The sequence below is a fragment of the Streptomyces sp. NPDC031121 genome (assembly GCF_055570615.1).
In genome coordinates this window covers 1-54,591 of record NZ_JBVIGV010000023.1, presented here as the reverse complement: position 1 = coordinate 54,591, position 54,591 = coordinate 1, and the positions used below count along the sequence as shown (strand labels likewise).

Genomic DNA, 54,591 nt, shown 5'->3' with positions numbered 1-54,591 from the left:
TTTGCTGCGCCGTAAGGAAAAGAAGAGCCCTGGCGAGCGGATGGTCACCCTCATCGGCAAGCCGGGGTGCCATCTGTGCGACGACGCCGAGGCCGTGGTCGCCCGCGTCTGCGCCGAGGTGGGCGCGCGGTGGGAGAAGAAGGACATCTCCCAGGACGAGGAGCTCTACCGGCGGCACTGGGAGCAGATCCCCGTGGTGCTCGTCGACGGCGAGCAGCACACCTTCTGGAGGGTGAACCCGGACCGGCTGCGCCGGGCGTTGGAGGGCTGACCGCCCGGCGGCTACCATCAGGGGCGTTTTGGGGGATCTCGGGGGCGTATGGGTGAGGAGTGTGTGTCGGTTTGCCCCCGGCAGGATCTGAACGGGTTCGGTGCGTTGTGCGTGGTCCGGCCGCAGGTCCAGGACGCGTGACCCCGGTCACTTTGGTCGGACAAACCGGACACAATCTTTGTGCACGCGTTCACAAAGACATAGCCTGCTGTCGACGGGGCGGTCTCGGGACAGAGGACCGCCTTCAGCCCCGCTCATCCCGCAGGAGCATCGTGGCAACTGGCCGAACTCACCGACCGGCGACCCGCAGCCGAGGTATCCCCGAGGCCACCGTCGCCCGGCTTCCGCTGTACCTGCGCGCCCTGACCGCGCTCTCCGAGCGCTCGGTGCCCACGGTCTCCTCCGAGGAGCTGGCGGCGGCCGCCGGCGTCAACTCCGCCAAGCTCCGCAAGGACTTCTCCTACCTGGGCTCCTACGGCACGCGGGGCGTCGGCTACGACGTCGAGTACCTCGTCTACCAGATCTCCCGCGAGCTGGGCCTGACCCAGGACTGGCCCGTCGTCATCGTCGGTATCGGCAACCTCGGCGCGGCCCTCGCCAACTACGGCGGCTTCGCCTCCCGCGGCTTCCGCGTCGCCGCGCTGATCGACGCCGATCCGGCCATGGCCGGCAAGCCCGTCGCCGGCATGCCCGTCCAGCACACCGACGACCTGGAGAAGATCATCCGGGAGAACGGCGTGTCCATCGGCGTCATCGCCACCCCGGCGGGCGCCGCCCAGCAGGTCAGCGAGCGGCTGATCGCCGCCGGCGTCACCTCCATCCTGAACTTCGCGCCGACCGTCCTCTCCGTCCCCGACGGCGTCGACGTGCGCAAGGTCGACCTGTCGATCGAGCTCCAGATCCTCGCCTTCCACGAGCAGCGCAAGGCCGGCGAGGACTCCGCCGCCCCGGCTTCCGTCGGCGCCGTCACCGCACCCGCCGCGGCCGCCGCCGGGACCGGCGCGGATTCCGCCGCCGTGCCGCCCGCCGCCCGCCCCGCCTCCGGCGCCCGCAAGCCCGGCCCCGAGGGCGACGTCCCGGCGGTGATGCCGGCATGAGCCTCCTCGTCGTGGGACTGAGCCACCGCAGCGCACCCGTGAGCGTGCTGGAGCGCGCCTCGCTGTCGGTCGACGCCAAGGTGAAGCTGCTGCACGACACCCTCGCCGCCGAGCCGGCAGCCGAGGCCGCCGTGCTCGCCACCTGCAACCGCATCGAGCTGTACGCGGACGTCGACAAGTTCCACGCGGGCGTCGCCGAACTCTCCACGCTCCTCGCCCAGCACAGCGGGGTCGCGCTCGAGGAGCTCACCCCGTACCTGTACGTGCACTACGAGGACCGGGCCGTCCACCACCTGTTCTCGGTGGCGTGCGGACTGGACTCCATGGTCGTCGGCGAGGGCCAGATCCTCGGCCAGATCAAGGACACCCTCGCGCTCGGCCAGGAGCTCCACACCGCCGGCCGCCTGCTGAACGACCTGTTCCAGCAGGCCCTGCGGGTCGGCAAGCGCGCCCACTCCGAGACGGGCATCGACAGGGCCGGGCAGTCGCTCGTCACCTTCGGCCTGGAGCAGCTGGCCGCCGGGCGCGAACCCGTCGAGTCCTGGGCCGCCGGCAAGCGCGCCCTCGTCATCGGCGCCGGCTCCATGTCCTCCCTCGCCGCCGCCACCCTCGCCCGGGTCGGCGCCGCCGAGGTCGTCGTCGCCAACCGGACCGCCGCGCGCGCCGACCGTCTCGTCGAGATTCTGGTTGCCTCAGGCACAGGCGCGGCCGTCCGGGCCGTGTCCATGGCCGCCGTCGCCGACGAGCTGACACGAGTCGACGTCGTCGTCTCCTGCACCGGCGCCACCGGTCTCGTCCTCACCGGCGAGGACGTCGCCGCCGCCCTGGCCCCCGCCCCGGCACCCCGGACGCTCCCCGCCCAGGCCGGCCCGCGCACCGCCGCCCCCGCGCAGGCCGAGCGCGCCGCCGCCCTGCCCGCCGGACTCGACCCGCAGGTCGTCGCCCGCCTCGCCGCCGTCGCCGCGGCCGGCGGCCGACTCGCCGACGCCGGAGTCGCCCGCACCCTCACCGGCACCCCCGGCGCGGACCGCGACGGCTGCCCCGCCGACGCGCCGGCCGCCGCCGGGCGCGCCGCCCTCACCGGTGTCGACGCCACCGACCTCGAACTCCACGGCACCTGGGCCGACCAGGGCGAGGCCGCCGCCCAGCGGCAGCCCCGCAAGGGCACCCGCAGCCACGCCGACGGCACCCCCGTACGCCTGGCCCTGCTCGACCTCGCCATGCCCCGCGACATCGACGCCGCCGTGCACCGCATCCCCGGCGTACGACTCGTCGACATCGAGTCCCTCGCCGAGGCCTCCGCCGACGCCCCCATGGCCGCCGACGTGGACGCCGTACGCGGGATCGTCGCCGACGAGGTCGCCGCCTTCGGCGCCGCCCAGCGCGCCGCCCACATCACCCCCACCGTCGTCGCCCTGCGCGCGATGGCCGCCGAGGTCGTCGCCATGGAGGTCGCACGCCTCGACGGGCGCCTGCCGGACCTCGACGACCGGCAGCGGGCCGAGGTCACCCAGACCGTCCGCCGCGTCGTCGACAAGCTCCTCCACGCCCCCACCGTGCGCGTCAAGCAGCTCGCCAGTGAGCCCGGCGGCGCCGGGTACGCCGACGCCCTGCGCGAGCTCTTCGACCTCGACCCGCAGACGGTGGCCTCCGTCAGCCGGGCCGACGGGGTGGACGCGGCCGGCCAGGCCAACCAGACCCACGACTCAGGACGGGCATCATGAATTCACGTTCCGGCCAGCCCCTCCGGCTCGGCACGCGGCGCAGCAAGCTCGCCATGTCCCAGTCGGGACACGTCGCCGACGCGGTGCGGGCCGTCACCGGCCGGCCCGTCGAGCTCGTGGAGATCACCACCTACGGCGACGTCTCCCGCGAGCACCTCGCGCAGATCGGCGGCACCGGCGTCTTCGTCACCGCCCTGCGCGACGCGCTGCTGCGCGGCGATGTCGACTTCGCCGTGCACTCCCTGAAGGACCTGCCGACCACGCAGCCCGAGGACCTCGTCATCGCGGCCATGCCGCTGCGCGAGGACCCCCGCGACGCGCTCGTCGCCCGCGACGGCCTGACCTTCGAGGAGCTGCCCGACGGCGCCCGCGTCGGCACCGGCTCGCCCCGCCGCACCGCCCAGCTCCACCACTACGCCCGCACCCTCGGCAAGCGCATCGAGACCGTCGCCATCCGGGGGAACGTCGACACCCGCATCGGCTACGTGCGGGACGGAGAGCTCGACGCCGTCGTCCTCGCCGCCGCCGGCCTCAACCGGATCGGCCGCAGCGGCGAGGTCACCGACTACCTGTCGGTCGACAGCGTGCTGCCCGCGCCCGGCCAGGGAGCCCTGGCCGTCGAGTGCCTCGCGTCCGACGCGGACCTGATCGCCGCCCTCGGCAAGCTCGACGACCCGCACACCCGGGCCGCCGTGACCGCCGAGCGGTCCCTGCTCGCCGCCCTGGAGGCCGGCTGCAGCGCCCCCGTGGGCGCGCTCGCCGACCTCCAGGCCGACGGGCAGATTGTCAATGAAATGCGCCTGCGTGGCGTCGTCGGCACCCTCGACGGCGTGACGCTCGTGCAGCTGTCCACCACCGGTCCCGTGCCCCAGTCGCACGACGAGGCCATGGCGCTCGGCCGCGAACTCGCGGACGAGATGCTGGCCAAGGGCGCGGCCGGTCTGATGGGGGAGCGATCCCTTTGAACCCCTCACGTCCCACCACCTCCGCTCTCCCCGTCGCCGCCGCCGGGCACGGCCACGTCACCTTCCTCGGTGCGGGCCCCGGCGACCCGGGACTGCTGACGCTGCGCGCCGTCGAGGCGCTCGCCGCCGCGGATGTGCTCATCGCGGAGCCCGAGGTGCTCGAGGTCGTCCGCACGCACGCGCGCACCGGAGTGGACACGCCGCAGCTGACGATCGCTGACGAGGCGTCAGCGGCCGCCGGTGTACCGGTGATCCGGGACGCCGCCAATCTTGTCATGGAGGCCGCGCGCTCCGGCAGGCGGGTCGTCCGTGCCGTCACCGGAGACCCCGGCCTCGACGGCAACGCCGCCTCCGAAATGCTCGCCTGCGCCGGCGAGGGCATCCCCTTCGAGGTCGTGCCCGGTGTCGCGACCGCCGTCGGCGTCCCCGCCTACGCGGGTGTCCCGCTGCGCGGCGAGCAGGGCGCCGACGTCCGCTTCGTCGACGCCCGCAACGCCTCCGCCCAGTGCTGGAGCGAGGTCGGCGCGGGCCACGGAGTCGTCGTCGTCTCCGCCACCCTGGAGACCGTCCCGGCCGCCTGCGCCGAGCTCGTCGCCGCCGGCCGCGCCGGCGACACCCCGCTCACCGTCACCGTCGGCGGCACCACCACCCGCCAGCGGACCTGGAACGCCACCCTCGGCACCATCGCCCAGGTCTTCAAGCAGGGCAAGGTCCTGCCCTCCCCCGAGGGCGCCCGCCCCGTCATAGCCGTCGTCGGCGAGCAGGGCGCCGCCGCCCGCCGCGAGGAGCTGGCCTGGTTCGAGTCGAAGCCGCTGTTCGGCTGGCGGGTGCTCGTCCCCCGCACCAAGGAGCAGGCCGCCTCCCTCTCCGACCAGCTCCGCTCCTACGGGGCCGTGCCGCACGAGGTCCCCACCATCGCAGTGGAGCCGCCGCGCACCCCGCAGCAGATGGAGCGCGCCGTCAAGGGCCTGGTGACGGGCCGCTACGAGTGGATCGCCTTCACCTCGGTGAACGCCGTCAAGGCGGTGCGCGAGAAGTTCGAGGAGTACGGGCTCGACGCGCGCGCCTTCGCCGGCATCAAAGTCGCAGCGGTGGGGGAGCAGACCGCCGCCGCCCTCGTCGAGTTCGGCGTCAAGCCCGACCTCGTGCCGAGCGGCGAGCAGTCCGCAGCCGGACTGCTGGAGGACTGGCCGCCGTACGACCCGGTCTTCGACCCGATCGACCGCGTCTTCCTGCCGCGCGCCGACATCGCCACGGAGACCCTCGTCGCCGGGCTGATAGAGCTCGGCTGGGAGGTCGACGACGTCACCGCCTACCGGACCGTGCGCGCCTCGCCCCCGCCGGCGGACACGCGCGAGGCGATCAAGGGCGGCGGCTTCGACGCCGTTCTCTTCACCTCGTCCTCGACGGTCCGCAACCTCGTCGGCATCGCCGGCAAGCCGCACAACGTCACCGTCATCGCCTGCATCGGCCCGGCCACCGCGAAGACGGCGGAGGAGCACGGCCTCCGCGTCGACGTGCTGTCGCCGGAGCCGAGCGTCGGCAAGCTCGCCGAGGCCCTCGCCGAGTACGGGGCGGCGCGCCGCGAGGCCGCCAAGGAGGCCGGCGAGTCCGTGTCCCGGCCGAGCGAGCGCCGGCCGGGGGCGCGGCGGCGCAGGACTACCTGAGGGGCGGGTCGACTGCTCGGCGGGTCGGCTGCTCGACTGCTTCGGCTGCTCGGCTGCTCCACTGCTTACCGCTCCACTGCTCGTCCACCGGTCGGCTGACCGGCCGGGGCGGCAGCCCGTGAGGGCCCGGGTGCATCCCGCACCCGGGCCCTCACGCGGTGCGGGGCCGGCCCGGCCCTAGGCTGGGACCCGACTGCTGTCGAAGCTCGAAGAGGCGACTGAAGATGAGCGCGTACGGATCCTTCCCCGGCTCGCGGCCCCGCCGGCTGCGCACCACCCCTGCCATGCGGCGGATGGTCGCGGAGACCCGGCTGCACCCCTCCGACCTGATCCTCCCGGCGTTCGTCCGGGAGGGTCTGAACGAGCCGCTGCCGATCAAGGCGATGCCGGGCGTGGTCCAGCACACCCGCGACACCCTGCGGAAGGCCGCCGCCGAGGCCGTCGAGGCGGGCGTCGCAGGCATCATGCTCTTCGGGGTGCCCGCCGACGAGAACAAGGACCCGCTGGGGACCGCGGGTACGGAGCCCGACGGCATCCTCCAGGTCGCGATCCGCGACGTGAAGGCCGAGGTCGGGGACGACCTGGTGATCATGTCGGACCTGTGCCTCGACGAGTACACCGACCACGGCCACTGCGGCGTCCTCGACGCGCAGGGGCGCGTCGACAACGACGCGACGTTGGAGCGGTACGCGGAGATGGCGCAGGTCCAGGCCGACGCGGGCGTCCACGTGGTCGGGCCGAGCGGCATGATGGACGGCCAGGTCGGCGTCATCCGGGACGCGCTGGACGAGACCGGCCACGAGGACGTCGCCATCCTCGCCTACACGGCGAAGTACTCCTCTGCGTTCTACGGGCCCTTCCGCGAGGCCGTCGCCTCCAGTCTTCAGGGCGACCGCAAGACCTACCAGCAGGACCCGGCGAACGCGCGCGAGTCGCTGCGCGAGCTGGCGCTCGACCTGGAGGAGGGCGCCGACATGGTCATGGTCAAGCCGGCCGGCCCCTACCTCGACATCCTGTACCGGGTCGCCCAGGCGGTCGACGTACCGGTGTCCGCGTACCAGATCAGCGGCGAGTACGCCATGATCGAGGCGGCCGCGGAGAAGGGCTGGGTGGAGCGCGACCGCGCCATCATGGAGACCCTGACCGGCATCAAGCGGGCGGGCGCGGACACGATCCTGACGTACTGGGCGACCGAGGTTGCGGGGTGGCTTCGGCGGGAGCGGTGACGGGCGCTGAGTCGGGGGTGTGACGGCGGGAGCCGGCGACTCGGCGTCGGGGGTGTGACGGCGGGGCGGGGGTCGGCGGGTGCCGACGGCTCGGCGTCGGGGCGCGACGGCGGGATGCGGGTCGGCGGTAGCCGATGGGTCGGGGTCGGGGCGCGACGGCGGGATGCGGGTCGGCGGTAGCCGATGGGTCGGGGTCGGGGCGCGACGGCGGGATGCGGGTCGGCGGTAGCCGATGGGTCGGGGTCGGGGGTGTGGCTGGGGGTGTCCCCGGCAGTTGATGGTGTCCGGGGCGGGCCGGTCCCTCAAGGGCGCGCCCGTTGGGCGCGTCGCGGTGCGATGGCCCTTGCGGGCCACCCTTGACCGACCGACCCGCCCCGGAGGCATCTTTTCTGCCGGGACGCCCCCAGGGGAACGGCCTGGAGGTACTGGGGCCTACAAGCCGGATCAGAGAGCCTCCTCCCCCGCCCCGGCGGCCGCATCCCACCCAACCGGCATCAGCCGACCCGACGGCGGAAGCCGGGGGGCTCCGGCGTCGGGAAACGACGTCCAGAGCATCATCCGGACACAGGAGCGCCCCGGATCGCTACATGGGCACCCTCGGCTCAGCGGCCGTCGGCCGTCAGGGGCCGGGAGCGCGTCGGATCGCCACGTGGGCGTCCTCGGCTCGGCGGCCGTCGGCCGTCAGGGGCCGGGAGCGCGTCGGATCGCCACGTGGGCGTCCTCGGCTCGGCGGCCGTCGGCCGTCAGGGGCCGGGAGCGCGTCGGATCGCTACGTGGGCGTTCTCTGTTCGGCGGCCGTCGGCCGTCAGGGGTCGGGAGCGCGTCCGATCGCTACCGTGGGCGTTCTCTGTTCGGCGTCCGGCGGTCGTCAGGGGTCGGGAGCGCGTCGGATCGCTACGTGGGCGTTGTTTGTCGGCGGCTGACCGCCGTCATGGGGTGACGATGAGCGACACGTTCTGTCCGCCGAAGCCGAACGAGTTGCTGAGGACGGCCTGTTGGGGGATGTCTCGCCGGTCGGTGACGACATCGAGGTCGATGTCGGGAGCGACGCCGGTGGCGAGGTTGCGGGTCGGGGGGATGACGCCGTGCTTCACGCTGAGGACGGCGATGAGGGCTTCGATCGCGCCGGCGGCGCCGAAGAGGTGGCCGAGCGAGGCCTTTGGGGCTGTCACGGTGGCGCGGCCGAAGACCTTCCGGATCGCGTGTGCTTCGGCGGTGTCGCCCACCTCTGTTCCGGTGGCGTGGGCGTTGACGTGGGTGATCTGCTCGGGAGTCAGGCCGGCTTGCGCGAGGGCCTTCCGCATGGCGGAGATCTGACCGGAGCCGTCGGCAGCGGGCGCCGTGATGTGGTGGGCGTCGGCGGCGATGCCGGCGCCCGCGAGTACCGCGTGGACGTGCGCCCCCCGGGCGGCGGCGTGCGCGGCGCTTTCGAGCACCACGACGGCCGCGCCTTCGCTGAGGACGAATCCGCTGCGGTCCGCGGCGAACGGCCGGGACGCCGAGGCGGGGTCGGCGGTGTGCCGCGACAGAGCCTGCGCCTGGACGAAGCCGGCAACGGTGATCGGGGTGATTGCGGCCTCGGTTCCGCCCGCGATCACCACGTCCGCCTCGCCGGCACGGATGAGCCTGGCCCCCAAAGCGATCGCCTCGGCGCCGGAGGAGCATGCCGAGACGGGCGTGTAGGACCCGGCCCGTGCACCGTATTCGATGCTGATCAGCGCCGCGGCCGCATTGGGCATGAGCATCGGGACCGTGCGCGGCGAGACGCGCCGCGTCCCGGCCGTCTCCAGTACGTCGTCTTCCTTCAGTAGCGTTCGTACGCCTCCGATGCCCGTGCCGATCGCCGAGGCGAGCCGGTCCGGGTCCACCTCCGGGGCGCCGGCGTCGGCCCAGGCCTCGGCCGCGGCGGTGAGGGCGGCCTGCTGCGAGCGGTCGAGCCGCCTGGCCCGCACCGGCGGAAGCGACTCGGCGGGGTCGACCGCCATCGTCCCCGCGACGATGCCGGGCAGGTCGGCGCTGTCGCGGATGCCGGACTTGCCGGCGAGCAGGGCGTCCCAGGTGGCCGCCACGTCTTCACCGAGTGGTGTGATCGCGCCGAGTCCCGTCACGACGACGTGCATGTCCCTGCACCTTTCTTGTATGTCATACAAGTCAACAGGCTTTGTTGTACCACATACAATTCGGGGATGGAGAAGAGGCGAACCGAAGCCCGCGGCCGCGGTCTGGCGACGAGGCGCCGACTGATCGAGGCGACTGCACGGCTCTGCGAGGAGCGGCCCGGCGTCGAGGTGAGTGTCGCGGAGATCGCGAAGGCGGCCGGCGTCTTTCCCAACCAGGTCACCTATCACTTCGGCTCCAAAGACTCGCTGCTCCTGCACGCCGCCTTCCTCGGCCTGCTGCACGACGCCCGACGGATCGAGCGCATCGGCAGCCAGGCCCCTGATGCGGCGGCGTTCCGGCGCAACATCGCCCGTGCCGTACTGGCCATGCCCTCGCTCCCGTCGGTCGCACGGGCACTCGCCACCGGGATCTCCAAGCCCGAACTCGCCCCCGTGGTCGACCAGCACCTCCGGTTGCTGTTCCGGCAGTCCGAGCGCTTCGTGGGCCGGCTCCTCGACCGTCGCGGCTGGACGACCGGCCGTCCGCTCGGCGTGGAGGTCAGGACGTTCTGGAGCACGGCGCTCGGCGCGGTGCTGCTCGTACGCGCCGGGGCCCACGGCACCAACGCCGACCTCGACCTCGCCGGAGCGCTGACCATCCACGACATCCGGGCCACCGCGGAACCGGAATGAGGCCGTGACCTGCAAAGTCAGCGGTTCTGCCTAGGGTGTTCGTCGTGAACATGACTGAAAAGCGGAAGCTTCCGTTGATCTTGCAGCTGGTGGTCGGGCTGGCCGTCGCGGGCGTGGTCTTCTTCGTCCTGACGAAGGTCGGCGGGGAGACCGTCGAGAGCAGGCAGGAGGCGGCCGCCGCGCCCGAGGCGGCGCCCAGTGCATCGGACCGGCCGGTGGTCCCGTTGGCCGACGCCTTCCCGGACCGGGTTCCCGACGGGAAGGGCGGCGACTTCACCAAGGTGGGAGCCGTCACCCTGAAGTCGTGCACCGAACCCGACTCGGTCGGCCCGGCCCTCGCGGCCATGATCGACGCGGGCAAGGGCTGCCTCGGCGAACACGTCGCCCTCTACAAGGACGCCCAGAACAACCAGTTCAACCTGGCGGTCTTCACCATGAAGGACCCGCAGGACACCGTCACGCTGGTGATGCGCCTCGGTGGCAACCCGACGGACTACCAGGTCGGCGCCCAGGCGCCGCCGCCCGGATCGGGCCTGAAGACCCTCCCGCCGGACAGCGGCATGGTGCAGTCCTTCACCGGCCAGGGCCGTTCGATGGTCGTCGGCCTTGGCCAGTGGTCCGACGGCGCCACCCGCGACTACCAGGCCCTCGTCGACCGCCTCGGCCCCCTCCTTCAGCACGTCTCGGACCGGGTGGGTCGGTACGAGAGCGGCTCCTGACCGCTACATTCGCCGCATGGGGGAGAAGAAGGTGCGCACGGCGCCGTGCCAGTTCTGTGGGCGCCCCGTCGTCCGCCGCTGGTACCGCGCACCGCACTGCAACAGGACGTGCTGGATCCGCGACGTGCGAGCCAACTTCTGGCGCAACCTCTTCCGCTGACCCCCGCCTTCTCCCGCCCACGGCGGTCACCCGCCGACAAACGACGCCCACGTAGCGATCGGACGCGCTCCCGGCCCCTGACGACCGCCGGACGCCGAGCCGAGGACGCCCACGTAGCGATCCGGGGCGCTCCCGGCCCCTGACGGCCGACGGCCGCTGAACAGAGAACGCCCACGTAGCGATCGGACGCGCTCCCGGCCCCTGACGGCCGACGGCCGCTGAACAGAGAACGCCCACGTAGCGATCGGACGCGCTCCCGGCCCCTGACGGCCGATGGCCGCTGAGCCGAGGGTGCCCATGTAGCGATCCGGGGCGCTCCTGTCTCCGGATGATGCTCTGGACGTCGTTTCCCGACGCCGGAGCCCCCCGGCTTCCGCCGTCGGGTCGGCTGATGCCGGTTGGGTGGGATGCGGCCGCCGGGGCGGGGGAGGAGGCTCCCTGATCCGGCTTGTAGGCCCAAGTACCTCCAGGCCGTTCCCCTGGGGGCGTCCCGGCAGAAAAAATGCCTCCGGGGCGGGTCGGTCGGTCAAGGGTGGCCCGCAAGGGCCATCGCACCGCGACGCGCCCAACGGGCGCGCCCTTGAGGGACCGGCCCGCCCCGGACACCATCAACTGCCGGGGACACCCCCAGCCACACACCCGACCCCGACCCATCGGCTACCGTCCACCGGCTCCCGCCGCCTCCCCGCCACCCCCGCCCCGCTCGCATCCCGCCCACCCCGGGAGCACCCTGGAGGGACAAGGGTGAGCCCCTGGAGGTGATGCACCATGTCCACACTGGTCGGGTGGCACGTGGAGCTCGAATTCACCGAGGACGGACACCGCACCACTGCGGCGGCCATGGTCAGGCTCGGTGACGGCTCCGAGATGCGGGCGCGCGGTTACGCCATGCGCCACCCCTCCGATCCGGCACAGCTGAGGGTCGGGGAAGAGATCGCGGGCGCGCGGGCGCTGATGGATCTCGCGTCCCAGATGTTGCAGAAGGCGCACGGAGAGATCGACGAGGCGACGGGCAGGCACTCTTACCCGCTGTCCTCCTGATCCGCGAACGAGCGGGTGCCGGCCGAGCCCCGGCCGACACCCGCTGCCACGCGGCGCGGCTACCGCCCCGCGACCCACCCGGCGAGCGCCGTCCAGGAGGCGGGAGCGAGGCTCAGCACCGGCCCGTCGGTGACCTTGGAGTCCCGGACGTGGACGGTGCCGGGGCAGGCGGCGACCTCGACGCACTGGCCGCCGTCACTGCCGCTGTAGCTGGACTTCCGCCAATCGACGGCGACCTCCAGGCAGGCCCCGCCATCGCTGCCGCTGTAGCTGGACTTGAACCACTTCAGTGCGGTGCTCATAGCTCTCCTAGCAGGCGGTCCAACAGGCCCCGCGTCTGCTCGGTGTTGAGGGCCTGAGTCCGCAGCATCGCATATCGGCGAGCCAAGATGCTGACCTCGTCTCCACTGGAGATGAGCTGGCTGCCGCGCTGGCTCTCGGAGTATCCGAAGTACTGGTGGTCGGGGGTCTCCAGGAGGATGAAGGGACCGTCGAGGCCAGCGTGCCTGGTTTGTTCCAGTGGCATCACCTGGATGGAAACATCGGGGAGTTCGGTGCATGCGATCAGGTGCCGAAGCAGTTCCTCGTGTACCTCCCGGCCGCCGATGCGGTGGCGGACGACGGGCTCCCAGATGACGAAGCTTGTGGTCGGCGGTGACTCGCGATGCAGTATCCGCTGCCGGTCCAGGCGGTCGGCTGTGTGTGCCTCGATCTCCTCCTCTCGGTAGGCGGGGACTCGGCACCTGAAGACCGCCCGGGCGTAGCTGGCAGGCTGGAGCAGCCCCGGCACGACCTGGTTGTCGTACCAGGACAGCGCGACGGCCTCCGCCTCGCAGCGCATGTACTCCTCGGCCCATTCCGGTACGCGGTCCACCGCCGGCAGCTTCTCCACCCCCGCCGCCAGCACCCCGCCCGACTCCAGGACCCGGTCCATCATCTCGGCCACGTCAGGCATCAGGGCGCGTCTGCCCTGTTCGATCGAGGCGATCGTCTCCTCTTCCATCCGCACCAACCTGGCCAGTTGGCGCTGTGTCAGGCCCTTCCTGACCCGCAGCACGGCCACCTGCGCCCCGACCATCTTCAGGGCGGTGCCGTTCTTCGGTACGCGTTTCCTCGGCGGCATGTTTTCCGGACTCCCCACCTGCGCCCGCGATGTACCCGTGCCTGCCCGTACCAACGGATCGGTACGGGCGGTCGCACTGCACACCGTAGTGACGGACGGCGACGATCGCCCCGTGATCCAGGAGATTGAACCCGCCCGGATGAGGGACCGCTACTTCGCTCGCTCGCGCCAAACCGTTGCCGCGGCCAGGCAGTTCACGGCGGAAACACTTGACGTGTGGGGTGTCACCCAACACCGCGACGACCTGTTGCTCTGCGTGAGCGAACTCGCGGGCAACGCCCTCCGCCACGGCGTCCCGCCCGGCCGGTACTACCGCGTCCGGCTCCGGCGGTACGAGGGCGGCCTGCGGCTGGAAGTGCACGACAGCGGCCCCGGGCTGTCCCGCACCCGGGTCGGCGACGGGTACGGGCTGCGCATCGTCGAGGCGGTCTCGGACCGGTGGGGCGTGCTGCCCAGGCAGCCGGGCAAGTCGGTCTGGTGCGAGTTCGGCGTGCCGGCGAACGGGGCAACCGGCGCCGGCACCGGCCTGCGGTCGATGCAGGGTCGGCTCGACGGTGGGACTGGTACGGCAATCCCGTACGACTATGACTGCGTCTGTGGTCCATGGGAGGTCAGCCATGTCGATTTCAGCCAATGAGGCCCGTCAGCGCTTCTATCCGCTGATCCGGCAGGTCAACGAAGACCACGTGCCCATAGAGGTCACGTCCCGGGAGCACGGTGACGTGGTGATCATGTCGGCTGAGGACTTCCGCTCTTGGCAGGAAACCGTCTATCTCCTGCGCTCGCCGCGAAACGCGCAGATCCTGATGGAATCGATCGCAGAGCTGGATGCCGGACGAGGCCAGGCCAGGGAGCTGATCAGCGTCGACGACGAGGAAGAAGCCGGGTCCGCCGCGTGAGAGTTGTCTTCTCGGGCCGGGCCTGGGAGCAGTACACGTACTGGGCAACTGCCGACCCGAAGATACTCAAGCGGATCAACCGCTTGATCGGCGGAATCCTGCGGACACCCTTCGAAGGCACGGGGAAGCCGGAGCCGCTCAAGGAGAACCTGTCGGGCTGGTGGTCTCGGCGGATCACCGACGAGCACCGGTTGGTGTACCGGATCCAGGACCAAGCAGTGGAGGTCGCCCAGGTCCGGTACCACTACTGAACCGACGGCCCCTTCGGGCCGCCCCCGCCCCCGCCTCCGCCCCGTCGGCGGCGGCCCGTCGGCGGCGGCCCGGGCCCCGCCCGTCACATCGGGTCCGGCTGCTCCGGGGCCTCGTTCGGCTTGAGCACCGCGAACACCGCGCCCTGCGGGTCGGCCAGGACGGCCATGCGGCCGACCGGCATGTCGAAGGCGGGGGCCATGACGCTGCCGCCGGCGCGTTCCGCGGCGGCCTGGGTCGCGTCGGCGTCGGCGACGCAGAAGTACGGCAGCCAGTGCGGCGGGGTGCCCTTCGGGTGCCGGTCGAGGGACATCATGCCGCCGACGGCGCGGTCGTTGACCTTGAGTTCGGTGTAGCCCTCGGCGCCCGGCATCTCCGACAGGGCCGGGGTGATCGGCAGGATGGATGCGTAGTACGCGGCGGCCTTGCCGGGATCGCTGGTTGCCAGCTCGTTCCAGGTGAGGGTGTTGTCCTCGTTGACGATTCCGGCGCCCTGGAAGGTGCCGGCCTGCCAGATGCCGTAGACGGCGCCGGTGGGGTCGGAGAGGACGGCCATCCGGCCGAGGTCCATGACCTCCGTCGGGTCGACCAGGGTGCCGCCCCCGGCCGCCGTGCCCGCCCTGACGACCTCGTGTACGTCGTGCACGGCCAGGTAGGTGGTCCAGGCGGCCGGGGGCATCGGGTCGGGGACGGACCCGTCCGGGTTCATCGCCTTCATGATCCCGGCGACCGGCTGCCCCTTGTACTCGCAGACGGAGTAGCCGCCGGTCTCGGGCGGGCCGACCTCGCCGGTCCAGCCGAACAGGCCGGTGTAGAAGTCGAGGGCGGCTTGCTGGTCGGGCACCATCAGGTCGATCCAGCACGGGGTGCCGGGCCGGTACGGGCCGGTCATGAGGGGCACGGGGCCTCCGGGGCGGGTGGGGAGGGACGGACGGCACGTCCCTACCCCCGGCCCGGTCGACCGGAATCGGGCCGAACGGGTGATCGGGTCCGATCGGGGCGACCGGACCCGCGGCTAGAACGTGCGGCCTGTGACGGCGTCGGCGAGGAGCAGGCCGAGCACTCCCAGGTTCAGCAGCAGCCCCGCGGCCAGGAGCGGGCGGAACGGGCGGCGGACCGCGGAGCGGGCGCAGACCAGTCCGGCGACGGCGAGCAGCAGCAGCAGCGGCCACAGGGCGGCGGGCACCCGGCCGCCCGACGCGGCGATCCCGGTGGCGGCGGCCGTTCCCGCGAGGAAGGCCGCCCGTACGGCCCGCCCTGCCGATCGCGTCCGGGAGGCCGGCCGCAGCGGGCCGGACGGGACGGTGGGCGGGTCGGCGGCGGGATTCGTCGGGGCCCGCCCCGGCCCTCTCCCGCCCGCGGCCGCCGGCTGCGGGGGCGAGGCCGTCGGCCCCGTCGGCGACTGCGGCGCGGGGGACGGCGGCAGCAGGGGCGGCGGTGCCGCCTGGTCCGGCGCGGGCGCGGCGGGCCCCGCAGCCGGAGCCGTCCCGGGCACCTCGGCCGCGGCCTCCGCCGGTGCGGCTCCCGCGGCTCCCGCAGCGGGCGCCGACGCGGCAGGTGCCGTCGCCGGTGCGGCGGCCGCCGTCGCCCCCGCGCCCCGAGCCGTCTCCGGAGCCTCCGCCGCCCGAGCCCCCGGCGCCTTCGGCTCCGCGGACGGCGCCCCCGGCGCCTTCGGCTCCGCGGGCGCCGCATCCGCCGCCACCGTGTGCTCCCGCGCCGCGTCCCGGGCCGCGGCCGCTCCCGGCGAGCGCCGGAGTTCCTCCAGCAGCTCGCGCAGCGCCGCCGCGAACGCCGGGTCACGGTCGGCCTCGTCGGCCAGGACGATCTCCGCCATGGTGGCCGAGGCGGCGCCCGGGGCGTCGCGGAGGCGGTGCAGGGCCACCGTGCCCGAGGCGGTGGCGCGCAGGCGGGTTTCCGCCAGCAGTCGGATGCGGGCGGGCAGCGCGGCCTGCGCCGGGGTGCCCCCGGCGTCCGTCTCCGTGAGGACGTGCAGTGCGGCGCGCGCCAGTCGTAACGGGTCCACGATCGGTCTCCCCATGCCTCCCGCGGTGCCGTTCCCCGGACCCCCCGGCCGCGGCCCGCGGTCAGGTGATCGTACGGAGTCGCGCGGCCCGTCGCCAGGTGTGCCGGGTCCCGGCCGGCGCTCAGGCGGTGGGCGGGTCCGTGACCAGGGCGGCGGCCAGTGCGCGGGCTTCCGCCAGCCAGGCGGTCCGCTGCTGCTCCGTCGCGTCGGTGACGGTGCGGAAGACGCGGCGGCGGACGTCCCGCGCGCCGGTGTACGGCAGGACGCACGCCGCCCAGACGCGCTCCAGCGGGTCGCCGAACTCGCCCGCCTCCCGCTCCTCGGGGGTGTCGGAGGTGTTCAGCACGAGGGCGCGGTCGGCCCGCAGCAGTCCGGCGGGCTCTCCCTGCGCCGTGCCCAGCTTGTAGGCGACGCCGGGGGCGAGGACCCGCTGGACCCAGCCGGCCAGGACGGCCGGCGGCATGCCCCACCAGTTGGGGTGGACGAAGACCAGCGCGTCGAGGTCGGCGACCTCGCGGCGGTGCGCCTCGACCCGCGGGTCCGCGGAGGCGGCGGCCGCGCCGACGGTTTCCGTCTCCTCCGCCGTGAGCAGCGGCGGGAACCCCTCCGCGTACAGGTCGTGGGCGCGCACGTCGCAGCCGCGGGCGGCGAGTTCGGCCGTGACGGCCTCGAACAGCGCGTGGTTGAAGCTCCCGGCCCGCGGGTGCGCCAGGTAGACGCCTGCCTTCATCGTGTGCGTGCCCTCCCCGTGCCGACGGCCGTTCCGTCAACGGCCTTCCGGCCCACGGTACTTGGCGGGTTCCGGAACGAGGCCGCCCCCGGCGCGGCAGCGCGGGGCTGCCGGGCCGGGGGCGTCGTGGAGCAAGCGGGACGCGGGAGGCGTCAGAGCTTCTCGGGGGTGCGGATGCCCAGCAGGCCCATGCCCTTGCCGAGGGTGCGCGCGGTCAGGTCGATCAGGAACAGGCGGTTCTCCTGCTGCTCCGGGGTGTCGGCCTTGATGACGGGGCACTGGTCGTAGAAGGCGGTCAGGTGCGAGGCGAGCTGGTACAGGTAGGCGGCCAGCTTGTGCGGGGCGTACTCGGCGGCGGCGTCGGCGACGAGCTCGCCGAAGCCGTCGAGGTGCAGGCCCATCGCCCGCTCGGCCGGGGCCAGCGGCAGCTCGGGGTGCGCCTTGGGGGCGGTGTCGGCGAGGCGGCGCTGGATGGACCGGATGCGGGCGTACGCGTACTGGAGGTACACGGAGGTGTCGCCGTTGAGGGAGACCATCTGGTCCAGGTCGAACTTGTAGTCGCGCGCGGCGGACGTGGACAGGTCGGCGTACTTGACGGCGCCGATGCCGACGTGGCGGCCGTTCTCGACGACCTCCGGCTCGGTCAGGCCCGCCTTGTCCGCCTTGTCGCGGACGACGGCGGTGGCCCGGTCGACGGCCTCGTCCAGCAGGTCGACCAGCCGGACGGTCTCGCCCTCGCGGGTCTTGAACGGCTTGCCGTCGGCGCCGAGGACGGTGCCGAAGGCGAGCTGGACGGCCTTGGTGCCCTCCTGGAGCCAGCCGGCCCGGCGGGCGGTCTCGAAGACCATCTTGAAGTGCAGCGACTGGCGGGCGTCCACCACGTACAGCAGGGTGCTGGCCTTGAGGTTGCCGACGCGGTCGCGGATCGCGGACAGGTCGGTGGCGGCGTACCCGAAGCCGCCGTCGGACTTCTGGACGATCAGCGGGGTGGGCTGGCCGTCGGGGCCCTTGTACTCGTCGAAGAAGACGCACAGCGCGCCGTTGGAGCGGACGGCGACGCCGGACTCCTCCAGCAGGCGGCAGGTCTCCGCCAGCATGTCGTTGTAGCCGGACTCGCCGACGATGTCGGCGTCCCGGATGTCCATGTCGAGCTTGTCGAAGACCGAGTAGAAGTAGATCTTCGACTCGTCGACGAACCGCTGCCACAGGGCGAGGGTCTGCTCGTCCCCGGCCTGGAGGTCGACGACGCGGGCGCGGGCGCGGGTCTTGAACTCCTCGTCGGCGTCGAACAGCGCGCGCGACGCCTTGTACAGCCGGTTCAGGTTGGACATGGCCTCTTCGCCGGCCGCCTCGGCGGCGTCGGAGTCCCCGGCGGCCGGCTCCGCGGCCTTGTGGTCCAGCTCGTGCGGGTGCTCGATCAGGTACTGGATGAGCATGCCGAACTGGGTGCCCCAGTCGCCGATGTGGTGGCGGCGCACGACCTGCTCGCCGGTGAACTCGAGGATCTCGACCATGGCCGCGCCGATGACCGCCGACCGCAGGTGGCCGACGTGCATCTCCTTGGCCACGTTCGGCTGCGCGTAGTCGATCACGGTGGTGCCGGCGGCCGGGTTGACGGGGACGCCGAGGCGGTCGTCGGCGGCGCGCGCCGCGAGCGTCTCGACGATCGCCCGGTCGGAGACGGTGATGTTGAGGAAGCCGGGGCCGGAGACCTCGATCTCCTCGATGACGCCGCCCTTGTCGAGGCCGCCGACGACGGTGGCCGCCAGCTCGCGCGGGTTGGCCTTGGCCTTCTTCGCCAGTGCCAGGATGCCGTTGGCCTGGAAGTCGGCCCGGTCGCTTCGTCGCAGCAGCGGGTCGGCCGCACCGGCCTCCGGCAGGGCGGAGGCGAGGGCGTCGGCGACGCGCTGATGGACGGAGGAAGCGAGGGAAGGGACCGAGGCCATGAGCTGCCGTTCCTGTGAGTGTGCCCGGGGGCGGAGTCCGCCGGGGCGCGGGGTTGTTCGTTCCGACAAGGGCCGAGTATCCCACGCGGCCGCATCCCGTTTCCCGGCTTGTACCGGGTGCCGGGCAACCAAGGAGCGGCGGGTTCCGTCTGGGAGAATGGCTGAAGCCAGCATTCGAGATAGAAGGACGTGTCGTGGCTCAGAGCAGCACCGAGACCGACTGGGTCTCCCGTTTCGCGGACGAGGTCATCGCCGAGGCGGAGCGCCGAGCACCCGGCAAACCTGTCGTCGTCGCGTCCGGACTCTCCCCCTCCGGCCCGATCCACCTGGGCAACCTGCGCGAGGTCATGACCCCGCACCTGGTCGCCGACGAGATCCGCCGCCGCGGCATCGAGGTCCGCCACGTCCTGTCGTGGGACGACTACGACCGCTACCGCAAGGTGCCCAAGGGCATCCCCGGCGTCACGGAGGAGTCGCACGGCGGGCACATCGGCCGGCCGCTGACCTCCGTGCCCGCGCCCGAGGGGTCTCCGTACCCGAACTGGGCCGAGCACTTCAAGGCCGCCATGGTCGAGGCGCTGGCCGAGCTGGGCGTCGAGTACGACCCGATCAGCCAGACCGAGCAGTACACCTCGGGCGCGTACCGCGAGCAGGTGCTGCACGCGATGAAGCACCGCGGCGACATCGACGCCGTCCTCGCCCAGTACCGCACCAAGCCGAAGGCCGCGAAGAAGTCGCAGAAGCCGGTCGACGAGGCCGAGCTGGAGGCCGCCGAGGGCTCCGGCGCGGCCGGCGAGGACGACGGCAGCGCCGAGGGCGCCGAGTACTTCCCGTACAAGCCGTACTGCGGCGAGTGCGGCAAGGACTTCACCAAGGTCACCTCGTACGACGACGAGACGACCGAGCTGACGTACGTCTGCACCGAGGACGAGTTCACCGAGACGGTGAAGCTGTCGGAGTTCAACCGCGGCAAGCTCGTCTGGAAGGTCGACTGGCCGATGCGCTGGGCGTTCGAGGGCGTCGTCTTCGAGCCGTCCGGCGTCGACCACTCCTCGCCGGGCTCGTCCTTCCAGGTCGGCGGCCAGATCGTGCACATCTTCGGCGGCGAGCAGCCGATCGGCCCGATGTACGCGTTCGTCGGCATCAGCGGCATGGCCAAGATGTCGTCCTCGAAGGGCGGCGTCCCGACCCCGTCCGACGCGCTGAAGATCATGGAGCCGCAGCTGCTGCGCTGGCTGTACGCCCGCCGCAGGCCGAACCAGAGCTTCAAGATCGCCTTCGACCAGGAGATCCAGCGCCTGTACGACGAGTGGGACAAGCTGGAGGCGAAGGTCGCCGACGGCTCCGTGCTGCCCGCCGACGCCGCCGCGCACACCCGCGCCGTCCGCGTCGCCTCGCACGAGCTGCCGCGCACCCCGCGCCCGCTGCCGTACCGCACCCTCGCCTCGGTCGTCGACATCACCGCCGGCCACGACGAGCAGACCCTGCGCATCCTGGCCGACCTCGACCCGTCGCAGCCGCTGGCCTCCCTCGACGAGGTCCGGCCCCGCCTGGACCGCGCCGAGAACTGGATCACCACCCAGGTCCCGGCCGACCAGCGGACCCTGGTGCGCGAGGAGCCCGACACCGAGCTGCTCGCCTCCCTCGACGACGAGGCGCGCCGCTCGCTGGCGCTGCTGCTGGAGGGCCTCGACTCGCACTGGTCCCTCGACGGGCTGACCACGCTCGTCTACGGCGTGCCGAAGGTGATGGCCGGGCTGGAGCCCGACGCCAAGCCGACCCCCGAGCTGAAGGTCGCGCAGCGCAGCTTCTTCGCGCTGCTGTACCGCCTGCTCGTCACCCGGGAGACCGGCCCCCGCCTGCCTACGCTGCTGCTGGCGGTCGGCGCGGACCGCGTCCGCACGCTGCTGGCGGTCTGACCGGCAACACGACGAAAGGGGGCCCGCCGGATGTCCGGCGGGCCCCCTTTCCGCTTCCTCACCGCCCCGGCGGCGCCGGAGGCGCTCAGGCGATGTGCTCGTTCTCCAGGTCGCGCTGGTAGCGCTGCTTCAGGTCGGGCATCAGGCGGCGCAGGATGGACGCGCCGCGCGGATGCAGGATCCCCAGGCGCTCGGCGAGGAGCGCTTCCACCTTCTCCGCGTCCGGGATGCCGTTCTTCTCGTCGATGTGTGCCCGGAAGACCTCGTACGCGGCCTCCTCGAACTTCACCTCGTCGATGGCCGCCTCCTCCTCGGCAGCCGCCGGGAAGAGGGCGTCCTGGCCGGCGGTCTCCGCCTGGGCGTCCAGGGCGCGCTGGGCGGCGCGGGCCTGGAGCTGGGCGGCGAGGGCCTGCTGGGCGGCCAGGTCCTGCTCGGTGTCCAGCTCGGGGCCGGCCGGCGGCAGCACCGGTGTGGGCTCCAGGCCCTCGACGTACTGCGGGTTGTAGCCGTTCTCGTACGCGGTCTGCGGGGCCCGCGGCGCGGCGAACCAGGCGCTGTTGTGGGCCGCCGGCATGGCCGTCGGATCCACGGCGAACGGCGGCGGCGCCTGGTGCGGGACGCCCTGGGCCTGCAGCCAGGCCGCCCGGGCCTCGGCCTGCGCCTGCGCCTCGGCCTGCGCCTGCGGGTCCAGCCCGGGCCCGGTCGGCGCCGGCGGCTCCTGCGGCCCCTGCTCGGCCGGGCCGGCCGCGACGGCCTGCGGCTGCGCGGCCGCGGCGCCCGCCGCCAGTGCGGGGGCCTTCGCCGCCGTGTCCGCGGGCGGCAGCAGCGCGGGCTCGATCCCGGCCGCGGCCAGCCCCTCGGGGGCCGTCTGCGACAGCGGCACGCCGATGCGGGCCAGCCGCAGCGGCATCAGCGCCTCCACCGGCGCCTTGCGGCGCCAGCCGCGCCCGTAGCGCGCCTGGAGCCGGGCCTGGTAGATCAGCCGGTCCTGCTCCATGCCGACGGCCTGCTCGTAGGAGCGCAGCTCCCACAGCTTCATCCGCCGCCACAGCTTGAAGGTGGGGATGGGGGAGAGCAGCCACCGCGTGATGCGGACGCCCTCCATGTGCCGGTCCGCGGTGATGTCGGCGATCCGGCCCACCGCGTGCCGGGCCGCCTCCACGGTGACGACGAACAGCACGGGGATCACCGCGTGCATGCCGACGCCCAGCGGGTCGGGCCAGGCCGCGGCGCCGTTGAAGGCGATCGTCGCCGCGGTCAGCAGCCACGCCGTCTGGCGCAGCAGCGGGAAGGGGATCCGGATCCACGTCAGCAGCAGGTCCAGGGCCAGCAGGACGCAGATGCCCGCGTCGATGCCGATCGGGAAGACCAGCGAGAAGTCCCCGAAGCCCTTCTTCAGCGCGAGTGCGCGGACCGCGGCGTACGAGCCGGCGAAGCCGATTCCCGCGATGACGACGGCACCCGCGACGACCACGCCGATGAGTATTCGGTGCGTACGAGTCAGCTGCATCGCGGCCACCCGCGATCTCCTCCCCTTGTCGTGCCACGGCAGGCACAGCGTACGGGTGACTGTACGGGTGACTGAATGTCAGCCTCCAGTAAGGCTCCCCGGACCGCTGCGCTCCGCGGCGTCGGTGCCTGCTACTGGGACGCGGCCGGGGAAGGCTGCTGCTCGGGCTGCTTCTGCTCCTGGTTGGCGGCGTCGACGGAGGCGATGATCTCCTTGGCCGCGGCGACGGCGTCCTGGAGCAGCTTGGCGTGATCCGGTGCCCCGGCGCCCTCGTAGGCGGCGCCGTTGTAGTCGAGGGTGACGACCACGTTGTGGGTGCGCGCGACGACGGTCGTGTTCGCGAAGTCCACGTCCTTCTTCACACCGAAGACGATGGAGGTGGCCTGGTCGCCGGTCTCGCCGACGGCCTCCGCCTTGACGTCGCTCGCGCCTTCGGTGGCCTTCGCGGTCTCGACCTGCTTGCCGTACTGCTCCTCGGCCCGCTTGTTGGCGCTGCCCAGGGAGGCGTGGGAGTCGTAGCGGACGAGGGAGACCGACAGCCAGCGGTACTGGGAGCCCTTCAGGCCGTCCGTCTTCAGGCCGTTCCAGGAGCAGCTGGCGCGGCTGCCCAGGTCGTTGGACTTGGTGGCGGTGCCGTTGGTGTCCTTCGCGTCGGGGACGAGCGTCTCGACGGTCTTGGACTGGAGCGTCTTGCACGGTTCGGGAAGCGTGGCGAAGCGGGCCTTCTCCAGTTCGACCTTCGGCTTCCCGCCGGGCTTGGCGGACGCCGACGCGCCGGACTTCTTGCTGTCGCCGGATCCGGAGCCCTTGCCCTTGTCCGAGTCGGACGAGCATCCGGCGGCGGCGAATATCACCGGGACGACGGCGGCGCAGGCGAGCACCCGGGTGAGGCGCGAAGCAGATCGGTGCATGGTTCCTTCACTACGTTGTCGGACGCGTTCGTGTGGAGCGGTGGGGGCGCGGTACGGACGCGGCGCGGGCGCGGGACCCGTGCAACGGTAGCCCCACCGGGCGTACGGCTGCTGTGCGCGCCGTCACGCCGGGGTGTCGCGGGCCGCCGCCGTCAGTCGCTGAAGCGCTCGACGAGCGCCTGCGCCAGCTGCCGCGCCTTGTCCTGGGTCTCGGTGCTGGAGGGGACGGCGCCGGGCGCGGCGGGCTGGACGCTGTACTCGACGGTGACGAGGACGTTCTCGGTGCGGAAGACGACCCGAACGGTGCGGGACTGCGCGGCGCTGGCGCCGGCCGCACCCAGTTTGTCCTCGATGAACGCCTCGGCGCCGAGGCCTTCGAGGACGCGGGAGCCCAGCTCGGAGGGGGACGGCGAGGGGGTGGGTGAGCCGGTGCCCGGCGCGGGGGACCCGGAGGCGGCGGGCGCGCCGGTGGCGGCGGGCGGGGCGGCCGGCGGGGGGCTCGACGCCGGGGCGGCACCGGGGGAGGCCGGGGCGCCGGGGGTGGCGGCGGGGCCGGGGAAGGGCAGGCGGGCGTCGGTGAGGCGGCGGACGTAGACCTGCCGGGCCTTGTCGTCGTCGCTCATGGCGGCCCGGTCGTACGAGACGACCCGCTCGAAGCCGACCGACAGCAGCCGGGTCTCCTCGGGCGTCTGCGCGCTCCACCGGCAGCCGACGTGCCGGTCGGCGTCGTAGGAGGTGTCGGCGGTGCCCGCGTAGAGCCGCTCGCGGTCCTCCTCGGTGAGGCCGGGCGCGGCCGGAAGCATGGCCCGCAGCCGCTTGCCGTCGACCGACCGGCAGGGGGAAGGAAGGCTGCGGTACTTCCCGGCGGGCGCGGGGGCGGGGGAGCCGGTGCCCGACTTGGAGTCGGTGTCGCCCCTGCCGCTGCCGCCGCCCGTGCACCCGGTCAGGCCGGCCATGCCGGCCGTGAGTGCGGTGAGCATCGCGATGCCCGGCAGGACCCGCCGTACCGCCTTGCGCTGCACGTCCTCTGGCTCCCTTCGACCGCCCCGGCCGCCCGGCGGTCAGGAAAATGCGTTGCCGCGCTTTGGGCGCGGATGGACACAATGTCTATCGCACACGCCGGTCCCGGCGCCGGTCCCCTGTCTGCTTTGGGGCCTTGAGCGAGGGTTTTGCGGATTCTGATTTTTCCATGGGTTTCGGGGGATTAAGTCGTTATGTCGTACTTCGAGGTTGCAGGGGAGCACGTCCCCATCCGGATGTGGACCGATCCGGCGTCCGTCGAGCCGAGTGCGATGCGGCAGCTCCAGAACACCGCCACCCTGCCGTGGATCAAGGGCCTGGCCGTCATGCCGGACGTCCACTACGGCAAGGGCGCCACGGTCGGCTCGGTGATCGCGATGAAGGACGCCGTCTGCCCGGCGGCCGTCGGCGTCGACATCGGCTGCGGCATGTCCGCGGTGAAGACCTCCCTGACGGCGAACGACCTGCCGGGGGACCTGTCGGGGCTCCGCTCGAAGATCGAGCGGGCGATCCCGGTCGGCGCGGGCATGCACCGCGACCCCCTCGACGCCGACCGGCTGTACGGGTTCCCGGCGGACGGCTACGCGCGGCTGTGGGACCGCTTCGACCACCTCGCGGACGCCGTGAAGTTCCGGCGCGAGCGGGCGGCGAAGCAGATCGGCACGCTGGGCACCGGCAACCACTTCATCGAGTTCTGCCTGGACGAGGAGGGCTCGGTGTGGCTGATGCTGCACTCGGGCTCCCGCAACATCGGCAACGAGCTCGCCGACCACCACATCGGCGTGGCGCGCGGCCTCGACCACAACCAGAACCTCATCGACCGCGACCTCGCGGTGTTCCTCGCGGCGACGCCCGAGATGGAGGCGTACCGGAGCGACCTCTTCTGGGCGCAGGAGTACGCCAAGTACAACCGGGCCGCGATGATGGGCCTGTTCAAGGAGGTCGTCCGGCGGGAGTTCCGCAAGGCGAAGGTCTCCTTCGAGCGGGAGATCAGCTGCCACCACAACTACGTGGCGGAGGAGCGGTACGAGGGCATGGACCTGCTCGTCACCCGCAAGGGCGCGATCCGCGCCGGCAGCGGGGACTACGGGATCATCCCGGGCTCGATGGGCACGGGCTCGTACATCGTGAAGGGCCTCGGCAACGAGGCGTCCTTCAACTCCGCCTCCCACGGGGCGGGCCGGAAGATGAGCCGCACGGCGGCGAAGAAGCGGTTCTCCGCGCGGGACCTGGCGGAGCAGACCAGGGGCGTGGAGTGCCGCAAGGACGCGGGCGTGGTCGACGAGATCCCGGGCGCCTACAAGTCCATCGAGCAGGTCATCGACCAGCAGACCGACCTGGTGCAGGTCGTGGCCAAGCTCAGGCAGGTCATCTGCGTGAAGGGCTGAGCCCGCACGCGGACACGGGGGGACGGAGGAGCCCCGGCCGGCACGGGCCGGCCGGGGCTCCTCCGTCGGCTCCGGGTCAGTCCGGGTCCCCGTCGAGCAGCAGGTCGACGGGGAGTTCCAGCGACACCCCGACGTGCCCGGGCACGGTGACCGACTCGCCCCGTTTGAGGGTCCGGCGCAGGCGGTAGACGCCGCCCCGCAGGTCGGAGCAGAGGACGGCCTCGTCGTGGTGCCGGTCGGCGATGACGTACGCGGGAATGCCGGCGCGGGCGTAGCTGTCGACCTTGACCCCCACGTCGTCCGACCAGTTCGACGAGGTGACCTCGATGACCAGCCGGAAGACGTCGGGTGCGTAGCAGTTCTTCGCGATCCTGTGCTCGGTGAAGTCCGCCTCGACCAGGGAGAAGTCGGGGATGGCGAAGTCGTCCGGCCCGGTCGGCAGCCAGATGCCGATGTTCTGGACGTACCGCAGGCCGGCCTGCCTCGCGCCGGCTTCGTAGAACCGCTCGGTCAGCCACGTCAGCGTCAGGGCGTGCCGCCCGTCGGCGGGTGGTGTCACGGTGAGCCTCCCCTGGAGAATCTCCACTCGGTGCCCGGGAAGCTCCCTGGAAAGGCGATCGGCTGCCTCCGCGATCGTGGTCTCGTGCTGCATCACGGCCATGCTTCCTCCCTCTGGGGGCTCACTCTTTCCGAGGGTAGGCGCGGGCGGGGGCAGGGCGTGCGCATTCACCCGAACGGAGCGGAGGGGGCCGCCCGGCTCGTTCCCCGGGGCGCGGCCCGGGTGCTCAGAGGTCGCGGTGGACCTTGGTGTTCGAGGCCTGGGCGCGGGGGCGGACGACCAGCAGGTCGATGTTGACGTGGGAGGGGCGGGTCACCGCCCAGGCGATCGTGTCGGCCACGTCCTCGGCGGTGAGCGGCTCGGCCACGCCCGCGTAGACCTTGGCGGCCTTCTCCTCGTCGCCGCGGAAGCGGGTCTTGGCGAACTCCTCCGTCCTGACCATGCCCGGGGCGATCTCGATGACGCGCACCGGCTGTCCGACGATCTCCAGGCGGAGAGTCTCCGCCAGGACGCGCGCGCCGTTCTTCGCGGCGACGTAGCCGGCGCCGCCCTCGTACGTGCCGTGGCCGGCCGTGGACGACAGCACGACGACGGTGCCGTCGCCGGAGCCGGTCAGGGCGGGCAGCAGGGCCTGGGTGACGTGCAGGGTGCCGAGGACGTTGACCTCGTACATCGTGCGCCAGTCGGCGGGGTCGCCGGTGGCGACCGGGTCGGCGCCGAGGGCCCCGCCCGCGTTGTTGACCAGGACGTCGCAGCGGTCGAGGGAGGCGGCGAAGGCGTCGACGGCGGCCCGGTCGGTGACGTCCAGGGCGTACGCGGCGGCGGACAGCCCGGCCGCGCCCAGTTCCGCGGCGAGGTCCTCGATGCGGTCCTTGCGGCGGGCGGTGAGGACGACGCGGTAGCCGGCCTCGGCCAGCCGCCGGGCGGTGGCCGCCCCGATCCCGCTGCTCGCGCCGGTGACTACGGCGGTCCGGGTGGCCGTGCTCATGTGCGGCTCCTCGTGCATGGGCGCACGCGTGCGGTGGGATGCGGGCGTGCGTGTGTTCGTACGGCGGACACCCGCCAGCATAGGCGCGGGCCTGCCGCCCGGTGCGGGCCCGGCCGCCGCGGGGCGGGGCCCGCCGGATGGGGGAGGACCCGCCCTCGTCCGTGTGATGGTCCGACCGGCCGGGCGGGGCCGCGGGCTAGCCTCCGCGCGTGGACGAGGAGGTGGTGGCGGTGCGCCGTGGTGCCGCTCGCAGTGTGGTGATGGGGCTCGCAGGGCTGGCCGGCGCGGCGGGGCTGCTGTGCGGCGCGCCCGGCGGGGCCGCGGCAGCCGGGGCCGCCGGCCCGGACCCCCGCGGCCCGGCCGAGGCGGCGGCGGCCGCCCCCGAGGCGGACGTGGCCTACCACGGCAGGGTCGCCCTGTCCCGGGGCGAGCTGCGGGTGTGGCTCGTGCCGTGGAACGAGGGGCCCTCGGAGCTTCCCGACTCCACCGTGCGCCTGAGCCTGTCCGCCGAACTCGCCGACCGGCAGGACCTCGGGGCGGGCTGCGTACGGGCCGGGGCGCGCGAGGTGGTGTGCGAGACCGGGCCGCTGCCGCGGCACGGGCAGGGCCGGCACATCGGGCTCGTCCTGAGCCTGAAGGAGCCGGTGCCCGAGGCCGTCGTCCGCATCGACACCTGGTGGAACGGCGGCGCCTCCGACCGGAACCTCGCCAACAACCAGCACGCGGTCCTGGCCCTGGACACCGGCGACACCTACGCCTTCTGACCCGGCAGACCGTCCCGGTCACAGCACTACGGCGCCGCCACGCCCCCGAACTCCCCGACCGCGTCGGCGACGATGCGCTCCAGGCGGGCGTGGTGCGCGCCACGCCAGTAGACGCGCTCGCAGGACGTGCACTGCGCGAACACGTCGTACGAGCGGTGCGTGCCGCTCTGCAGGCGGTCGCCGACGCTCTCCTTGTCGGCGTCGCGCAGCGTGCCGTTGCAGGCGGTGCAGCGCGTCCACGGGGCGAGCACGGGCGCGAACCGGCCGAGGACGTCCCGCAGTTGCTCGTCGGGGTTGTCGCTGTACACGTACGCGCCGGCGAAGATCTCGCGGCGGCGCAGCAGCCCGCGGTCGCGGGAGAGCAGCACGCGCCGCTCGTCCGCGGAGCGGGTGGCGAGGGCGGGGTCGCCGATGTCCTCGTTCTCGTAGGCGGCATCCACGCCGAGCAGCCGCAGGCGGCGCGCGAGGGTGCCCAGGTGCACGTCGAGGAGGAAGCGCAGCGGGGCGCCGGCGACCTGCTGCGGCCGGTCCACACCGAACACCTCGACCGTCTCGCCGGGCCGCGGCACGTAGGAGAACGGCTCCTCGCGGCCGTCGACGAGGAGCCGGCCGACCTCCGTCAGCGGGACTCCCGCGGACTCGACGACGTGTCCGAGGCTGGAGGCTCCGTCCGTGGCGGTCGGGACCCGTTCGGCGCGCCGGCTGGGCGGGGCGAACAGGCGGAGTTCAGGGGCGAGGGTGAGGTGGATGCCGGGTCCGTTCACGCTGCCCAGAATGCCATCGCGGGGCGGGCCGCGCGGCCGAATTACCGGGTCCCGGCCGCCCGGCGGCGCTCGGCGCGGGCCGCACCCCGCGCGCGGCGGCCGGTCAGGGCCAGACCAGGCAGTACGGCTGGTGGCCCGCCTCGTGCAGGCGCTGGCTGAAATCCTGCCACTCGTGCAGCAGCTGGTAGACGTTGAACGCGTCCCGCGGGCCCCCGCGGTCGGGCACCGTGGACCAGATGAACGCCGCCGCGCCGACCGACTCCTCGCCGATGTCGCGCAGCGGGTCGACGACCGTCGTCGGCAGCTTGACCACCGCGTAGTCCGGGTGCAGGACGACCAGCTCCAGCGGCGGCACCTTGTGCAGGGGTATGCCCTGGATGCCGGTCAGCACCATCGCCGCCATGGTCTCCGGCTTGATCTTCGTGAACATGCCGCCCATGCCGAGCTCGTCGCCGCCGAGCTCCTCCGGCCGCATGGTCACGGGCACGCGGGCCGCCGTCGCCCCGTCCGGCGCGCCGAAGTACTTGTACGTCACGCCCATGCCGCGGCCCTTGGGCACCAGGCCGCCGGGGTCCTCCGCGGCCGGCGCGGGCACGGGCTCGGCCGCGTCCGCGGCGCGGCGGCGGTGCCTGCCCCGGCGGCGGGCTTCGCGGGCCTCGCGGGCGCGCTTCGGGTCGAGGTCGTCCGTACCCTCGCCCGGTCCACCACCGCGTTGCATATCTCCACCCGACTGGTCTTGCCTGCCCCGGCCCCGCGGCTGCCGCCACGCAGCCTGATCATCATGGCAGTGACCTCCCCCGGGGCGGCGCGGTGAAACGCCCGTCCGCAAGTCGGTCGCGGCCTGATGAGACCATGGCTCGTGTGAGCTACCCGTACCCGTATGAAGCCAAAGTCTCGCAGACTCTCTTCGACCGCGCGTCCCTCGTGACGCCCGGCGGCGTGAACTCTCCGGTCCGCGCGTTCCGCGCCGTGGGCGGAACGCCCCGGTTCATGGTGTCCGGTACCGGTCCGTACCTGACCGACGCCGACGGCCGCGAGTACGTCGACCTCGTCTGCTCCTGGGGGCCGATGATCCTCGGCCACGCCCACCCGGCCGTGGTCGAGGCCATCCAGGCCGCGGTGGCCCGCGGGACCTCCTTCGGCACCCCCGGCGAGGGCGAGGTCGCGCTCGCCGAGGAGATCACCGCCCGGATCGAGCCGGTCGAGCAGGTCCGCCTCGTGTCCTCCGGGACGGAGGCGACCATGTCCGCGATCCGCCTGGCCCGCGGCTTCACGGGCCGCTCCAAGGTCGTGAAGTTCGCCGGGTGCTACCACGGCCACGTGGACGCGCTGCTCGCCGCCGCCGGTTCCGGTCTCGCGACGTTCGCGCTCCCGGACACCCCCGGCGTCACCGGCGCGCAGGCCGGCGACACCATCGTGCTCCCCTACAACGACCTCGAAGCCGTACGGGCCGCGTTCGCCGCGCACCCCGGCGAGATCGCCTGCGTGATCACCGAGGCCGCCCCGGGCAACATGGGCGTCGTCACCCCCGCCGAGGGCTTCAACCAGGGCCTCGCCGACCTGTGCCGGGAGAACGGCGCGCTCTACATCTCCGACGAGGTCATGACCGGCTTCCGCACCTCGCGGGCCGGCTGGTACGGCGTCGACGGCGTCCGCCCCGACCTGATGACCTTCGGCAAGGTCATGGGCGGCGGCTTCCCCGCCGCCGCGTTCGGCGGCCGCGCCGACGTGATGGCCCACCTGGCGCCCGCCGGCCCCGTCTACCAGGCCGGCACCCTCTCCGGCAACCCCGTCGCCACCGCCGCCGGCCTCGCCCAGCTGCGCCTCCTCGACGACGCCGCGTACGCCGCGGTCGACGCCGTCTCGGAGCGGATCCAGGGCCTGGTCACGGACGCGCTGGCCAAGGAGGGCGTCGCCCACCGGGTGCAGACCGCCTCCAACATGTTCTCCGTCTTCTTCACCGCGGACCCCGTCCGCAACTACGACGAGGCGAAGCAGCAGGAGGCCTTCCGCTTCAACGCGTTCTTCCACTCGATGCTGTCGCAGGGCGTCTACCTGCCCCCGTCCGCGTTCGAGTCGTGGTTCGTCTCCACCGCCCACGACGACGCCGCCGTCGAGCGGATCGCCGCCGCCCTGCCCGCCGCCGCCCGCGCCGCCGCGCAGGCCACCCCGGAGGCCTCCGCATGAGCGACACCACCGTCGTCCACCTGATGCGCCACGGCGAGGTCGACAACCCCGACGGCGTCCTCTACGGCCGCCGCCCCGGCTACCACCTCTCCGAGCTGGGACGCCGCATGGCCGACCGGGTCGCCGAGCACCTCAGGGACCGCGACATCGCCTACGTCGTGTCCTCGCCGCTGGAGCGGGCCCAGGAGACCGCGGAGCCCGTCGCCAAGGCCCACGGCCTGGAGATCGCGACCGACGCCCGGCTGCTGGAGGCGGAGAACGTCTTCGAGGGCAAGACCTTCGGCGTCGGCGACGGCGCCCTGCGCAAGCCCGGCAACTGGCGGCACCTGACGAACCCGTTCCGCCCGTCCTGGGGCGAGCCGTACGTCGAGCAGGTCGTCCGCATGATGAGCGCCATCGAGGCGGCCCGGGACGCGGCCCGCGGCCGCGAGGCCGTCGCCGTCAGCCACCAGCTGCCGATCTGGATCGTCCGCAGCTTCGCGGAGAAGCGCCGCCTGTGGCACGACCCGCGCCGCCGGCAGTGCACGCTGGCGTCGCTGACCTCGTTCACGTACCAGGAGGACAGGCTGGTGTCGGTGGGCTACAGCGAGCCCGCCCGCGACCTGGTCCCGCCGCACCTGCTGGCGGGCGCGCGGCCCGTCAAGGGCAAGTCGAAGGCGTTCGGGGCCTGACCAGCGGCTTGTCACCGGCCCCGGGGGGCGCGGAAGATCGGCAAATCGCTCATGCGAAACTTTTCACATGAGAACTGGCCGCGCCCCCCGCCGCCGCCCCGCCCGCGGCCGCGCCCTCCTGCTGACCGCCGTGGCCGCCGCAGGCGCCCTGACCCTGACGGCGTGCGAGGACGGCGCCAAGTCCTCGGGAGCCGGCGGAGGCAACTACGTGACGGGCCCCAGCGGCATCTCCACCGTCGCGAAGGGCGAGCGCGTCGACGCGCCGAAGCTCGACGGGGAGACCGTCGACGGCAAGACCCTCGACACGACCGAGCTCAAGGGCAAGGTCGTCGTCCTCAACGTGTGGGGCTCGTGGTGCCCGCCCTGCCGGGCCGAGGCCCCGTACTTCGCGAAGGTGTCCCAGGAGCTCGCCGACGCCGGCAAGCCCGTCGCCTTCGTCGGGATCAACACCCGTGACACGAGCAAGCAGAACGCGGCCGCCTTCGAGGCCGACTTCAAGATCACCTACCCGAGCCTGTACGACCCCTCCGGAAAGCTCCTGCTCCGCTTCCCGGCCGGCAGCCTCAACCCGAACGCCATCCCCTCCACGATCGTCCTCGACAAGGAGGGGAAGATCGCCGCGCGCACCCTGGCCCCGCTGAACGAGGCACAGCTGCGCTCGATGATCGACCCGCTGCTCGCGGAGCAGTGACCCCGTGGTCCCCGAACTCCTCACCCTGGCCGCCGAGCCGACGGGCGTGAACCCCACCGTCCTGTCCGGCGCCCTGCTGCTGGCCCTGCCCATCTCCGTGCTGGCGGGCCTGGTCTCCTTCTTCTCGCCCTGCGTGCTCCCGCTCGTGCCCGGCTACCTCAGCTACGTCACCGGCGTCAGCGGCGCCGACCTCGCCGAGGCCCGGCGCGGCCGCATGGTGGCCGGCGCGAGCCTGTTCATCCTCGGCTTCACCGCCGTCTTCGTCTCCACGGGAGCCCTCTTCGGGCAGTTCGGCAACGTCCTGCTCGGCCACAAGGAGGTCATCTCCCGCGTCATGGGCGGCCTGGTGATCCTCCTCGGGCTGTTCTTCATGGGCGCGATCCCCGGCCTGACGATGCGCGAGTTCCGCTTCCACCGGAAGCCGGCGGCCGGCCTGATGGGCGCGCCCCTCCTCGGGGTGCTGTTCGGCGTCGGCTGGACCCCCTGCATGGGCCCGACCCTCGCCGCCGTCACCACCCTCTCCCTGGACCAGGCCAGCGCCGGGCGCGGCGCCCTGCTGACCGTCGCCTACTGCCTGGGCCTGGGGATCCCGTTCATCGCGGCCGCGATCGCGTTCCGCAAGGCGCTGGGCGCGTTCGGCTGGGTGAAGCGGCACTATGCGTGGGTGATGCGCATCGGCGGCGGCATGCTGATCGTGACCGGCCTGCTGCTCGTCACAGGTGTGTGGGGCAGCATCGTGAACGACATGCAGAGCTGGACCCAAGGCTTCACGGTGGGGATCTGAGGACTACACGGACATGAGTACGACCGACAAGGCGTCCGCAGAGGCGCAGCACCCGCCCGCGGACGAGCCGTCCGCCGGAGCCGGCGCCACCCCCGACACCGGCCGACCCGACACCGACCGACCCGAAACGGACCGGGCCGACACTGCCGAGGCCGCCGCCGGCGCCCAGCTGTCCACCGCCCCCGCGGAGGACGGCCCCGGCCCCGTCGGCATCGGCGTCCTCGGCTGGGCCCGCTGGGTGTGGCGGCAGCTCACCTCCATGCGGGTCGCCCTGATCCTGCTGTTCCTGCTGTCGCTGGGCTCCATCCCCGGCTCGCTCATCCCGCAGAACCAGGTCGACGAGCTGAAGGTCGCCGACTGGAAGCGCACCCACGAGTTCTGGGTGCCGGTCGCCGAGAAGCTCCAGCTCTTCGACGTCTACAGCTCGGTGTGGTTCTCCGCGATCTACCTGCTGCTGTTCGTCTCCCTCATCGGCTGCATCGTCCCCCGCACCTGGCAGTTCGTCGGCCAGCTCACGGGCCGCCCGCCCGGCGCGCCCCGCCGCCTGGACCGCATGCCCGCGTACGCGACCTGGCGCACCGGCACCACGCCCGAGCAGGTCCTCGCCCACGCCGAGGCCCTCCTGGGCCGCGGCCGCTTCCGCACCGAGCCCGGCAAGGGCTCCGTCGCCGCCGAGAAGGGGTACCTGCGCGAGGCCGGGAACCTCGTCTTCCACCTGTCGCTGATCGTGATGCTGGTGGCCTTCGCCTGGGGGCAGCTCTTCAAGTCCGAGGGCGGCAAGCTCGTCCTGCGCGGCAGCGGCTTCGCCAACACCCTCACCCAGTACGACGACTTCAAGTCCGGCAGCTTCTTCAGCACCGACGACCTGCCGCCCTTCTCCTTCACCCTCGACGACTTCCACGCCAGCTACGAGGAGTCCGGCCCCCAGAAGGGCACCGCCCGCGACTTCACCGCCTACGTCACCTTCCACAAGGGCGCGGACGGCGGGCCGCAGAAGCGCGAGATCCAGGTCAACAAGCCCCTGGAGGTCGACGGCGCCAAGGTCTACCTGCTGGGCCACGGCTACGCGCCGGTCATCTCGGTGACCGACCCCTCCGGCAAGGTCGTCTACAAGGACGCCGTCCCGATGCTGCCGTTCGACGGCAACCTCAGCTCCTCCGGCGCCGTCAAGGTCACCGACGGCTACCGCAACAAGGACGGCGCCAAGGAGCAGCTCGGCTTCAACGCCCTCTTCGTGCCGACCTTCGCGGGCGCCGGCCAGGGCACCATGCTCTCCCAGTTCCCCGACCTGAAGTTCCCCGTCCTCGCCCTCAGCGCCTATCACGGCAGCCTCGGCGTCGACTCCGGCCTGCCGCAGAACGTGTACCGGCTGGACACCTCCAAGATGAAGGAGTTCAAGGACGCCGACGGGCAGCTGCTGAAGAAGCGCATGCTCGTCGGCGAGACCATGGAACTCCCCGACGGCGCCGGCACCGTCAGGTTCGAGGGAATCGAGCGCTGGGCGACCTTCTCCGTCACCGCCCAGCCCGGCAGCGGCCTCGCCCTCGGCGGGGCGGTCGCCGCGATCGGCGGGCTCGCCGCGTCGCTGTTCATCCAGCGCCGCCGCATCTGGGTCCGCGCCGTCCCCGGCCCGGACGGCACGACCGTCGTCGAGATGGCCGGACTCGGCCGCAGCGAGTCCGCCAGGCTCCCCGAGGAGCTGGGGCAGCTCGCCGCCGTCCTCCACGAGCAGGCGCCCACGGCGCCCGACCGACCCGCCACGGAAACCGTCGAAGGAGAGCGCGGATGACGCCGCTCGCAGCCGAGGTCAACGAGAACCTCGCGCAGATCAGCAACTACCTCGTCTACTCGTCGATGGCGGTCTACACGCTCGCCTTCCTCGCGCACATCGCCGAGTGGACCTTCGGCAGCCGCAGCAAGGTCGCGCGCACCGCGGCCGCGCTGACCGGAACCGCCGGCGCGGCCGCCGCGCCCGCCGTGCAGGTCCGCTCCCAGGGCGCCACCGCCGTCCTGGACAGGCCGAAGGTGGTCACCCGGTCCGCGCCCGGCACCCGCGACGTCCCCGACGGCCCCGGCGCCGCCGGCGGCACCGCCCAGGGCGACCTGTACGGCCGGATCGCCGTCTCGCTGACCGTCCTCGGCTTCCTCCTCCAGGCGGGCGGCGTCGTCGCCCGCGCCGCCTCCGTGCAGCGCGCCCCCTGGGGCAACATGTACGAGTTCTCGATCACCTTCTCCACGGTGGCCGTCGGGACGTACCTGCTGCTCCTCGTCCTGAAGAAGAACGTCCGCTGGCTCGGCCTGATCCTGGTCACCACCGTCCTGCTCGACCTCGGCGTCGCCACCACCTGGCTGTACACCGAGAGCGACCAGCTGGTCCCCGCCCTGCACTCGTACTGGCTGTGGATCCACGTCTCGACCGCGATCTTCTGCGGGGCCGTCTTCTACCTCGGCGCGGCCGGCGCGGTGCTCTACCTGCTGCGCGACTCGTACGAGTCCAAGATCGCCTCCGGCGGCACCCCCTCGAAGATCGCCGCCTCCGTGCTGGAGCGCTTCCCGTCGGCCGCCTCGCTCGACAAGTTCTCCTACCGCATCAACGCGGCCGTCTTCCCGCTGTGGACGTTCACGATCATCGCGGGCGCCATCTGGGCCGGCGACGCCTGGGGCCGCTACTGGGGCTGGGACCCCAAGGAGGTCTGGTCCTTCGTCACCTGGGTGGCGTACGCCGCCTACCTGCACGCCCGCGCCACCGCCGGCTGGAAGGGCCGCAAGGCCGCCTACCTGGCCCTGTTCGCCTTCGCCTGCTGGATCTGGAACTACTACGGCGTGAACATCCTGCTCAACGGCAAGCACTCGTACGCGGGCGTCTGAGCCCCCGGTCCTCCGTACACGCGCGGCCGCGCACCCCGGGCTTGGGCCCGAGGTGCGCGGCCGCGCCTACGGGGCGACGCTGGTGCCATGCCGACACCGCAAGGCACCAGCGAGCGCCGGAGCGGCGACCGCTACCTGCTGCACTTCGAGCCGCACCTGCCGTGCGCCTACGAGACGGTCTGGCCGGCCCTGACCACGCCGGAGGGGCTGCGCCGCTGGCTCGCGGATGCGGACGTGCTGGAACGGCACCTGGGCGGGGCCGTGACCCTGCACTGGCTCGACGAGGACGAGACGGTCTCGGGCCGGGTCACGGCCTGGGACGTCGAACGGGTCGCGGAGTACACGGTGGACGAGAACGACCGGATCCGCTTCCACCTGGAGCCGCTGGGCACGGACTCCACGCTGGTCCGCTTCACCGACGACCGGCACGGCTCCGACAGCGACTGCGCACACGGCCTGGCCGTCTGGCATGACCGCTTCGAGCGGCTGGAAGCCGTGCTGACGGCCACGGCCCCAGGCCCGGGGCGATCGGCTGCCCCGCCCCACTGAGACCGCGGCGCGACACCCGCTAGGACTGCCCCTTGTCCTTGTCCTTGTCCTCGCCCTGCTCGCGCCGCTTCAGCTCTTCCTCGCGGCGCCGCAGGTCCGCCTCCCAGTCCTTGAGGAGGGCCTCGTCCTTCTTGTTCTCCTCGCGGAGGGAGTTGAGGAACGCCGGGTTGTCGTCGGGGGCGACCCACTCGTGCCGGTGGTTGCGGTGCCACTCGGAGGGCGTACGGCCGCCCACCGGAGGACGGCGCATCTTGCCCGCGGCGAACCAGACGATCGGGCCGACGATCCAGAAGAGCAGGATGATGATGACCCAGACGACCTTGGGGAGGTGCTTGGCCTCGTCCTCGGGAGTGTTGAGGCAGTCGATGAACGCATAGATCGTCAGCGCCAGCGGCAGGATGTACATCAGCGCCCGGATCATGTGGAGCAGCCCCCTGTGAGCAATGGCGGGGTTCGAATCGACGGCCCCGGTGACAGGTCCAGCGTATCCGGTGACGGATACTGGCCCCTATGGCTTACGACGATCTCCGCTCGCTGCTCCGGGCCCTGGAGCGGGAGGGCGACCTCAAGCGCATCAAGGCCGAAGTCGACCCGTACCTGGAAGTCGGGGAGATCGTCGACAGAGTGAACAAGGCGGGCGGTCCGGCCCTCCTGTTCGAGAACGTCAAGGGCTCCGACATGCCCCTGGCGATGAACGTCTTCGGCACCGACCGCCGCCTGCTGAAGGCCCTCGGCCTGAAGTCGTACGCCGAGATCAGCGAGAAGATCGGCGGGCTGCTCAAGCCGGAGCTGCCACAGGGCTTCGTCGGGGTCCGCGAGGCCTTCGGCAAGCTCGGCTCGATGGTGCACGTGCCGCCGAAGAAGGTGAAGGCGGACGCGGCGCCCGTCCAGGAGGTCGTCCTCACCGGCGACCAGGTCGACCTGGACCGGCTGCCCGCCCTGTTCACCTGGCCCAAGGACGGCGGCTCCTTCTTCAACCTGGGCCTGACGCACACCAAGCACCCCGAGACCGGCGTCCGCAACCTCGGCCTGTACCGCCTCCAGCGCCACGACAAGCGCACCATCGGCATGCACTGGCAGATCCACAAGGACAGCCGCAACCACTACGCGGTCGCCGCGGAGCGCGGCGAGCGGCTGCCGGTCGCCATCGCGTTCGGCTGCCCCCCGGCCGTCACGTACGCGTCGACGGCGCCGCTGCCCGGCGACATCGACGAGTACCTGTTCGCGGGGTTCGTCGCCGGCAAGCGGATCGAGATGGTCGACTGCAAGACCGTCCCGCTCCAGGTCCCCGCGCAGGCGGAGGTCGTGATCGAGGGCTGGCTGGAGCCCGGCGAGATGCTCCCCGAGGGGCCGTTCGGCGACCACACCGGCTTCTACACCCCGCAGGAGCCCTTCCCCGCGCTGAAGATCGACTGCATCACGATGCGGAAGCGGCCGCTGCTCCAGTCCATCGTGGTCGGCCGGCCGCCCACCGAGGACGGGCCGCTGGGCCGGGCCACGGAGCGGTTCTTCCTGCCGCTGCTGAAGATCATCGTCCCGGACATCGTGGACTACCACCTGCCGGAGTCGGGCGGCTTCCACAACTGCGCGATCGTCTCGATCGACAAGAAGTACCCCAAGCACGCCCAGAAGGTGATGCACGCGATCTGGGGCGCGCACATGATGTCCCTGACCAAGCTGATCGTGGTGGTCGACAAGGACTGCGACGTCCACGACCTGCACGAGGTGGCCTGGCGGGCCCTCGGCAACACCGACTACTCCCGCGACCTCACGGTCGTCGAAGGGCCCGTCGACCACCTCGACCACGCCTCCTACCAGCAGTTCTGGGGCGGCAAGGCGGGCATCGACGCGACGAAGAAGCTCCCCGAGGAGGGCTACACCCGCGACGGCGGCTGGCCCGACATGGTCGAGTCCGACCCGGCGACGGCGGCCCTTGTCGACCGGCGCTGGAAGGAGTACGGACTGTGAGCAGCTCGGCCATGGCCGGCCCGGCCCTGTTCATCGGCGGCGACACGGCGTACGTCGCCCTGGTGCGCCCGCAGCTCGACCCGGCCGACCCGGACCTCGTCCGGGCCGCGGGCGAGGCCGGGGTCTCCCCGGAGGAGTTCGCCGGCCCGGGCGACGTCTGGGCCCTGCTCACCGAGCAGGACGGCGAAGGCGACGGCTTCGAGCTGCCCGGCCTGCGCGACACCGAGGCCGACGGCTTCGCCGAGCAGCTCCAGGCGGCCCTCGCCGCCGCCGGGCCGTTCACGGTGGAAGCGGGCGACGTGCTCGTCCTCGACGGAGCCCCGGCGGGCGGCGGTTGGGCCTTCACCGCCCGCGTGACCCCGCCCGAGGGCCACGACGGCGGCGCCTGGACCCTCACCACGGGCCCGGTGGCGACCGCGGACCTGCTCGCGGACCTGGCGGACTTCCGGAGGGCCCTCGCATGATGACCACCGCCGACGGGGTCGCCGGCCCCGGCACCGGGCCCGCCGCACCGCAGGCTCCCGGCAGGGTGAAGGCGTTCCTGCGGCTCGTGATGATCGAGCACTCCGTCTTCGCGCTGCCCTTCGCCTACATCGCCGCGCTGACCGCGATGTTCCGGGCCGACCGCACCGTCCACTGGGCCGAGCTGCTGCTCGTCACCGTCTGCATGGTGGGCCTGCGGACCTTCGCGATGGCCGCGAACCGGATCATCGACCGCGAGATCGACGCCCGCAACCCGCGCACCGCGGGCCGCGAGCTGGTCACCGGCGCCGTGTCGGTGCGCTCCGCGTGGACCGGGGCCGGCATCGCGCTGGCGGTGTTCCTCGGGGCGGCGGCCCTGCTGAACCCGCTGTGCCTGGTGCTGGCGCCGGTGGCGGTCGTGCCGATGGTGGTCTACCCGTACGGCAAGCGGTTCACGAACTTCCCGCACGCCATCCTCGGCCTCGCCCAGGCGATGGGACCGGTCGGCGCCTGGCTCGCCGTGACGGGCACCTGGTCCTGGGACGCGGTGATCCTGGGCCTGGCCGTCGGCGTGTGGATCGGCGGCTTCGACCTGATCTTCGCCTGCCAGGACGTGGCTGCCGACCGGGCGGAGGGCGTCAAGTCCGTCCCGGCCCGCTTCGGCGTCCCGGCCGCCCTGTGGGGCGCCCGCGGCGCCCACGCCGTCACCACGGCTCTCCTGGCCTGGTACGCGGTGGCCACGGGCGCGGGCGTGGCGTTCTGGATCGGCCTGGCGGTCGTCGTCGCGGCGTTCCTGTACGAGCACACGATCGTCACCCCGCACGACCTGTCCCGCCTGAACCGCGCGTTCTTCACGGTCAACGGCTTCATCGGCATCGCCCTGTTCGTGTGCGCCCTCGTGGACCTCGTGCTCCGCGGCCTGCGCTGGTAACCCGAAGGAACGACTCCGCCCGAATCGGGCTGCGCACGCCCGCCCGCGTGCATACCGTGCGCCCTACCATCGAGTGCATGGACAGGGAGGCCGACGTGACCGTCTCGGAGAGCGACCGCCTGCACTCACAGCTCAGCCGGTTCGAGGACATGTTCCCGGGCTACCGGATGGAGATTGTCGAGGGCGCCATCGTGATGAGTCCGCTGAAGCCGCACCACAACGCCACGATCTGGCAACTGTGGACTGCGCTGAAGCCCCAGATGTCGGAACAGTGGGGCTTTCTCAGTGATGTCGCGATCCCGTTCGACGGCGACAACGAGTTCTGCCCCGACCTCGCCGTGATCCCGGCCGCCGAAGTGGCCAAGAACCTCAGCGCCTACTCGCCCGATCTGATCGAGCTGGCCATCGAGGTGGTTTCGCCGAGCAGCCGCCGCAACGACTACGACGTGAAGCCCTGTGCCTACGCGCGCCGAGGGATCCCGCACTATCTGGTCTTCGACCCTTACAAGGCGCACTGCGTGCTGTTCTGGAATCCCGGCCCCGACGGCTACCTGGGTACGGACACCGTCGCGTACGGCGGGACGGTCGTCGTGGAGACCGGTATCGGCAAGCTCACCGTCGACACTTCCGGCCTGCCCGTGGATCCCTCCGTCGTCACCCCGTGAGCTGCGGGCCCGCCGGGCGGGCCGGGGCCGGGCGGCGGTGCCAGACCGCTGTGGCGATGCCCGCGGCGAGGCCGCAGAGGTGGCCCTGCCAGCTGATGCCCTCGTGGATCGGGAGGATGCCGGTGAGCATCGTGCTGCCCCAGTAGGCGGCGATGGCCAGGGACACGGCGATCCCGGGGAGGCTGCGCTCCACGAAGCCGCGTATCAGCAGGTAGCCGAAGAGGCCGAAGACGAGCCCGGAGGCGCCCAGGGTCATGGTGTCCGGCGGGGAGATCAGCCAGGTGCCGAGGCCCTCGGCCACGATGATGATCCCGCACACGGCGAGGAAGCGGCGGATGCCTGACAGGGCGGCCACGAACCCGAGGACCAGCAGCGGGACGCTGTTGGAGGCGACGTGGTCGAAGCCGAAGTGGAGGAAGGACCCGGTGACGACGCCGGGCAGGGTGTCGGGGTCGCGGGCCACCACCCCGTACCGGTCGAGGGCGTGCCCGGTGGCGTAGTCGACCGCCTCCAGGGCCCACAGCAGGGCCACCCAGCCCAGCATCAGCTTGGCCGCCGCCCTGGCCCGGTCCGTCCGGCTCCATGTCGGCTCGATCGTGCTGCTGCCCATCCGCTCCGCCCCCCGGGTGTCGTGCTCCGTTCCCCTCGGGAACGTCCGGGACACCTTAGCGAGTGCCCGCCCGGTGTGGCCGGATAGTCTCGTAGCCATGACAGAGCGCAAGCGCACCCCCTGGGTGGTGGGGGTTTCCGGGGCTTCCGGGACGCCGTACGCGGCTTCGGTGATCCGGGGGCTGCTGGCGGCGGGCGAGAGTGTGGACCTTGTGGTGAGCCGGGCCTCGCGGCTGACCCTGCTGGACGAGACGGGCATCGCCTTCCGCGACGCGCACTGGCGCGAGGACCTCGCGGAGTGGCTGGCCCGCGGCGCGGACGGCAAGCCGGGGGCGTTCGCGGCGCCGGACGGCGACGTCCGGTACTGGGCCGCGGGGGACCTGGCGGCCGGGCCGAGCTCGGGCTCGTACCCGGCGAAGGGGATGCTCATCGTGCCGGCGTCCACGGCCTGTGTGGCCGGGGTGGCGCTCGGGCTGTCGAAGGACCTGCTGCAGCGGGTCGCGAGCGTGACGCTCAAGGAGCGGCGCCGACTGGTGGTCGCGGTGCGGGAGACCCCGCTGAGCGGCCAGACGCTGAAGCAGCTGGTGGCGCTGGACGAGGCGGGCGCGGTCGTGCTGCCCGCCTCTCCGGCGTTCTACGCGGGTGCGACGCACATCCAGGACCTGGTGGACTTCGTCGCGGGGCGGGTGCTCGACGCGGCAGGGGTGCCGCACGGGCTGTACCGCCGGTGGGAGGGGGAGCTCGGTGGAGCATCCCGATCCCGGGAGGCAAGCGGTGGCTAGCGCTTCTTCGCGGTGTGCGGCTTGCGGGTCCTGTCCACCTGGTAGGCGGCTGCGGGCTTGTCGGTGCGGGATCGGTTGGCCAGCTCCTGGAGCTGCCGCATGTGCGCGTAGGCCATCTCGATCGTGTACACGGGTACACCACTCCTGAAGATCGTCATTGATCTGTTGACAGATTCACAGGGTGTTGACCCTGTGTGCCTTTGATTCTATACGTAAACTTGCAGCATCGCCGAACAATGGAAGGCTCCAGGCATATGGACGCGGTGGACAGGCAGCTCATCCAGGCACTCCGGGAGAACGGACGCGCCTCGTACGCGGAGCTGGGCCGGCTCGTCGGCCTGTCCGGCCCCAGCGTCACCGACCGGATCAACCGGCTCGAGTCGGCCGGCGTCATCACCGGCTACCGCGCGACCGTCGACGCCGCCTCCCTCGGCCTCGGCGTCACCGCGCTGATCGGCATCTCCCTCTCGGACGCCGCCGACCACGAGGACGTCGCCCGCCGCCTGCGGGACCTCGCCGAGATCGAGGACTGCTGGTTCATCGCCGGCGACGACTCGTACATGCTGAAGGTCCGCGCGAGTGACGTGGACGGCCTGGAGAAGATCATCCGGAAGCTCTCCGGCACCAAGGGCGTCTCCCGCACCCGCACCACGATCGTGCTGTCGACGAAGTGGGAGAACCGGGTCGGGGAGCTGCCCGACGAGCGCTGAGAGTACGGTTGCAGGGTTGGGCAGGCCCTACAGGGCAGAGCGGGACACTGAGGAGGCGACCGGCCGATGGACGCTGGGCTGAAGCGTGAGCTGGAGGAGAAGGTTCGCTCCGGCGAGCGGCTGACCCGTGAGGACGGCATCGCCCTCTACGAGTCCGACGACCTGGCCTGGCTCGGCGGCCTCGCCCACGAGGTGCGCACGCGCAAGAACGGCGATGTCGTCCACTTCAACGTCAACCGCCACCTCAACATGACGAACGTGTGCACCGCGTCGTGCGCCTACTGCTCCTTCCAGCGCAAGCCGGGCGAGAAGGACGCGTACACGATGCGCATCGAGGAGGCCGTCCGCCTGGCCAAGGCCATGGAGAGCGAGAACCTCACCGAGCTGCACATCGTCAACGGCCTGCACCCGAGCCTGCCCTGGCGGTACTACCCGCGCTCGCTGTCCGCGCTGAAGGAGGCGCTGCCGAACGTCTCGCTGAAGGCGTTCACGGCGACCGAGATCCACCACTTCGAGACGATCTCCGGGATGTCGGCCTCCGACATCCTGGACGAGCTCATCGAGGCCGGCCTGGAGTCCCTCACCGGCGGCGGCGCGGAGATCTTCGACTGGGAGGTCCGCCAGCACATCGTCGACCACCGCACCCACTGGGAGGACTGGTCGCGCATCCACCGCCTCGCGCACGAGAAGGGGCTGAAGACCCCGAGCACGATGCTGTACGGGCACATCGAGGAGCCGCGCCACCGCGTGGACCACGTGCTCCGGCTGCGCGAGCTCCAGGACGAGACCGGCGGCTTCCAGGTCTTCATCCCGCTGCGGTACCAGCACGACTTCGTCGACATGAAGGACGGCAAGGTCCGCAACCGGCTCCAGGCCCGCACCACCATGGCGACGGGTGCCGAGGCGCTGAAGACCTTCGCGGTCTCGCGGCTGCTCTTCGACAACGTGCCGCACGTCAAGGTCTTCTGGGTGATGCACGGCGTGCAGACCGCCCAGCTGGCGCTCCAGCACGGTGCCGACGACATGGACGGCTCGGTCGTCGAGTACAAGATCACCCACGACGCGGACAACTACGGCACCCCGAACAAGCTGACCCGCGACGATCTGCTGGAGCTCATCCGCGAGGCCGGCTTCCGGCCCGTCGAGCGCAACACCCGCTACGAGGTCATCCGCGAGTACCCCGGCCCGGACGCGTCCCTGCGCGAGACGCCGCAGGCGATGCGCGTCTGACGCGGTCCGCGCACACGCCGCCGGCCCGGCCGTGCGGCCCCGGGGCCCCGGCCTCCGTATCTGCGGAGACCGGGGCCCTCGTGCTGCCGGGGGTGGGCGCGCCGCCGCAGGCGATGCGTTGTCCGCCACGTTCGTAATGGATAACCTTGGCCTGTGACTCTTACCTTCACGGTTGATCCGGTCGTCGACCCCACCCTGCGCGAGGGGATCGTCGAACTCTGGACGGACGTCAGCAACGCCGGCGGCGCCGTCGGGTTCGTGGCGCCCGTGACGCAGGACGACATCCGCCCCGAGATGGTCAAGCACCTCGTCGCCATGGCCGAGGGCCGCCACCGCCTCGTCGTCGGCCGCGACGCCGACGGGCGCGTCCGCGCCTGCGCCTTCCTCGCGCTCAACACGCACCGGCTGATGGCCCACTGGGTGTGGGCGTACACGGTCATGGTCGACCCGGCCCTCCAGGGCCGCGGCGCCGGCCGCGCCCTGATGGAGGTCGTCGCCGGCGCCGCCCGCACCCTCGACGGCGTCGAGGCGATCCGCCTCTCCTGCCGCGGCGGCCTCGGCCTGGAGCACTTCTACGCCGCCTGCGGGTATAAGGAGGTCGGCCGCGTCCCCGACGCCATCCGCGCCGCCCCCGGCGACGACCGCGACGAGATCGTCATGCTGCTGCCGCTGCACTGAGCCCCGCCCCCGCGGGCCCGCACCGACCCCGGCGGCGCGGCGCGCGCTGCCGGCGTGCTTCACTGGACGGACACGCCACGACGAAACCGACGAACGAACCGAAGAAGGGGTCACCGTGTCCTTCAAGCCGAGCGCGACGATCCGCTACACCGCGATGCGCCTGGGCATCTTCGTCGGATGCCTCGTCCTCGTGGCCGTCCTGGTCAACCTGGGATGGGTCCCCGCGGGCCTCGGCGACGCGAACCCCGCCTGGGTCGTGCTCCTCGCGCTGGTCCTCTCCGCGCCCCTGTCGTTCGTCCTGCTGCGCCGCCAGCGCGACGAGATGTCCGCGCAGATCTCCGAGCGCGTCGCCGGCGCCAAGGAGCGCCTCGCGGCCAACCGCTCCCAGGAGGACGCGGCCGACGACGCCGCCCGCGTCGGCTCCTGAGGGCCGGATTCCCCACACGGCACACGAGCGCCCCGGCGCCGGGAACACCCCGGCTGCCGGGGCTTCGTCGTTTCCGGTGGTCCCCGGCGGCGGGCGGGGTGGCGGCTCCGCGGATGCGAGATGACCTTGGCTCAAAGTGCGTCTTTGGGTTTCTCAAAGGGAAAGTGTTAGCGTGTTAAACATGTTGACCCCGGTTGCGCCCCGAATGATCACGAGCGTCCCGCTCGTGGCGCGCCTGCACGTCGACCTCTGCCGCCGTGTGTCCGCGGCCTGTTGCGGCTGTCGCTGAAACCACACACCCCCTTCCTTTCCCCTGCTTTGCCCCCACTCGGAGAGTGTCCGTGTCCGCGACCCCCCAGGCCCCCGCCAAGGCCTCCTTCACGTTCCCCTTCTGGGCGCAGATCGTCACCGGTCTCGTGCTCGGCGTCCTGTTCGGCTGGCTCGCCCGCACCCAGGACGTCAGCTGGCTCGCCACCACCCTGGAGAAGGTCGGCGACATCTTCGTCCAGCTGCTGAAGCTGGCCGTCGCCCCGCTCGTGTTCTTCGCGATCCTGGTGTCCGTCACCAACCTGCGGAAGGTCAACAACGCCGCCCGCCTCGCCTCGCGCACCCTGCTCTGGTTCATGATCACCTCGCTGATCGCCGTCGGCATCGGCCTCGCGATCGGCCTGCTCACGAACCCCGGCGCGGGCACCGGCCTGACCCCGCAGGACGGCAAGCTGCCCAAGCGCACCGGCTCCTGGCTGGACTTCCTGACCGGCATCGTGCCGACCGACGTCATCACGCCGTTCACCGAGCTGAACGTCCTGCAGATCGTCTTCCTCGCCGCCGTCGCCGGTATCGCCGCCCTCCAGCTCGGCGACAAGGCGCAGCCCCTCCTGACCGTTGCCGAATCGATCCTCCAGCTCCTCCAGAAGGCGCTGTGGTGGGTCATCCGCCTCGCTCCGATCGGCACCGTCGGCCTCATCGGCACCGCTATCGCCAGCTACGGCTGGGACCTCATCGGCAAGTACGCGACCTTCACCGCCGACGTGTACATCGGCTCCGCGCTCGTGATGTTCGGCGTCTACCCGCTGCTCCTCGCACTTGTCGCCAAGGTCAACCCGATCCAGTTCTTCAAGGGCGCCTGGCCGGCCATCCAGCTGGCCTTCGTCTCCCGCTCCTCCGTCGGGACGATGCCGCTCACGCAGAAGGTCACCGAGCGCCTCGGCGTCCCGAAGGAGTACACCTCCTTCGCCGTCCCGTTCGGCGCCACCACGAAGATGGACGGCTGCGCCGCGATCTACCCGGCCCTCGCCGCGATCTTCATCGCCCAGATCTTCGACGTGCAGCTGACCATCACCGACTACCTGCTGATCGCCTTCGTCTCGGTCGTCGGCTCGGCCGCCACCGCCGGCCTCACCGGCGCGACGGTCATGCTGACCCTGACCCTCTCCACCCTGGGCCTGCCCCTGGAGGGCGTCGGCCTGCTGATGGCGATCGACCCCATCCTCGACATGGTCCGCACCGCCACCAACGTCGCCGGCCAGGCCCTCGTCCCGGTCGTCGTCGCCGCCCGCGAGGGAATCCTGGACAAGGAGGCCTACGCCGGAGCCTCCTCCTCCCCGCTGGACGAGTCCTCCCCGCTCGACGAGCGCACCGCGGTCGCACCGGCCGCCGCCTGACCCCGCCCGGCCCCGCCAGGGCCGGTCCGCAGCCCCCGCCCCGTCCGGGCGGGGGCTGCGGTGCTGTGCGCGGGCGCCGGGGCGTACGCGGGGTCCATACGCGGCCGGACGGGCCGGACGGGCCGGGCGGGCGCCGGGCGGGCCGGGCGGGCCGGGCGGGGGCGGGCGGGGGCGGCGTACCACCCGGCGGGGTGGGGGCCCGGAGGCGCACCGGCAGCAGCGGGCCGGCGAGGGCGGAGCCGGTGACGGCGTACGGCTGCTCCTCGCTGCGGTCGGCCGGTGGACGGCCGGCACGGGTGCAACACGCTGTCCCCCGGCGGGATTCGGCGTGCGTCCGGCCCCTATAGTCGGCTGCCGTTGTCGGACGAGCGGGAAACGGGGGCCTGACGGACATGGTGAAGGCGATACGGGACATCCGGGCGGCCCGGGCGGCGGCCCGGCTGATCGGGAGGCGCAACGCCCTGCGCTACCTCGCGCTCGGCGCGGGCGCCGCCCTCGCGGCGGCCTGCACCGGCAAGGGCGCGGGGGCGACGGGTGCGGCGGGTACGGCCTCGGCGCCCGCCCCGACCGGCAGCACGGGCCCGGCGCCCGCCCCCTCGGCGCCCTCCGGGACGGCCGGCTCCCCGGCCGGCTCCCCGGCCGCCGCACCCACGGCGACCACCGCCGGGGTGATGGCCCGGGCCTTCGACGCGTTCATCAAGGGCAGGTGGCGGCTGGAGTCCACCACGCCCGGCGGGCCGACCGTCACGGGAACGGCCACCGTCCTCGCCGACGGCGGCGGGAACGGCGGCTTCACCATCGACTGGGACGGCGCCGACGGCAAGCCGGTCACCTGGACCGGATTCTGGCTGCTCCGCGGCGGCCACCTGCGCATCGACGTCCACACCGCTCCCCAGGGCATCAACCGGCTCACCGGCGGCGAGGCCCTCACCGTCCCGAAGGAGGTCGGGGAGGGCGCCTCCCTGCTGCTCCCGTGGAAGCCGCCCGGCCACAAGGGCACAAGCGACGGCCAGCACCTCAAGGTCGCCTACCGGGACGGGGTGCTGCGCATCGTCCACACCGAGCGCGGCGGCAGCGAATCGGTCCACACGTGCACCCGGGCCCCCGTCTGACGGGCCGGCCCTTCCCCGTTCCTCCGCTCTTCCTCCGCCAACTCCGCTCACCGGGGTCTGGCCAGCCCGGTTACCGGTGCGTAAATTACCGGCGGTAACGCGGTAACTCCCTTGAAGAGCGGAGGAGAGCGCCATGAACGCGGACGCCATGCGGGCCGCCCCGGAACCGGTGGAGCCCGTCCGGACCGTCATCGACGGAGTCGTACGCCAGGTGGAGGTCCCCCCGCTGGCCGCCGTCCCCACCGGCGGGTCCCTCGCGGACATCCCCCTCCACAACGCCCGCGAGGCCCCCAACACCGTCGTCCTCTCCCGCAAGCACCCGGACGGCACCTGGCACGACGTCACCGCCGCCGCGTTCGCCGCAGAGGTCCTCGCCGTCGCCAAGGGACTCGTCGCCGAGGGGCTCCGCGAAGGCGACCGGCTCGCGATCATGGCCCGCACCACGTACGAGTGGACCCTGCTCGACTTCGCCGCCTGGGCCGCCGGACTCGTCACCGTCCCCGTCTACCCGACCTCCTCCGCCCTCCAGGCCCGCTGGATCATCCACGACTCCGGCGCCGTCGCCTGCGCCGTCGAGGACACCGCCCAGGCCCGCCTCATCAGCGCCGAGCGCGCCAACCTGCCCCGGCTGGCCCACCTGTGGGAGTTCGACACCGGCGCGCTGGCCCGGCTCGCCAAGGCCGGCGCACACATCCCCGACGCCGTCGTCCACGCCCGCCGCGCCACCCGTACGCCCGACTCCGTCGCCACCCTCATCTACACCTCCGGCACCACCGGCCGGCCCAAGGGCTGCGTCCTGACCCACGGCAACTTCTTCGCCGAAGCCGACAACGCCGTCGAACTCCTCCACCCCGTCTTCCGCTCCGCCACCACCGAGCCCGCTTCCACCCTCCTCTTCCTGCCCCTCTCCCACGTCTTCGGCCGCATGGTCGCCATCGGCTGCCTCCGCGCCCGCGTCCGCATCGGCCACGCCCCCAGCATCAGCACCGACGACCTCCTCGCCGACCTGGCCGGCTTCCGCCCGACGTTCCTCCTCGCCATCCCCTACGTGCTGGAGAAGGTCCACAACACCGCCCGCGCCACCGCCGAGCGCATGGGCCGCGCCTCCTCCTTCGACCGCGCCGCCCGCATAGCCCGCCGCTACGGCGAAGCCGCCGAGAACGGCCGCCCGGGTCTCGCCCTGCGCGCCGCCCGCGCCCTGTACGACCCGCTCGTCTACCGACGCATCCGCGCCGCCCTCGGCGGCCACGTCCGCTACGTCATCAGCGGCGGCTCACCCCTCGGCCGACGCCTCGCCGCCTTCTACACCGGAGCCGGCATCGACGTCTTCGAAGGCTACGGACTGACCGAGACGACCGGCGCCAGCACCGTCACCCCGCCGCAGAAACCCCGCCTCGGGACGGTCGGCTGGCCCCTCCCGGGCACCGCCGTCCGCATCGCCGACGACGGCGAGGTCCTCCTCCGCGGCCGCCACGTCTTCGCCGGCTACTGGAACAGCGCCCAGCCGCCCACCCGCCCCGACGGCTGGCTCGCGACCGGCGACATCGGCGAACTCGACGCAGACGGCTACCTCACCATCACCGGCCGCAAGAAGGACCTGATCATCACCTCCGGCGGCAAGAACGTCGCCCCCGCCCCCCTGGAGGACTGGCTGCGCGCCCACCCCCTGGTCGGCCAGTGCCTCGTCGTCGGCGACAACAGGCCGTACGTCACCGCCCTCATCACCCTCGACCCGGAAGGCCTCGCCCACTGGCGGGCCATGCGGCGCCGCGAAGGCGTCCCGACCCGCGAACTCGCCCGCGACCCCGACCTCCTGGCCGAACTCCAGCGCGCCGTGGACGAGGCGAACCGCCTGGTCTCCCGCGCGGAGTCCATCCGCAGATTCACGGTCCTGCCGGGCGACTTCACCGAAGCGAGGGGCCACCTCACCCCGTCCCTGAAACTCCGCCGCGGGGCCATCGTCCGGGACTACGCCCGGGAGATAGACGAGCTGTACCGGCAGCAGCCGTGAACACAGCGGCTCAGCGGCAGCCGAGGGTCTTGAGCGTCTCCGCCATATAGGTGCGCATGAACGCCTCGACGTGGGGCCGGAGATCGGGGTGTTTCCGGTAGGCCCGCTCGGCCTTAACGGTGAGGGTGAAGTGGTCGCCGCCCGCGGTCTTGCAGGGGGCTGTGGCGGTGGCTCCGTCGTTGCCGAGGACGGAGTCCTCGAAGCCGAGATCCACCTGGGCGGGCTCGGCCAACCCGATGATTGAACTCTCCCTGGAGTACTTCATCAGGTCCCCTGGCGGGCCGTCGTGAAAGGCGAACCGCAAGCTGAGGGCACGTTCGCCGTCCACGGCCAGCACGCAGGGTGCTGTCCGGGGTTCCTGTCGATCCACGCGACTGCCCTCTACTACCTTCCCGCGCGGCCGCAGCAGGGGGCCGGACAGTTCGGGGGAGACGGGCGTGCCGCAGATCGTCTCGGGCAGGGCTGCGTCGACGGTGTCGCAGGCCGTCAGGGACAGCACGGCCACAGCCCCTGTAACAACCGCGGCCTTGGCCCGCCTCACTGGGCGGCCCCGGTTTTCGGCGGTGCGATGTCCTTGGCCCGGTTCGTCCCAGATTCCGATGCCTCCTCTACCTTCCGCTGATATTCGAAGGCATTCGCTTCGGGGTTGTGCTGCTTCAACCACCCGTCGGTGAGTGCCATGAGTTGGTTATTACGCCTCTCATATGCGGCATAGGAACCGTCCTCGAAGGCCTTGTCGATGTGCTTCTGCTCGTCCGCCAGCCATTTGCCGACCACGTAGTCGAAGCCGGCCTGCACCTCCGCGTCGTAGGCGGGCAGGTAGCCGATGGCGGTGTCGAAAATCCACTTCTCGTCCCAGGCGGCCTGCTCGGCCGGGCCGACGGCCGCCGTGCGGGCCTGTTCCAGGAAGCCCACCGTGCGGGCGGCGCGCACCAGGGACTCCTCCGGGTGCTTCTGGCCCGGCTCGTGGATCTCGTTGACCATGGCCTTGTTGATTCCGTAGTTCAGGTTCCCGTAGGCCTCCTGGTCCTTGGAGACCTGCTTGATGACCTGGTACATGTCGTTCTGTTCCACCGGCAGGGACCGCATGTCCACGCTGCTGGTGACCTCGTGCACCGTGCCGGAGTGGTTCACCAGGACGGTGGCCATCGGCTCGCGCAGGGATTCGGGAAGGTCGTCGCCGGCCTCCGCGAACGCGCTGATCGCGTTCTTGAAGACGGCCTTGTTGTCGGCCGAGTGCTCGACGAACTTCGGGTTGTCCGAGGACGGGTCGATGCCGGTGGCGCCGGCCAGGAGGGCCGCCGAGAAGCCCGCCCTCTCGTCCTTGTCGAGCCCGGGGGAGTAGTGGATGGCGTTGCCGTGCTCGTTCGCCTGAAGGACCAGCTCCCAGTTGCGCTCCATGAGGTGCTTCATCCGGCCCTCGTCCTTCAGGTACGACGCCGACGCCTCCGGGTCCTGGCTCATCACTCCCAGGAGGCCGTCCATCGGGTCGTTGGCGAACCAGCCGGTGCGCTCCCCGCTGTACTCGCCGCCCTTCATGACCCAGATGTCGTCCCTGTCCTTCTCCGCCTTCATGATGTCGTCGCCGATGTCGTGCAGGAACTGCTGCGAGTAGTCGCCCCCGCCCTGGCTCATCAGCGTGACCAGGGACTGGTAGCCGTACACCTTCTCCAGTCGCGTGTCCGTGAAGGAGGTGTTGCGGCGTTCCAGGCCTTCCTTCTGCATCTCGGCGCGGAAATTCTTGTACGTCTCCGAGTTCGGGTCTTTCGTCGCCGATGCGAGCGTGGCCCCCAGGCCCTTCTGGAGGTCCGTGTAGTCCGACTTGTTCGCAGGGTTTCTGACGTGGATCTCGTCGCTGAGCCGGTTCGTCAGCTCGATCGTGCCCTTCGCGCCCAGCCCGCTGATGAACACCTGGCTGAACTCGGGCTTGCCGGAGTTGTCGCGGAAGGACCGCTGGAGTTCCGCCATCTCGGCCGGCGGGATCTTCTCGCCCGCTGCCAGGCGTGTCGCGATGCTCTCGGCGTTCCGCGCCTCGTACACCTCCACGTCGCCCTGCGCCGCGCCGTTGAAGCCCGTGCCGAACGTGGCGTCGTTCTTCTCGCCGTAGCCGTCCGCGCAGGCGGCCTCCAACGCGATCTTCACACCCTGGTCGGCGTCGTCCAGGGCCCTGACCGCGCTGCCGATGTGCTGCGTCCAGGCGTTCTCGGTGTTCCTCAGGTCCGGGTCGTGGCGGGCGGCGTTCGCCGTCGCCGCGTCCACCTTGGAGTAGTCGAAGGTGCACCGGCCCTCGTCGGAGACCTTCATGCCGGCCTTCACCGCGTCGTCGCGGGCGGATTCGACCTTCTTCCTCAGGTCGGTGAACTGCTCGTGCGCGTCACGCAGCAGGTTGGCGATCGCCTTCGCCTGCGTCTGGGCGGCCGAGTACTCGTAGCGGGTGCCCGCGAAGTTGGTGTACGCCGCGCCGGCGCTGACACCGTTCCAGGTCTGACCCCCCATGGAGATCTTCTGGACGCTGTCCCGGTAGCGTTCCTCGAGCTTCTTGAACTCGCCCGCCATTGAATCCCATTTGGCTGCGGTCGTTTCCAGGTGGCCGAAGTCGGCCGTCATGACCTTGTGGTACGTCAGCATCGGTTCCCGCCCCGCCCCGCAGCCTAGATTCCGTTCAGTTTCGAGTCCGGTGAGGGCTTCACGACGCTGAAGCCGTCACCCGTGGTGATGTCATTGCGCAGGAACATGTTCGAGGTGCCGCGCAAGGCGGTCTTCTCGGACGCCAGCCTGCCCATCAGCCCGGTCACCTGCCGGCCCCAGGTCTCCTGCACCTTCTTCAGCCCGGCCGCGGTGCTCCACCCGTCCAGGGCTTTGACCGTGCCGTTCGACGCCTCGTCCGCATGGTCCGCGGCCTTCCTGGTGCTCGGCTCCAGGTCGTTCTCGATGGTGTTCGCCGCTGCCTTCTTCTCGGCGGGCGCCGACCCGAAGTCCGGGCCACCGGGAAAGAGCGGACCCGGCGGCGGCCCGGAGTTCAACCGCATCGGCCCGTACTCAGGCGCAGTGTCCGCTGCCTGACGCCAGTCCTGCTCGAAACCCATGGCCTCCCCCTTCGGCGCTGCACTCTTTGCCGGTGACCCTCTTTGCCGTCGCGTTTGCAATGCGTTCGCGACGCTAGCAAGCACGTGGGTGCGGTCTCGGCGTTCCGCGGTTTTCGGGCGCAGAGATGTCCGGAACCCGGCAGTGGTGTCACCCGTTCGGCGTGTCGCCGCAGGTCGGTGCCGTGGAGGGCCATGCCCCCGGCCTTCCGGGCGGCGGGGCCGGGGCGGGGCGTTTATCGTGGCTGACGGGATCGGGGGGCCGGCCCGAGGAGTGTGCAGTGCACCGTGCCCGCACCGGCGCCGTGGTCGGCGCAGCCTGCCTGCTCGCCCTCGCCGTACTGCCCGCCGACCCGCAGCGCCCGGCCCCTTCGGCGGCGCCCGCCGCGCCCCGGATCCGCTGGGGACCCTGCCAGGGCGGGCCCGTACCCGACGGCATGCGCTGCGGGTCCCTTGCGGTGCCGCTCGACCACGCCGACCCCGCCAAGGGCACCATCACCCTCGCCGTCGCCTCCCTCCCCGCCAGCGGCCCCCGCGAGCAGCGCCTCGGATCGCTGCTCCTCAACTTCGGCGGGCCCGGCGCCCCCGGGGTCGAGGGACTCGCCGCCGACGCCAAGGCCTTCGCCGACCTCGGCGAGCGCTACGACCTCGTCTCCTTCGACCCCCGAGGTGTCGGCCACAGCGCCCCCGTCACCTGCGGGGGCTCCATGGCACCCGACCCCGGCGCCGCCCGGGGCGACGCCGCGGCGCAACTGGCGGCGCTGCGCGCCGTCGTCGAACGCTGCGAGCAGGCCTCCGGCCGGGTCCTGCCGTACATCGGCACCGTGCACGTCTCCCGCGACATGGACCTCATCCGCCGGGCCCTCGGCGAGGCGAAGCTGAACTACCTCGGCTTCTCGTACGGGACGCGCCTCGGCGCCGTCTACGCCGCCCAGTACCCGCACCGCGTCGGCCGCATGGTCCTCGACGGCGTCGACACCCTCGTCGAGACGCTGACCGAGCAGGCGCTCGTCTCCGCCGAGGGACAGCAGCGGGCGCTGGAGAACTTCCTCGCCTGGTGCACCCGCCGCGCCGAAGGCTGCGTGTACGGGACGAACACCCGCACCGCCAAGGAGCGCGCCGACAGCCTCGTCGCCTACCTCGACGTACACCCCCTCGTCGATGCCGACGGCGCCGCCTTCACCGGCCAGCACGCCGCCACCGCCATCGCCTCCGCCCTGTACTCCCGTACGTCGTGGCCCGCGCTGGCCGACGCCCTCGCCCGGGTCGAACGCCACGACGACCCCACCGGCCTCCTCCGCCTGGCAGCTCCCGCCGACGACCTCCCGGCCGACGCCGACCCGGGCGTGCCCGAGCCCGACCCCGTCCCCGCGGACAACGCCGAGGCCGCCATGGCCGCCGTGAACTGCGCGGACGACCCGGACCGCCGCAGCGACAAGGCCGCGCCCACCGCCGTCGAGCGGCGGATCGCCGGACTGCGGGACCGGTTCCGCCAGGCCTCCCGCATCTTCGGCCCACGCCAACTGGGCACGGTCCTGGCGTGCTACGGCCGGCCCGCGGGCACCGACTACCTCCGCAGGATCGACCACCCGGGCGCCCCGCGCATGCTGCTGATCGGCACCCGCGGCGACCCGGCCACCCCGTACCGGTGGACGGAGGAGACGGCACAGCGCCTGGGCTCGGCGGTCGTCCTGGACTACAAGGGCGACGGCCACACCGCCTACACGGCGTCCGCGTGCGTCCGTGCGTACGCGGACGCGTTCCTCCTGGACGGCGACTTGGCGTCGGGGACGCGGTCGTGTCCGGGGGAGGAGTAGGGGGAGGGGGAGCCGGCGGGTCGGCGTCGGGGCGCGACGGCGGGATGCGGGTCGGCGGGAGTCGATGGGTCGGGGTCGGGGGTGTGGCTGGGGGTGTCCCCGGCAGTTGATGATGTCCGGGGCGGGCCGGTCCCTCAAGGGCCAAGGCCGCGTAGTTAGGGGTTGCGTTGCGTGGTCAAGGGGGTGGTGTGGGCAAGTTGGTATGTGCCGTATGCGGGTTTTTGGAGGGTGCCGTTG

56 protein-coding genes (1 of these 56 only partly in view) are annotated in these 54,591 nt (G+C 72.3%); 36 read left to right on the top strand and 20 right to left on the bottom strand.

The annotated features are described in order from the left end of the window. The 6 genes from ACZ462_RS31190 to hemB form a co-directional block, all read left to right on the top strand. Positions 1-271, top strand: partial view of a glutaredoxin family protein gene (locus tag ACZ462_RS31190; protein ID WP_467809768.1) — the 3' portion only. 8 nt of this gene lie to the left of the window's left edge; the window shows 271 of its 279 coding nt (coding positions 9-279); its start codon lies off the left edge, out of view; its stop codon occupies positions 269-271. A gap of 272 nt (positions 272-543) precedes the next feature. Further along, positions 544-1,368, top strand: coding sequence for a redox-sensing transcriptional repressor Rex (locus ACZ462_RS31185; protein WP_467809766.1), 825 nt, complete (start codon positions 544-546; stop codon positions 1,366-1,368). Further along, entirely contained in the window at positions 1,365-3,092 is a 1,728-nt protein-coding gene (locus ACZ462_RS31180; protein ID WP_467809765.1) for a glutamyl-tRNA reductase, read from the top strand. Before ACZ462_RS31185 ends, ACZ462_RS31180 begins: the two co-directional genes overlap by 4 nt. Next, positions 3,089-4,057: a hydroxymethylbilane synthase gene (gene hemC, locus ACZ462_RS31175; protein WP_467809764.1), complete on the top strand. Its 969-nt coding sequence runs from the start codon at positions 3,089-3,091 to the stop codon at positions 4,055-4,057. Before ACZ462_RS31180 ends, hemC begins: the two co-directional genes overlap by 4 nt. Beyond that, positions 4,054-5,724, top strand: coding sequence for a bifunctional uroporphyrinogen-III C-methyltransferase/uroporphyrinogen-III synthase (locus ACZ462_RS31170; RefSeq protein WP_467809763.1), 1,671 nt, complete (start codon positions 4,054-4,056; stop codon positions 5,722-5,724). Before hemC ends, ACZ462_RS31170 begins: the two co-directional genes overlap by 4 nt. A gap of 224 nt (positions 5,725-5,948) precedes the next feature. After that, a complete protein-coding gene (gene hemB / locus ACZ462_RS31165) occupies positions 5,949-6,950 on the top strand; it encodes a porphobilinogen synthase (RefSeq protein ID WP_467809762.1) in 1,002 nt (333 codons plus the stop codon). 929 nt (positions 6,951-7,879) lie between these two features. Here the strand turns inward: hemB and ACZ462_RS31160 are convergent. Next, positions 7,880-9,070, bottom strand: coding sequence for a beta-ketoacyl-[acyl-carrier-protein] synthase family protein (locus ACZ462_RS31160; RefSeq protein WP_467809991.1), 1,191 nt, complete (start codon positions 9,068-9,070; stop codon positions 7,880-7,882). Between the two features lie 66 nt (positions 9,071-9,136). Between ACZ462_RS31160 and ACZ462_RS31155 the strand changes: the two genes are divergently transcribed. The 4 genes from ACZ462_RS31155 to ACZ462_RS31140 all read left to right on the top strand — a co-directional run bounded on the left by ACZ462_RS31155 (position 9,137) and on the right by ACZ462_RS31140 (position 11,662). Further along, positions 9,137-9,742 carry a TetR/AcrR family transcriptional regulator C-terminal domain-containing protein gene (locus ACZ462_RS31155; RefSeq protein WP_467809990.1) on the top strand — a complete coding sequence of 202 codons (606 nt, stop codon included), beginning with the start codon at positions 9,137-9,139 and terminating at the stop codon, positions 9,740-9,742. Between the two features lie 44 nt (positions 9,743-9,786). Further along, positions 9,787-10,461: a hypothetical protein gene (locus ACZ462_RS31150; RefSeq protein ID WP_467809989.1), complete on the top strand. Its 675-nt coding sequence runs from the start codon at positions 9,787-9,789 to the stop codon at positions 10,459-10,461. Between the two features lie 16 nt (positions 10,462-10,477). Further along, a complete protein-coding gene (locus tag ACZ462_RS31145) occupies positions 10,478-10,621 on the top strand; it encodes a hypothetical protein (protein WP_467809987.1) in 144 nt (47 codons plus the stop codon). A 768-nt stretch (positions 10,622-11,389) separates the two neighbouring features. Beyond that, positions 11,390-11,662 carry a DUF1876 domain-containing protein gene (locus ACZ462_RS31140; RefSeq protein WP_461909758.1) on the top strand — a complete coding sequence of 91 codons (273 nt, stop codon included), beginning with the start codon at positions 11,390-11,392 and terminating at the stop codon, positions 11,660-11,662. Positions 11,663-11,721: 59 nt separating this feature from the next. Here the strand turns inward: ACZ462_RS31140 and ACZ462_RS31135 are convergent, their stop codons facing one another. Further along, positions 11,722-11,964 (bottom strand): DUF397 domain-containing protein, encoded by a 243-nt coding sequence (locus ACZ462_RS31135; RefSeq protein ID WP_467808836.1) that lies wholly within the window; start codon positions 11,962-11,964, stop codon positions 11,722-11,724. Next, positions 11,961-12,785, bottom strand: coding sequence for a helix-turn-helix domain-containing protein (locus tag ACZ462_RS31130; protein WP_467808837.1), 825 nt, complete (start codon positions 12,783-12,785; stop codon positions 11,961-11,963). The genes ACZ462_RS31135 and ACZ462_RS31130 overlap by 4 nt, the downstream gene beginning before the upstream one ends. Before the next feature lie 112 nt (positions 12,786-12,897). Here ACZ462_RS31130 and ACZ462_RS31125 point away from each other — a divergent pair, with 112 nt between their 5' ends. Genes ACZ462_RS31125 through ACZ462_RS31115 form a run of 3 tightly spaced genes read left to right on the top strand, consistent with a single transcriptional unit; the run spans position 12,898 to position 13,935 of the window. Then, positions 12,898-13,422 (top strand): ATP-binding protein, encoded by a 525-nt coding sequence (locus ACZ462_RS31125; protein ID WP_467808838.1) that lies wholly within the window; start codon positions 12,898-12,900, stop codon positions 13,420-13,422. Then, positions 13,403-13,684, top strand: coding sequence for a type II toxin-antitoxin system Phd/YefM family antitoxin (locus ACZ462_RS31120; RefSeq protein ID WP_467808839.1), 282 nt, complete (start codon positions 13,403-13,405; stop codon positions 13,682-13,684). Before ACZ462_RS31125 ends, ACZ462_RS31120 begins: the two co-directional genes overlap by 20 nt. Further along, complete coding sequence (locus ACZ462_RS31115) at positions 13,681-13,935, top strand: Txe/YoeB family addiction module toxin (RefSeq protein WP_467808840.1); 255 nt, start codon at positions 13,681-13,683, stop codon at positions 13,933-13,935. The genes ACZ462_RS31120 and ACZ462_RS31115 overlap by 4 nt, the downstream gene beginning before the upstream one ends. 83 nt (positions 13,936-14,018) lie before the next feature. Here the strand turns inward: ACZ462_RS31115 and ACZ462_RS31110 are convergent, their stop codons facing one another. From ACZ462_RS31110 to argS, 4 genes are all read right to left on the bottom strand, one after another. Continuing rightward, the gene (locus ACZ462_RS31110) at positions 14,019-14,825 is read right to left on the bottom strand and encodes a VOC family protein (protein WP_467808878.1); all 807 of its coding nucleotides are present in this window, start codon (positions 14,823-14,825) and stop codon (positions 14,019-14,021) included. 123 nt (positions 14,826-14,948) lie between these two features. Beyond that, complete coding sequence (locus ACZ462_RS31105) at positions 14,949-15,956, bottom strand: hypothetical protein (protein ID WP_467808841.1); 1,008 nt, start codon at positions 15,954-15,956, stop codon at positions 14,949-14,951. Positions 15,957-16,077: 121 nt separating this feature from the next. After that, the gene (locus ACZ462_RS31100; RefSeq protein ID WP_467808842.1) at positions 16,078-16,686 is read right to left on the bottom strand and encodes an NAD(P)H-dependent oxidoreductase; all 609 of its coding nucleotides are present in this window, start codon (positions 16,684-16,686) and stop codon (positions 16,078-16,080) included. Positions 16,687-16,838: 152 nt separating this feature from the next. Beyond that, positions 16,839-18,632, bottom strand: a complete 1,794-nt coding sequence (argS, locus tag ACZ462_RS31095; RefSeq protein ID WP_467808844.1) for an arginine--tRNA ligase — start codon at positions 18,630-18,632, stop codon at positions 16,839-16,841. 194 nt (positions 18,633-18,826) lie between these two features. Here argS and lysS point away from each other — a divergent pair, with 194 nt between their 5' ends. Continuing rightward, entirely contained in the window at positions 18,827-20,551 is a 1,725-nt protein-coding gene (gene lysS / locus ACZ462_RS31090) for a lysine--tRNA ligase (protein ID WP_467808845.1), read from the top strand. Between the two features lie 85 nt (positions 20,552-20,636). On the opposite strand, the gene ACZ462_RS31085 is transcribed toward lysS, so the two are convergent. The 3 genes from ACZ462_RS31085 to ACZ462_RS31075 form a co-directional block, all read right to left on the bottom strand. Beyond that, positions 20,637-22,070, bottom strand: a complete 1,434-nt coding sequence (locus ACZ462_RS31085; RefSeq protein ID WP_467882737.1) for a DUF2637 domain-containing protein — start codon at positions 22,068-22,070, stop codon at positions 20,637-20,639. A gap of 122 nt (positions 22,071-22,192) precedes the next feature. Beyond that, on the bottom strand, positions 22,193-22,972 hold the full coding sequence (locus ACZ462_RS31080; RefSeq protein ID WP_467808847.1) for a DUF3558 domain-containing protein: 780 nt from the start codon (positions 22,970-22,972) through the stop codon (positions 22,193-22,195). Between the two features lie 152 nt (positions 22,973-23,124). Beyond that, on the bottom strand, positions 23,125-23,994 hold the full coding sequence (locus tag ACZ462_RS31075; RefSeq protein ID WP_467808848.1) for a DUF3558 domain-containing protein: 870 nt from the start codon (positions 23,992-23,994) through the stop codon (positions 23,125-23,127). A gap of 192 nt (positions 23,995-24,186) precedes the next feature. Here ACZ462_RS31075 and ACZ462_RS31070 point away from each other — a divergent pair, with 192 nt between their 5' ends. Continuing rightward, on the top strand, positions 24,187-25,380 hold the full coding sequence (locus ACZ462_RS31070; RefSeq protein ID WP_467808849.1) for an RtcB family protein: 1,194 nt from the start codon (positions 24,187-24,189) through the stop codon (positions 25,378-25,380). Positions 25,381-25,456: 76 nt separating this feature from the next. On the opposite strand, the gene ACZ462_RS31065 is transcribed toward ACZ462_RS31070, so the two are convergent. Both ACZ462_RS31065 and ACZ462_RS31060 read right to left on the bottom strand, forming a co-directional pair. Further along, positions 25,457-26,032 (bottom strand): Uma2 family endonuclease, encoded by a 576-nt coding sequence (locus ACZ462_RS31065; RefSeq protein WP_467994535.1) that lies wholly within the window; start codon positions 26,030-26,032, stop codon positions 25,457-25,459. Positions 26,033-26,165: 133 nt separating this feature from the next. Continuing rightward, on the bottom strand, positions 26,166-26,927 hold the full coding sequence (locus tag ACZ462_RS31060; protein ID WP_467808851.1) for an SDR family NAD(P)-dependent oxidoreductase: 762 nt from the start codon (positions 26,925-26,927) through the stop codon (positions 26,166-26,168). A 209-nt stretch (positions 26,928-27,136) separates the two neighbouring features. On the opposite strand from ACZ462_RS31060, the gene ACZ462_RS31055 reads away from it, so the two are divergent. Further along, entirely contained in the window at positions 27,137-27,691 is a 555-nt protein-coding gene (locus tag ACZ462_RS31055) for a hypothetical protein (RefSeq protein ID WP_467808852.1), read from the top strand. A gap of 26 nt (positions 27,692-27,717) precedes the next feature. Here the strand turns inward: ACZ462_RS31055 and ACZ462_RS31050 are convergent, their stop codons facing one another. Both ACZ462_RS31050 and ACZ462_RS31045 read right to left on the bottom strand, forming a co-directional pair. Beyond that, positions 27,718-28,455, bottom strand: a complete 738-nt coding sequence (locus ACZ462_RS31050; RefSeq protein WP_467808853.1) for a Mut7-C RNAse domain-containing protein — start codon at positions 28,453-28,455, stop codon at positions 27,718-27,720. Positions 28,456-28,558: 103 nt separating this feature from the next. Continuing rightward, on the bottom strand, positions 28,559-29,173 hold the full coding sequence (locus ACZ462_RS31045) for a hypothetical protein (protein ID WP_467808854.1): 615 nt from the start codon (positions 29,171-29,173) through the stop codon (positions 28,559-28,561). A 134-nt stretch (positions 29,174-29,307) separates the two neighbouring features. On the opposite strand from ACZ462_RS31045, the gene hemL reads away from it, so the two are divergent. The 7 genes from hemL to ACZ462_RS31010 all read left to right on the top strand — a co-directional run bounded on the left by hemL (position 29,308) and on the right by ACZ462_RS31010 (position 36,205). Next, complete coding sequence (gene hemL / locus ACZ462_RS31040; RefSeq protein ID WP_467808855.1) at positions 29,308-30,642, top strand: glutamate-1-semialdehyde 2,1-aminomutase; 1,335 nt, start codon at positions 29,308-29,310, stop codon at positions 30,640-30,642. Further along, the gene (locus tag ACZ462_RS31035; RefSeq protein WP_467808856.1) at positions 30,639-31,313 is read left to right on the top strand and encodes a histidine phosphatase family protein; all 675 of its coding nucleotides are present in this window, start codon (positions 30,639-30,641) and stop codon (positions 31,311-31,313) included. The genes hemL and ACZ462_RS31035 overlap by 4 nt, the downstream gene beginning before the upstream one ends. Positions 31,314-31,380: 67 nt before the next feature. Then, on the top strand, positions 31,381-32,004 hold the full coding sequence (locus ACZ462_RS31030) for a TlpA family protein disulfide reductase (protein WP_467808858.1): 624 nt from the start codon (positions 31,381-31,383) through the stop codon (positions 32,002-32,004). A gap of 4 nt (positions 32,005-32,008) precedes the next feature. Further along, positions 32,009-32,788 carry a cytochrome c biogenesis CcdA family protein gene (locus tag ACZ462_RS31025; protein ID WP_467808859.1) on the top strand — a complete coding sequence of 260 codons (780 nt, stop codon included), beginning with the start codon at positions 32,009-32,011 and terminating at the stop codon, positions 32,786-32,788. A 13-nt stretch (positions 32,789-32,801) separates the two neighbouring features. Then, positions 32,802-34,577 (top strand): cytochrome c biogenesis protein ResB, encoded by a 1,776-nt coding sequence (gene resB / locus ACZ462_RS31020; protein WP_467808861.1) that lies wholly within the window; start codon positions 32,802-32,804, stop codon positions 34,575-34,577. Continuing rightward, positions 34,574-35,656 carry a c-type cytochrome biogenesis protein CcsB gene (gene ccsB, locus ACZ462_RS31015; RefSeq protein ID WP_467808862.1) on the top strand — a complete coding sequence of 361 codons (1,083 nt, stop codon included), beginning with the start codon at positions 34,574-34,576 and terminating at the stop codon, positions 35,654-35,656. The genes resB and ccsB overlap by 4 nt, the downstream gene beginning before the upstream one ends. Before the next feature lie 87 nt (positions 35,657-35,743). Then, positions 35,744-36,205 carry an SRPBCC domain-containing protein gene (locus ACZ462_RS31010; RefSeq protein ID WP_467808863.1) on the top strand — a complete coding sequence of 154 codons (462 nt, stop codon included), beginning with the start codon at positions 35,744-35,746 and terminating at the stop codon, positions 36,203-36,205. A gap of 19 nt (positions 36,206-36,224) precedes the next feature. Here the strand turns inward: ACZ462_RS31010 and ACZ462_RS31005 are convergent, their stop codons facing one another. Then, a complete protein-coding gene (locus ACZ462_RS31005) occupies positions 36,225-36,626 on the bottom strand; it encodes a PLD nuclease N-terminal domain-containing protein (RefSeq protein WP_467808864.1) in 402 nt (133 codons plus the stop codon). Positions 36,627-36,715: 89 nt separating this feature from the next. Between ACZ462_RS31005 and ACZ462_RS31000 the strand changes: the two genes are divergently transcribed. The 4 genes from ACZ462_RS31000 to ACZ462_RS30985 all read left to right on the top strand — a co-directional run bounded on the left by ACZ462_RS31000 (position 36,716) and on the right by ACZ462_RS30985 (position 40,231). Further along, the gene (locus tag ACZ462_RS31000; RefSeq protein WP_125543128.1) at positions 36,716-38,173 is read left to right on the top strand and encodes a menaquinone biosynthesis decarboxylase; all 1,458 of its coding nucleotides are present in this window, start codon (positions 36,716-36,718) and stop codon (positions 38,171-38,173) included. Then, a complete protein-coding gene (locus tag ACZ462_RS30995; protein WP_467808865.1) occupies positions 38,170-38,637 on the top strand; it encodes a hypothetical protein in 468 nt (155 codons plus the stop codon). Before ACZ462_RS31000 ends, ACZ462_RS30995 begins: the two co-directional genes overlap by 4 nt. Next, positions 38,637-39,566, top strand: a complete 930-nt coding sequence (gene mqnP / locus ACZ462_RS30990; RefSeq protein WP_467808879.1) for a menaquinone biosynthesis prenyltransferase MqnP — start codon at positions 38,637-38,639, stop codon at positions 39,564-39,566. Before ACZ462_RS30995 ends, mqnP begins: the two co-directional genes overlap by 1 nt. Before the next feature lie 77 nt (positions 39,567-39,643). Then, positions 39,644-40,231: a Uma2 family endonuclease gene (locus ACZ462_RS30985; protein WP_467808866.1), complete on the top strand. Its 588-nt coding sequence runs from the start codon at positions 39,644-39,646 to the stop codon at positions 40,229-40,231. Here ACZ462_RS30985 and ACZ462_RS30980 read toward each other — a convergent pair. Then, a complete protein-coding gene (locus tag ACZ462_RS30980; protein WP_467808867.1) occupies positions 40,221-40,841 on the bottom strand; it encodes a rhomboid family intramembrane serine protease in 621 nt (206 codons plus the stop codon). The genes ACZ462_RS30985 and ACZ462_RS30980 overlap by 11 nt on opposite strands. Before the next feature lie 97 nt (positions 40,842-40,938). On the opposite strand from ACZ462_RS30980, the gene ACZ462_RS30975 reads away from it, so the two are divergent. Continuing rightward, on the top strand, positions 40,939-41,622 hold the full coding sequence (locus tag ACZ462_RS30975; protein WP_467808868.1) for a UbiX family flavin prenyltransferase: 684 nt from the start codon (positions 40,939-40,941) through the stop codon (positions 41,620-41,622). On the opposite strand, the gene ACZ462_RS30970 is transcribed toward ACZ462_RS30975, so the two are convergent. Next, on the bottom strand, positions 41,619-41,753 hold the full coding sequence (locus ACZ462_RS30970; protein WP_260615096.1) for a hypothetical protein: 135 nt from the start codon (positions 41,751-41,753) through the stop codon (positions 41,619-41,621). The genes ACZ462_RS30975 and ACZ462_RS30970 overlap by 4 nt on opposite strands. A gap of 123 nt (positions 41,754-41,876) precedes the next feature. On the opposite strand from ACZ462_RS30970, the gene ACZ462_RS30965 reads away from it, so the two are divergent. The 7 genes from ACZ462_RS30965 to ACZ462_RS30935 all read left to right on the top strand — a co-directional run bounded on the left by ACZ462_RS30965 (position 41,877) and on the right by ACZ462_RS30935 (position 49,454). Further along, positions 41,877-42,332, top strand: a complete 456-nt coding sequence (locus ACZ462_RS30965; protein ID WP_125543132.1) for an Lrp/AsnC family transcriptional regulator — start codon at positions 41,877-41,879, stop codon at positions 42,330-42,332. Positions 42,333-42,398: 66 nt separating this feature from the next. Next, positions 42,399-43,562: an aminofutalosine synthase MqnE gene (gene mqnE / locus ACZ462_RS30960; protein ID WP_467808869.1), complete on the top strand. Its 1,164-nt coding sequence runs from the start codon at positions 42,399-42,401 to the stop codon at positions 43,560-43,562. Between the two features lie 153 nt (positions 43,563-43,715). Continuing rightward, positions 43,716-44,240, top strand: coding sequence for a GNAT family N-acetyltransferase (locus ACZ462_RS30955; RefSeq protein ID WP_467808870.1), 525 nt, complete (start codon positions 43,716-43,718; stop codon positions 44,238-44,240). A gap of 115 nt (positions 44,241-44,355) precedes the next feature. After that, entirely contained in the window at positions 44,356-44,667 is a 312-nt protein-coding gene (locus ACZ462_RS30950) for a DUF4229 domain-containing protein (RefSeq protein ID WP_365516670.1), read from the top strand. A gap of 335 nt (positions 44,668-45,002) precedes the next feature. Then, the gene (locus tag ACZ462_RS30945) at positions 45,003-46,331 is read left to right on the top strand and encodes a dicarboxylate/amino acid:cation symporter (RefSeq protein WP_467808871.1); all 1,329 of its coding nucleotides are present in this window, start codon (positions 45,003-45,005) and stop codon (positions 46,329-46,331) included. 392 nt (positions 46,332-46,723) lie between these two features. Continuing rightward, a complete protein-coding gene (locus tag ACZ462_RS30940) occupies positions 46,724-47,443 on the top strand; it encodes a hypothetical protein (RefSeq protein ID WP_467808872.1) in 720 nt (239 codons plus the stop codon). 133 nt (positions 47,444-47,576) lie between these two features. Next, complete coding sequence (locus ACZ462_RS30935) at positions 47,577-49,454, top strand: AMP-dependent synthetase/ligase (RefSeq protein WP_467808873.1); 1,878 nt, start codon at positions 47,577-47,579, stop codon at positions 49,452-49,454. Between the two features lie 10 nt (positions 49,455-49,464). Here ACZ462_RS30935 and ACZ462_RS30930 read toward each other — a convergent pair whose 3' ends face one another. From ACZ462_RS30930 to ACZ462_RS30920, 3 genes are all read right to left on the bottom strand, one after another. After that, on the bottom strand, positions 49,465-49,719 hold the full coding sequence (locus ACZ462_RS30930; RefSeq protein ID WP_467808874.1) for a hypothetical protein: 255 nt from the start codon (positions 49,717-49,719) through the stop codon (positions 49,465-49,467). 272 nt (positions 49,720-49,991) lie between these two features. Continuing rightward, the gene (locus ACZ462_RS30925) at positions 49,992-52,082 is read right to left on the bottom strand and encodes a hypothetical protein (protein ID WP_467808875.1); all 2,091 of its coding nucleotides are present in this window, start codon (positions 52,080-52,082) and stop codon (positions 49,992-49,994) included. A 23-nt stretch (positions 52,083-52,105) separates the two neighbouring features. Continuing rightward, a complete protein-coding gene (locus tag ACZ462_RS30920) occupies positions 52,106-52,540 on the bottom strand; it encodes a hypothetical protein (protein ID WP_467808876.1) in 435 nt (144 codons plus the stop codon). A 278-nt stretch (positions 52,541-52,818) separates the two neighbouring features. On the opposite strand from ACZ462_RS30920, the gene ACZ462_RS30915 reads away from it, so the two are divergent. Next, positions 52,819-54,354: an alpha/beta hydrolase gene (locus ACZ462_RS30915; protein ID WP_467808877.1), complete on the top strand. Its 1,536-nt coding sequence runs from the start codon at positions 52,819-52,821 to the stop codon at positions 54,352-54,354. Positions 54,355-54,591: the final 237 nt, after the last annotated feature.

Bases quoted from the DNA above. Each gene is read 5' to 3' on its own strand.
- ACZ462_RS30940 (WP_467808872.1), top strand. From the start codon at position 46,724: ATGGTGAAGGCGATACGGGACATCCGGGCGGCCCGGGCGGCGGCCCGG.
- ACZ462_RS31035 (WP_467808856.1), top strand. From the start codon at position 30,639: ATGAGCGACACCACCGTCGTCCACCTGATGCGCCACGGCGAGGTCGAC.
- ACZ462_RS30965 (WP_125543132.1), top strand. From the start codon at position 41,877: ATGGACGCGGTGGACAGGCAGCTCATCCAGGCACTCCGGGAGAACGGA.
- ACZ462_RS31155 (WP_467809990.1), top strand. From the start codon at position 9,137: ATGGAGAAGAGGCGAACCGAAGCCCGCGGCCGCGGTCTGGCGACGAGG.
- ACZ462_RS31145 (WP_467809987.1), top strand. From the start codon at position 10,478: ATGGGGGAGAAGAAGGTGCGCACGGCGCCGTGCCAGTTCTGTGGGCGC.
- ACZ462_RS31070 (WP_467808849.1), top strand. From the start codon at position 24,187: ATGTCGTACTTCGAGGTTGCAGGGGAGCACGTCCCCATCCGGATGTGG.
- hemB (WP_467809762.1), top strand. From the start codon at position 5,949: ATGAGCGCGTACGGATCCTTCCCCGGCTCGCGGCCCCGCCGGCTGCGC.
- mqnE (WP_467808869.1), top strand. From the start codon at position 42,399: ATGGACGCTGGGCTGAAGCGTGAGCTGGAGGAGAAGGTTCGCTCCGGC.
- ACZ462_RS30920 (WP_467808876.1), bottom strand. From the start codon at position 52,540: ATGGGTTTCGAGCAGGACTGGCGTCAGGCAGCGGACACTGCGCCTGAG.
- ACZ462_RS31065 (WP_467994535.1), bottom strand. From the start codon at position 26,032: ATGCAGCACGAGACCACGATCGCGGAGGCAGCCGATCGCCTTTCCAGG.
- ACZ462_RS31100 (WP_467808842.1), bottom strand. From the start codon at position 16,686: ATGAAGGCAGGCGTCTACCTGGCGCACCCGCGGGCCGGGAGCTTCAAC.
- ACZ462_RS31120 (WP_467808839.1), top strand. From the start codon at position 13,403: ATGTCGATTTCAGCCAATGAGGCCCGTCAGCGCTTCTATCCGCTGATC.
- hemC (WP_467809764.1), top strand. From the start codon at position 3,089: ATGAATTCACGTTCCGGCCAGCCCCTCCGGCTCGGCACGCGGCGCAGC.
- resB (WP_467808861.1), top strand. From the start codon at position 32,802: ATGAGTACGACCGACAAGGCGTCCGCAGAGGCGCAGCACCCGCCCGCG.
- ACZ462_RS31045 (WP_467808854.1), bottom strand. From the start codon at position 29,173: ATGCAACGCGGTGGTGGACCGGGCGAGGGTACGGACGACCTCGACCCG.
- ACZ462_RS30985 (WP_467808866.1), top strand. From the start codon at position 39,644: ATGGACAGGGAGGCCGACGTGACCGTCTCGGAGAGCGACCGCCTGCAC.
- ACZ462_RS31110 (WP_467808878.1), bottom strand. From the start codon at position 14,825: ATGACCGGCCCGTACCGGCCCGGCACCCCGTGCTGGATCGACCTGATG.
- ACZ462_RS31010 (WP_467808863.1), top strand. From the start codon at position 35,744: ATGCCGACACCGCAAGGCACCAGCGAGCGCCGGAGCGGCGACCGCTAC.
- ACZ462_RS31005 (WP_467808864.1), bottom strand. From the start codon at position 36,626: ATGATCCGGGCGCTGATGTACATCCTGCCGCTGGCGCTGACGATCTAT.
- argS (WP_467808844.1), bottom strand. From the start codon at position 18,632: ATGGCCTCGGTCCCTTCCCTCGCTTCCTCCGTCCATCAGCGCGTCGCC.
- ACZ462_RS31000 (WP_125543128.1), top strand. From the start codon at position 36,716: ATGGCTTACGACGATCTCCGCTCGCTGCTCCGGGCCCTGGAGCGGGAG.
- hemL (WP_467808855.1), top strand. From the start codon at position 29,308: ATGGCTCGTGTGAGCTACCCGTACCCGTATGAAGCCAAAGTCTCGCAG.
- ACZ462_RS30930 (WP_467808874.1), bottom strand. From the start codon at position 49,719: ATGAAGTACTCCAGGGAGAGTTCAATCATCGGGTTGGCCGAGCCCGCC.
- ACZ462_RS30975 (WP_467808868.1), top strand. From the start codon at position 40,939: ATGACAGAGCGCAAGCGCACCCCCTGGGTGGTGGGGGTTTCCGGGGCT.
- ACZ462_RS31080 (WP_467808847.1), bottom strand. From the start codon at position 22,972: ATGCACCGATCTGCTTCGCGCCTCACCCGGGTGCTCGCCTGCGCCGCC.
- ACZ462_RS30980 (WP_467808867.1), bottom strand. From the start codon at position 40,841: ATGGGCAGCAGCACGATCGAGCCGACATGGAGCCGGACGGACCGGGCC.
- ACZ462_RS31140 (WP_461909758.1), top strand. From the start codon at position 11,390: ATGTCCACACTGGTCGGGTGGCACGTGGAGCTCGAATTCACCGAGGAC.
- ACZ462_RS31030 (WP_467808858.1), top strand. From the start codon at position 31,381: ATGAGAACTGGCCGCGCCCCCCGCCGCCGCCCCGCCCGCGGCCGCGCC.
- ACZ462_RS31135 (WP_467808836.1), bottom strand. From the start codon at position 11,964: ATGAGCACCGCACTGAAGTGGTTCAAGTCCAGCTACAGCGGCAGCGAT.
- ACZ462_RS31180 (WP_467809765.1), top strand. From the start codon at position 1,365: ATGAGCCTCCTCGTCGTGGGACTGAGCCACCGCAGCGCACCCGTGAGC.
- ACZ462_RS31160 (WP_467809991.1), bottom strand. From the start codon at position 9,070: ATGCACGTCGTCGTGACGGGACTCGGCGCGATCACACCACTCGGTGAA.
- ACZ462_RS30925 (WP_467808875.1), bottom strand. From the start codon at position 52,082: ATGCTGACGTACCACAAGGTCATGACGGCCGACTTCGGCCACCTGGAA.
- ACZ462_RS31130 (WP_467808837.1), bottom strand. From the start codon at position 12,785: ATGCCGCCGAGGAAACGCGTACCGAAGAACGGCACCGCCCTGAAGATG.
- ACZ462_RS30935 (WP_467808873.1), top strand. From the start codon at position 47,577: ATGAACGCGGACGCCATGCGGGCCGCCCCGGAACCGGTGGAGCCCGTC.
- ccsB (WP_467808862.1), top strand. From the start codon at position 34,574: ATGACGCCGCTCGCAGCCGAGGTCAACGAGAACCTCGCGCAGATCAGC.
- ACZ462_RS31060 (WP_467808851.1), bottom strand. From the start codon at position 26,927: ATGAGCACGGCCACCCGGACCGCCGTAGTCACCGGCGCGAGCAGCGGG.
- mqnP (WP_467808879.1), top strand. From the start codon at position 38,637: ATGACCACCGCCGACGGGGTCGCCGGCCCCGGCACCGGGCCCGCCGCA.